Source organism: Arthrobacter arabinosi (genome assembly GCF_054511115.1).
Genome location: NZ_JBTNDF010000004.1, coordinates 280,329 through 335,964 on the forward strand (window position 1 = coordinate 280,329; position 55,636 = coordinate 335,964).

Below are 55,636 nucleotides of genomic sequence, written 5' to 3' on the forward strand. Positions count from 1 at the left end.
GGTGGAGAAGCCCGCAGCCACCACCGCCGTCGTGTCCTTCTCCGGCCGGGGCGGCCATACATCCTTCCAGCGGCATGTTGAGGGACTGCTGGCCGCGATGGAGAAGGCGGGCTTCACATCGCGGGGTGAACCCCGGTACGCGCGCTTCAATCCGCCTATCACGCCCGGGCTCTTCCGTCACAACGAAGTGCAGATCGACGTGGCGGGGACGCGTGGAGAAAACTCCCATCCGTAGCCGGTATATTGCACCCGGTATCTGGAATACTTCCGCCTCTGCCGAAGTTGAGAATGGCATCTGGGCGTCATCCCCGCCCCTAGAAGGAGATTTACTGCAATGGCAACCGACTACGACGAGCCACGCGTTCGCCCGGAAGACCAGCCGGCCAACGAGTCGCTGGAGGCAATTCAGGCTCAGCGCAGCGCGACCACGCAGACCGCGCTGATCGATGTCGAGGACGGCGAGACCGCCGAAGGCATCGACCTTCCGGGCGCCGACCTCTCGCACGAGGAACTCCTGATCCAGGTCATCCCCCAGCAGGAGGACGAGTTCACCTGCATGTCCTGTTTCCTGGTGCACCACCGCAGCCAGCTTGCGCGCGAGAAGAACGGCGACAAGTACTGCACCGAGTGCGAGGGCTGATAGTTCCTCCGAACGCTCGTGAAGCCCCTGGCCCGACGGCCGGGGGCTTTCTTCGTCAACCGGCGGTGTGACGGGTCGGCTCGCCGGGCCGCCACAGTACGGTAAGGGCATGAAGTCTTCCCATGTCATCGTCCTGCCCGGAGGCGGCTACACCATGCTGTCCGACAACGAGGGCGAGGTCGTCGCCGAGCGGCTGCGTTCCCTGGGCCTGTCCGCCGAGGTCTTCGGCTATCCCGTCCAGGCACGGCACCCCGGACCGCTCGACGCCGTCCGGACGGAGATCCGCCGGGTCCGCGCCGCAGGCGTCGAGCACGTGGCGCTGCTCGGCTTCTCCGCCGGCGGGCATCTCGCCGGGCACGCCGCGCTCACGGGCACCGGGCACGACGACGAGCGCGTGGATGCCGCCGTGCTCGGCTACCCCGTGGTGTCCATGGAACTCGCGACGCACCGCGGCTCGCAGGACGAACTGCTCGGCCCCGATGCCGGAGGAGCGCTCCGCGCCGCCACCTCGCTGGACCGCCTGGTCACCGGGGACGCGCCGCCGTTCTTCATCTGGCACACCGCCGCGGACGAGGACGTCCCTGTGGAACACGCCTACCGGCTCGGCCAGGCGCTCGCGGCCCACGCCGTACCGCACACCCTCCACGTCTTCGAGGAGGGTGAGCACGGCCTGGGCCTCGCGGAGGGACAGGGCGCGGCCGGGCAATGGAGCCGGCTCGCCGCCGAATGGCTCCGGGCGCGGGGCTGGTGACAACCCCGGCCCTGCCTGCCCCGCGGTCCGGAGCCCACCGAGAGCATCAGCGGAGGTGCCCGGTGCCCACCCTGCCGCCGCGCCCGGGCCGGTGATCGCCCAGACCCTCGTGGCGCTCGGCCCCGTGATCGGCCTGATCGCCCTCGGGTACGGCATCCGGGCGCGCAGCTTCCTCGCCCCCGCCTTCTGGGCACCCGCCGAACGGCTCTGCTATTTCGTCCTGCTGCCCGCGCTGTTCATCAACGGCACCGCGACAGCGGACCTCGGCGGCCTGCCGATCGCCCTCATGGCCCCGATCCTGGCAGGATCGGTGCTGCTCACGGCGCTCGGACTCGTTCTCGCCCAGCGTCGCCTCGACCTCCACGGCCCCGCCTTCACCTCCGTGCTGCAGGGCAGCATCCGGTTCAACAACTACCTCGGGCTCTCCATCGCCCTCGCCCTGTTCGGGGCCGACGGCGTGGCGCTCGCCGCGGTCGCCAACACCATCCTCGTGCCGCTCGTGAACGTCCTCTGCACGCTCGCCTTCGCGCGCTACGGTGCCGAACGGCTGACCCTCGGCCGGACCGTCCGCAGCATCGCCACCAACCCGCTGATCCTGGGCTGCCTCATCGGGATCCTGCTCAACGTCACCGGCGTCGGCCTGCCGCCCGGTATCGAGGACTTCGTGCGGACCCTCGGGTCGGCGTCGCTGCCGCTCGGGCTGCTCTGCGTCGGCGCGGCACTCGAGCTCCGCAGCATGGGCAGGAACTTCGGCGCCGTGGCGCTCTCCACCGTGGTCAAGTTCGCGGTGATGCCCGGCCTCGGGGTCGCGGGCTGCCTGCTCCTCGGGCTCCGGGGCGAGCCGGCGGCCACGGTGATCCTCTTCCTGTCCCTGCCGACGGCGTCCTCGGCCTATGTGATGGCCCGGGCCCTCGGCGGCGACGCACGGCTCATGGCCTCGACGATCACCCTGCAGACCGTGGCCGGCGTGGCCTACCTGCCGGTGGTGTTCCTCGTCATCCGGGGCGTCACCGGCTGAGCGCGTGCCCGCCGAACTGCTCCTCGAGCTCGTGCAGGTCGAGGTCGCAGCCCTTGTCCGATCCCCGGAAGGTACGGCGGTAGGCGGCAGGGCTGACGCCGATCGCCTTGTGGAAGTGGTGGCGCAGCACCGCCTGGCCGAAGCCCGCCGCGCGGGCGACGGCGTCGATGGTGAGCCGCGTCTCCTCGAGCAGCGACTGGGCGCGCAGCAGGCGCTGCCCCGTGAGCCAGGCGGCCGGCGTCGTGCCGGTCTCCGCGCGGAACCGCCGGGCGAAGGTCCGTTCGCTCATGTGCAGGCGCTGCGCGAGGGTCGCCACGGAGATGTCCTGGTCCAGGTGGTCGCCGAGCCACACGAGCAGTTCCTCCATGGACGCGCCGCACTCGGTGGGGATGGGCCGCTCGATGAACTGGGCCTGGCCGCCGTCGCGGTGCGGCGGCACCACCATGCCGCGGGCGATCGCCGTCGCCGCCTTCGGCCCGAACTCCTGCCGGATGAGGTGCAGGCTCGCGTCGATCCCCGAGGCCGTGCCGGCGCTCGTGAGGATGGTGCCGTCCTCCACGTAGAGCACGTTCTCGTCCACGTGGGTACCCGGGTAGGCGTCGGCGAGACGTCGCGTGTACCGCCAGTGCGTCGTCGCGGAGCGGCCCTCCAGGAGCCCGGCCTCGGCGAGGGCGAAGGCCCCCGAGCACACCGAGAAGATGCGAGCCCCCCTCCGGTCCGCGGACCGGAGGGCGTCCAGGACGGTGCCGGGCACCACGGTGGCGGACGAGAAGGGGGCCATGATGACGAGATCGGCGTCGTCCACGCCGGTGAGGTCGCCGTCGACCTGCAGGGACACGCCCGACGACGTCCGGACCATCCCGGGGACGGCGGTGCAGACGCGGAGGTCGAAGGCGGGAAGGCCGACACCGAGCGCCGAGCGGTCCACCCCGAACACCTCGCAGACGACACCGAACTCGAAGATGGAGAGGTCCGGCAGGACGATCACGGCGATCCTGGTGAGCATGGCTCGAGTATGGCAGTTTTTGAGCGTTATGGGTCGTTTCTGCCACTCTTTTCCGCCGCCTGACAGGTTCAGGATCAGGGCATGACTCTTCTCATGATCCTCCTGGTCCTACTGGCTCTCACCGGGTTGCTGGTGCGCCACCTCGCCCGCGTCATCGATGCGGACGCGCCGACGGTGACGCCGTCGTCGCACGCTGACTGGAGCGCGGGCGTGCTGCCCAGTTCCGCCTACGCCCTGCGGCACGACACCCAGGCGTCCTTCGGGTTCAGTGCCCGGGGGTGGCGTCCTGGCCCCTGATCGACGCCCTCACGCCGGAGTCCAGAACGCTCTCCACCGCCACGAGCAGGGCGGCCATCCCGGCTGCCAGGGCGAGGGCCGCCAGCGGTGCGAGCGGGGCCGCCACCGGGACGAGCAGGAGCAGGGCGGCGGCGGTGGCGAGCCGCAGCCGTTTCCAGGACCCGGCCATGCGGCGCCAGAAGGCCGAGCTGCCGAGGAGGAACAGGGCGGCCCCTCCGAAGAGCGCGAAGGAGCCGAGCAGGCCGAAGTCCTCCGTATCGAAGACGTGTGCCAGGACGTCCTCCACCCCGAACGCGGCGAGGATGATGCCGGCCACAAGGGGCAGGTGCAGATAGGAGTAGGCCTCGACGGCGGCAGAGGTGCGGTCGAGGCCGCGCAACGCCGCGAAGCGGTGTTCCGCGGCGATCGCCGTGACGTCGAAGTGCAGCCACCACAGGCAGACGGACAGGGCGATCCCGCACACCGCGCCGAGGAGGATCGGGATGCTCACCGGTTCACGCGAGGCGCCGACACCGATGGCTACTATCGATTCACCGAGCGCGAGGATGACCACCAGCCCGTGGCGTTCCGTCCAGTGCGCCGCCGAGGGCAGTCTCCAATCTCCGCCTGAGGTGAGGTAGGTCAAGCTGATGTCGACGATGAGCCCCGCCAGCCAGAACCAGGTCTGCGCCGTCCCGCCGATCATCGCGCCCACCAGGATGAGGGCGCACCCCGAGAACATCGCCCCGGACAGCTTGATGACCTGTCGCTGCAGAGGTCTGTCCGCCATGGCCGCATACAGGTAGAGCACCAGGTGCATCAGGCGTACGACGAAATATGCCAGCGCGAGGACGAGCGGGCCGCTGAGACCACCCTCGAGATCGTGGAAGGCCTCAGGGATGGCAAGAGCCGCGATGAACATGGCGATCATGACGGCGGACAGGCCGAGACGCATGATGCCCTCGTCCACGTGCGTCTGGTTGCCGAGCCAGGAGTAGGCCACCCAGGACCACCAGAGCAGTCCCAGGATGATCATGCCCTGCAGTACCCCGGGGAACGAGTGCTCGTGTGCCATGAAGCCGGTGACCTGCGTGAATGCGAACACGAAGACCAGGTCGAAGAAGAGCTCGAACGTGGTGACGCGGTGCGATTCGTCGGAGACGCGCGCCGCCCGGAGGGGTCTCCGCTGGAGGTGCATGCGCCACAGTTTAGGACGGCAGGGACCGATGGCCGAGGGGCCGGACGATTATGAAGGAGACACCTGAGTAGTAAGCATGCTTGCTATCGCTTCGGGTGGGATCTACGGTGAAGGGAAGCAACCTCCTCGAAAGGGCCATCATGATCACGCTTGAACAGATGAAGGATTCCATGAACGCCGGCGCCAACGTGCTGAGCGAAGACGGGGCCGTCCTCGGTCCCATGGGCCAGCTCTACGTCGACGACGCGACGGGCGAGCCCAGCTGGGTCACCGTCGCCACCCACACGGCGGGCAACCCCGAATCCTTCGCGCCCCTGCGCGATGCCACCCTCGACGGCCAGGACGTGCGGCTCCCCTACCCGCACACGAAGGTCTACGATTCCCCCAAGATGTCCCAGGACGGCCACCTCAGCCCCGAGGAGGAGCAGCACCTGCTCCGCTACTACGGCCTGCTCGCAGCGACGGACGAGGCCGGCGTCGCCACCGCGCAGTCCGGTGACCGGTCGACACACGCAGACGCCTTCGCCGGCCGGACGGACCGCGAGGTCGGCCGGACCGACCGCGGGGCCGGTTTCGTGGGCGGCGCTGCCGACGACGACGAGGTGACGATGACGCGCTCCGAGGAGCAGCTCCGCGTCGGCACCGAACTGCGGGAGACGGAGCGCGTGCGCCTCGTCAAGCGCGTCGTCACCGAGGACGTCACGATGACCGTGCAGATCCGGCGCGAGGAGCTCGTCGTCGAGCGCGTGCCGGTCCAGGACGGCGCGCCGCTGTACGACGACGGCGCCGGCACGTTCAGCAAGGCCGAGCGCGAGCGCCTGTACTCGGCCGTGGAGACCGCCTTCAGCGGCGACGTCGTCGAGATGGTCCTCTACGAGGAGAAGCCCCGCGTCGAGGTGGACGTGGTGCCGATCGAGCGCGTCCGCATCAGCCGCGAGGCCCGTACGCACGACGAGGTCGTCACCGGCCAGGTGCGCAAGGAAGTCATCGAGACGGAGCGTATCGAGCTGTAAGGCCTGCAGCCCTCCCGCAGCGCCCGGGATGACCGCCGAATCGAGCATTCGGCGGTCATCTCTGTCCTCTCGGCCGGACGTCCGGATCACGGGAAAGGCCCCGGACTCGGGGTCCGGGGCCTTTCGGTGGTGCTGTCCTGCCCGGTGTGCGGGCGGAAGGGTCAGGCGCGAGCGTTCTTGCGGGTGGTGTTGCGCGTGAGCAGCAGCGCCAGGGCGACCATGCCGACGCCCAGGAGGAAGTGCAGCCAGTTGTCGGCGCCGTTGAGCGGGACGAAGTTGGCAGCGGACTCCTGGCCGATGACCAGGCCGTAGACCCACAGGACGAGGTAGATGATGCCGCCGTACAGCAGGTAGGAGCGGGCGCCGCCGATGGTGCGCGCCATGGCGATCCCGGCTGCACCGAAGAGCAGGTGGACGATGTTGTGAAGGACCGACACCTGGAACAGGCCGAGGAGCTTCGCCTCCGACTCGTGTCCGGCGAACATCATGGTGTCGTAGTCCGACGTGATGCCGGGGATGAAGCCGAGGATTCCGACGAGCAGGAAGACCGCGCCGACGGCGAGGGCTGCTTTCTGGACGTTGGTGCGTTCGCCCGAGCGGGGCGTGTTTGCGGTGGTCATGAGGTTTCTCCCAGTTAGGTGTGCGGTGCGTCGGCCTCGCCGCTGGTCAGCAGCTGCCGAGAGGTGTCAGTGGTGCAGAACGTCCGATGGGACGGTGAGACCTGCCGGGACGACGGGGCTGCTTCTTCTGGCGAAGCATCGCCCGCTCATCGGCCCGACTGCGTAAGCCTAACGCGCATGTGGGGCTGGTGGGGCGCGTGTTGCGCGAGAAACCTCGAAAGTTCGTGCAGGAGGAGTCTCGGGGCAGGGCGGCAGGCCGCCGACGGGCCCGAAGCGCGGAACGACGCCTTCCGGCATCATCCCGGCTCCGGACCCGGGCAGGCAGATCTCCTGCGGTCACGACCCCGGTCTCAGCCCTCGGGGAGTGCTGCGAAGGCCTTCTTGGTGTCGTTGTACCAGCCCAGACCCTTGACCGGGTTCTTCCAGCGGCCCTTCATGGCGTCGCGGGCCGCCTGGTGCTCGGTGTCGCCGGTCGTGGTGGTGTCCTTCAGGTGCTGGTCCTGGGCCTTGATGACGTCGTCCGCGGAATCGCCGCGGAGCTCCAGGTCGCAGGGTCCGCCGAGCTGCCGGCAGGTCATCGTCTTCATGGGACTTTCCTCTCGCTGGGTGCGGTGTGCGAGACCGGCGTCTGCCGTCCTCGTAGTGATGACGAGTGGGGTGCCGGATATGTGACCGGCGTGCTCATCTCCGCTCGGCGGCGTTCCGCCGGACGAGGGAGCTCAGGACCTTTGGGCGGGCGCGGAACGTGATCGCGTGGACGACGCCGTCGGCGACCGTGAAGTCGAAGGCCACGCGCGCTTCGCCGCGGTGGAACCACGCCGCGCCGGGCCGTCCGTCGAGGAAGACCGGGAAGGCGGTCGTGGCGGCGCCGTCGAACATGGCCGCCACCGTCTCGCGGCCCTCCAGCCGCGTCGGGGTGCCGGCGGCGATCGCCTCGGCGTCGGCGCTGACGACGACGTCGGGGGCGAGCAGGTGCACCAGTCGCGCGAAGCTACCGCCACGTGACGCCGCGAGGAATGCGTCCACCACCTCCCAGTCGGCCGGTGTCCCGTCCGGGGTGAGGGAGGAGACGCGTGATCGGGCCCTCGACGCGAGCTTGCGTGCGGCCTCGGGTGAGACCGTGAGGACGGTCGCGATGGTGCGGAAGTCCACGCCGAAGGTGTCGTGCAGGATGAACGCCACCCGTTCGGACGGTGACAGACGGTGCAGGACCACCTGGAGGGCGACGCCTACGCTGGTCGCCTGGATCAGTTCGTCGGCCGGGTCGGGGGCCGCATCACCTCCGCGGTCCGGCACGGAGTCGGTCGGCTCCGGCACCCTGGACCGCAGCCGGTCGAGGCACAGGCGCGTCGTCACGACGGTCAGCCAGGCCGGCACGTTCTCGATCACGGCGTCGGTGCCGTGGAGGCGCAGCCACGCCTGCTGCACCATGTCCTCGCCCTCGGCGCGATCATCGAGGACACCGGCCGCGACGCGCACGAGGCGGGGGCGCTCGGCCTCGAACTGTTCCGTCAGATCCATGGCCACACCCTAGACGGTGATGCGCCGGAGGGGGCGGGAGGACTCTGGCCGCCCGTGACCGGCGGGCGTACAGTCCGGCCATGGCACACGATCCCGTCCGGACGAATCCCGGCAACTACCAGGTGGTCTTCGAGAACGACCGCGTCCGCGTCCTCGAGTACACGGACGAGCCCGGCCACATCAGCACCGAGCACCACCACCCCGACAGCGTCATGATCACCGCCAGTTCGTTCCGGCGGCGGCTGCACGCCCGCGGGACGAGCATGGACGTGGAACTCCCCGAGGGGGCTGTCCGCTGGCTGCCTGCCCAGGACCACCACGGCGAGAACACGGGGACGACGCCCACGCACGCCTTCTTCGTCGAGCTGAAGGAACCGGACCCGGACCCCGCCCCGGGGGGCCCGCACCTGGGGCCGGCGGCACCCTGAGTCAACCCGGGCCCGATAGATACCAAGCAGGCTGATGATTCGCGTAGGCTGACAGGACGACGTCGAAGAACTCGCCGCGGCGGTCCCATCCCGCACCCTCGCACGGCGTCGCACGGCCAGCAGGATCCCATCGGAAGGACCTCACCATGAGCACGCAGAACCAGCAGCCCCAGCACGACGAGTCGGCCGACAAGGAGCTGTCCGAATCCCTCGAGGGTCACGAAGCGCTGTCCCAGGACGACGACGAGGCCTCGCCCCTCGAGGAGATCGAGGACAGCCCGGTCCGCACCAAGAACAGCTGACCTCTGCGTCAGGCCGCAGGACGAACGGGGCGCCCGCTGCTGCGGGCGCCCCGTTCGTGTGTCATGCACGAGTGCTACCTGGTGAGGTTCACCCGGTAGGTGTTCGTCGCCGAACCGTCCTCACTCGTCACGGTGATGATCGCGGTCCGGTTGCTGTCGGCCGGTTGCGTCACAGACACCGTGGCATAGGGGTCGGTGGGCACCGCGGAGACGAGCGGCGTCCTGCCCGTGATCGGCATCGAGTAGCTCGTCACAGCCGGGTCGAAACCGGTCACGGGGATGCCCCCGACACTGATCCCGGCGAGCGCAGCATCCGAGGACGTCGAGGGGACGAACCCGAGTACCTCGATCTCGCTGACCACCATGTGCGTCTGCGAGCGGGCCGTCATCACCACGCGGATGCTCGACGCCGTCACACCGTCGAGCGGCAGGGTCACCGCCGGGGCGGGAGAGCCACCCGGGACGCTGACCAGACCACCGGCGTTGGTCCACGTGCCGTTCGCGCCCTGGACCTGCAGCTGCAGGGTCTGCGCGTAGCTGTCAGACGATCCGTCGCGGAAGAAGTGCACGACGACGCCGCCGAGGGTCTGAGCCTCGGGCAGCTTCACGGTCAGGGTGTCGGCTGCGTTCTTGGTGCCGGAGCGCCAGTTGGACCACGCCTTGTCCCGGGTGTCGCCGTTGAACAGGCCGGCCGTCCCGTAGCCGGGCTCGGTGTAGGTGGCGCTCGCGGTGGTGCCGCCGTCGTCGGCCACGTTGTCCAGCGTGCCCGCGGTGACCTGGATGCGGACGGTCGCCGGGAGCGTGCCACCGTTGCCGTCATCGGCCGTGCCGGTCAGCTCGTAGAAGCCGGGAGCGGGATAGCTGACCGGGGTGTTCCAGGTGACCGGACGCTCGGCCGTGCCGCCCTGGCTGCCGACGGCAGTCACGGTGGCGGGCAGCTCGGGCAGCCCGTTGACCACGGCCTTGGCGCGGGCAGGTTGTGTGGAGACGAGGGTGTCCACGGTGACCGTGAGTTCTACGGGGAACTGCGTGCCGGTGAGGTCGGTCGCGGTGCCCTTGACATTGACGGTGCCGGGCTTCTTCCAGCGGTTGTCGTTCGGGATCCTCCACTCGACAGGGATGGTTCCGCGTGCGCCGTCGCGGTAGACCGGTGTCACGGTCTTCGGCAACACGGGTGCGGTCCCGGGGACGGTGAATGCGGTGGCATCCTGCACGGAGAGCACGGTCTCGTCGATCAGCGTCCAGCGCTGGTTGGCGCCGGAGTTGGCGACATAGAGGGTCACGGGAGCTCCCTCGGAGGTCTTCCCGCCGCCAACCTCGAGCAGCAGGCCGGTCTCGGCGTTGACGAAGGTGTACGTTCCGTCACCCGTGGTCGACGCGATCCACTCCGCGCGCGGGTTCCCGTCCGCGGGGGCGACGACGGCGGCGCCGCCCTCGTCCGCGAGCTGCGAGGCGCCGTCCAGCGTGGTGATGGAGTAGCGCTCGCGGTTGGTGTCGTCCTCGTCCAGGCTCGTGAAGCGGAAGAGCTGGTCGGCGTCGGCGGGGTCCGTTGCGCCGATGACGGCGGTGCCGCCGGTGCGCTCGATCGACTTGCCGCTCTGCACGCCCTGCAGCCGGTACACGTGGTCGTCCTGGATGGCGGCAGCGTCGTCGGCGATGCCGGAGACGCCCTCCACCACGAAGGTGGTGACGGACTCGGCCGGTGCAGTGACGGCGGCGGAGCCGCCCTCGATCGTGACGGCCTCACCCTCGACGAGGGCCCCGTTGACGTCGCTGACGACGGGCGTGACCGTCGCACCCTCGGCGACGGAACCGAACTTCGAGAAGTCGAGGACCACAGGCTCGGCGTCGGTGGACTCGTTGATGTGGACGACGGCGGCGCCTGTGTCGGTGATCGCGGCGGTGGTGTCGGCGTCGTTCACGGAGACAAGGCGGTCGCCGGGCTGGATGTAGTGCGTGTAGTTCCGCACCGTGTTGAACTTCGTGTTCGTGTAGATGGGGCAGCTCTCGAGGGTGTCCGCGTCGGTGCAGTCGAACGGCATCTGGATGCTGCCCCAGTTGGCGCCGGCGGCGGACTCGCCGCCGGGCTTCATGTTGTCGTAGTCCTCCACGGGCTGCCAGAACACCCAGGCGCTGGGCTCGAGCTCGCGGAGGTCGTCGGTGATGCGCTTGGCCATGCCGAGGCCCGGCTCCATGCTGGTGAAGCTCTGGCCGTTGCCCCACGAGCCCTCGACCTCGCTCATCCACAGGGGCTTGTCCTCGCCCTTGGCGATGTCCCGGACCGTCGTGCGCTGGCCGGTGCCGTAGGTGTGGACGTTGAGCTGGTCCACGAGGGAGCGGACCTCCGCGGGGTAGCTGTTCCAGTTGGTGGCGAACGTGCCCGGGTTCGTCTCGTCCATCGCGGAGATCGTCGCGTCGGTGTCGGCGGCGTCGAGCTTCGGCGCGAGGTTCTTCAGGACCTCCTGCTGGAGCTGCGGGCCGATGTGCGCGCCCTCCTGGCGTCCGCCGACCGGCTGTCCGCCGCCATCCAGACGCGTGCTCCAGTAGTTGGTGTTCGGTTCGTTGAACGGGTCGAGCGTGTCCACCGTGATGCCGTGGGCGTCCTCGAGCTCCTCGACCACGCGGACCAGGTACGCGTTGAAGTCGTCGATGCTCTCGGTCTTCAGCTGGTCCTTGGTCGCGTCGAATCCGCCGGAGACGTAGCCGCTGACGGTCTGGAACCACGGCGGTGAGTTGCTGAACGCCTCCCAGTGGGTGATGTCCTGCTTGATGCGGTCGATCCACCAGCGCTGCGTGGCATCCGCCTCGAGGTTCCAGTCGGCGGGATCCTCCGGGTCGAACCAGTCGGTGTCCGCGCGTGTGGTGCCCTCGGGGGCGTTCCACCAGCCCTCGACGGCACCGCCCGGGCGCAGGTAGTCCTTCACGTCGGGGGCGTTGCCGCCGCCGATGTTGTAGCGGGCGATGTTGAGGTTGAGGCCCTCGGGGCCGAACACCAGCTCGGCAAGGCGGTTCCGGATCTCGTCGGGGTAATCGCCGGTGGCGTTGGCGAACCAGACCAGGCTCGTGCCCCACCCCTCGAACGCGCCGCCCTGGTAGGAGGGGTCGGGGGTGAGGGTCAGGGCGCCCTCCGGGACGGCTGGCGGTGCGGGCGGGGCCGGGGGCGCGGCCTGCGCTGCACCCCCGATCAGTGAGGCGGCTGCCAGGACGGCGGCCACCCCCGTGGCTGCGGCCTGAGTGGCGCGCCTGGATCGATTCGTCATTGAACGTGTTCCTTCCAGCAAGGGTGGATACTGCGGTGGTCCTAGGTGGTGCGTGAGACCTTTCTCGTGAGGACGGCGACGGAGCGGGGAGCCAGCTTGGACTCCTCGCCCGCGAGCGTCTCGCCGTGGACGCCGGTGATGTCCACGGGCGCGTCGGTGCGGTTGATGAGGAAGACGTAGTCGGCCTCGTCGCCGGTGCGGACGACCTGCTCGACGGCGCCGCGGAGCTCGGCGGGCAGCTCACTGGTGATCCCGGCGCGGGCCGCGAGATCCGCGAGGACCGGCGCTATGCCCTCGGTGCCCAGGCGCGCGCCCACGTAGGCGGCGCTGCCGGAGCCCACGGCGCGGCGGGTCACGGCGGCGTCGCCGGAGTGCTCGCCGGTGGTGTAGCGGGTGAGGACCTCGACGCCGTCGGCGCGGGCCTGCACGCGGTCGGCCCAGAGCGATGCCGTGGTGCCGTTGTCCAGGTGCACGCTCTCGCCGTCGAGCAGGGGTCCGAACTCGTCGATGCGGATGCCGAGGAGCCCGGCGAGTGCGCCGGGGTAGCCCCCGAGCCAGATGTGGTCGTTCTCATCGGTGATGCCACTGAAGTAGCTCGCCACGAGGTGTCCGCCGCCTGCCACGTACTCCTCGAGGCGCGCCTTCAATGCCGCGGGGACGACGTGGAGGATCGGCGCGACGACGAGCCCGTACCCGGTCAGGTCCGTGGCGGAGGGCACGACGTCGGCGCGGATGCCGAGGGCGAGGAACGCCGAGTACCAGTCGAGGGCCTCCTGCTTGTAGCGGAGCCGGTCGGAGGGGTGGGAGTCCTGTTCGGACGCCCACCAGGAGTCCCAGTCGAAGAGGATCGCGGCCGGTGCAGCGCTGCGCCGGGATCCGACGACGGCGGAGAGCCCGTCGAGCTCGCGGCCGAGGTCGACGACGTCGCGGAAGATGGGGCTGTCCTCGCCGGCGTGGGGGACCATCGCGGAGTGGAACTTCTCGGCGCCGGCCCTGGACTGGCGCCACTGGAAGTAGCAGACGGCGTCCGCGCCGTGGGCCACATGCGTGAGGGAGTCGCGGCGCAGGGCACCGGACTTCTTCGGGGTGTTGACGGGCTGCCAGTTCACGGCGCTGGTGGAGTGCTCCATGAGGAACCAGGGCCTGCCGCCGGCGATGTTGCCGGTGAGGTTCGCGGAGAACGAGAGCTCGTCGACGGCCTGCGGGCCGGGCACGAAGTAGTGGTCGTTCGCGACGAAGTCCACCTCGGCGGCCCAGTCGGCGTAGTCCATGCCCTTGGTCTCGCCCATCACCATGAAGTTCGTGGTGACGGGGATCTCCGGGGTGATGCGGTTCAGGATGTCGCGTTCCTCCCGCAGGTACTGCTTCAGGGCGTCGGAGGAGAAGCGCTTGAAGTCCAGCTGCTGCGTGGGGTTCGGGTGCGAGGCGGCCTGGCGCGGCGGCAGGATCTGCTCGAAGCGCGTGTACCGCTGGGACCAGAAGTCGGTGCCCCAGGCGTCGTTGAGGGCGTCGATGCTCCTGTAGCGGTCGGTGAGCCAGAGGCGGAAGGCGCGGGCGGCGTCGTCGGAGTAGTCGTAGATGTTGTGGCAGCCGAGCTCGTTGGAGATGTGCCAGGCGCAGACGGCCGGGTGGTCCTTGTAGCGTTCGGCCATCGCGGTCACGAGCCTCAGTGCGTGTTCGCGGAAGACGGGGCTGGTGGGGCGCCAGTGCTGGCGGGCGCCGGGCCAGAGGGTGCCGCCGTCGGCCGTGACGGGCAGGATCTCGGGGTGCTCGGTGGCGAGCCAGGGCGGCGGGGAGGCGGTGGCGGTGGCGAGGTCGACGGCGATGCCGTTGGCGTGGAGGAGGTCGATGACCTCGTCGAGCCACGCGAAGTCCCAGGTGTCGCGCTCGGGCTGCAGGCGGGCCCAGGAGAAGATCGCCAGCGACGCCACGTTGACGCCGGCCTCACGCATGAGCCGGACGTCCTCGTCCCACGTCCCGCGCGGCCACTGCTCCGGGTTGTAGTCGGCACCGAAGGCCATGCGCTTGCGGTCCGGCTCGGACGGCCAGCGCAGCCAGCGGTGGGTGGTGGGTGTTGACACGGTACAGCTCCTTGGATGTTGCCTGAGGCTCTTGTGACGAGCGCGTGATGCTCCGCCGTCGTCGATCCCCTGAGAGGCGGGGCGACGACGGCGGGGTGCGCGGGAGGTGGAACGGGCCGGGCGGGTGCGCGCGAGCTCCCGCCCGACCCGGGCTCGGTGCAGCTACTCGGAGACCGTGAAGCCCTGATCCGAGCCGTACTTGACGGTCGCGTCCTGCCAGGCCTTCAGGCCATCGGTGAGCGGGACGTCGGAGACGTAGGACTGGCCCACGGTGTCGTTGAAGATGCTGTTCGTATAGACCTGGAAGGGCAGGTAGGACCAACCCTCCACGACGTTCTCCGCCGACTCGGCGAACAGCTCGTTGGCCTTCTGTCCGCCGAAGTACTCGAACTCGCGGTTCAGGAATTCCTCGGAGGCGAGGTCCTCCGTCGTGGACGGGAACGCACCGCCGTCGATGCGCGTCTGCACGCCGTCACCCACGCTTGCGTAGTCGAGGAAGGCGTATGCGAGGGCCGCGTCCTCCGTGGCGGACGGAATGGCGAGCGAGCTGCCGCCGTTCTCGGCGCTGGCGTTGGCGCCCTCCTCCCACTGGGGGAGCGGGGCCACGCGCCACTTGCCGGCGCCCGCCTGCACGCCGGACTCGAAGTTGCCGGGCATCCACGCGCCCGTGTTCAGGGTGGCGATGGTGCCGTCGCCGAGGCCCTGGTACCACTCGTCGGTCCAGGAGTTGATCGGCGCTACGAGGTCATCGTCCAGCAGTTCCTGCCACGTCTCGGCGAACTGGGTGGAGCCCTCGTCGGAGAAGTTCACGGTGACGTCGGTACCGTCCACCTGGTAGGGCTTGCCCCCGGCCTGCCAGATGAGGCTGGTGGTCAGCCCGGCGTCACCGGTGTCGTTGGTGATGTAGACCTTCGGATCGGCCTCGTGGATCGTCCTGGCTGCCTCGATGTATTCCTCCCAGGTGGCCGGGACTTCCACGCCGAACTTCTCGAACACCTCGGCGTTGTAGTACATGACCATGGGCCCGGCGTCCATCGGCAAGCCATAGATGCCCTCGCCCTGCTGCACGGCATTCCACGGGCCGGGGCTGAACGTGCCCTCGAGGTCGGCGGCGCCGAGTCCACTGATGTCCGTCAGCGATTCGGCGATGGCGAACTGGGGAAGGGCGAAGTACTCGATCTGGGCGACATCGGGAACGCCGTCGCCCGCTGCAATCGCGTTCTGCAGTGCCGTGTACTGGTCATTGCCGGTTCCGGCGTTGACCACCTCCACCTCCACGTTGGGGTGCAGCTCCTCGAACTCCGCGGCGACGTCCTGGACGGTGAGGTCCCAGGCCCACACCGTGAGCTCGCCGCCCTCTTCCAGGGCCGCGGCGACGTCGTCGGTGTTCCCGGCGTCAGCACTGCCGCCGGTGTCGTTGCCACCGCCGCACGCGGTGAGGGCAAGAGCTGCGGCGAAGGCCAGAGCGGAACCTCGCAACACTGCGGGGGAGATATTCCTGTTCATCGGTTTCCTTATCACTTCGTGGTTGACGGGAAGGGGCTGGTCATTCCTTGACGGCGCCGGCGCTGAGGCCGGACTGCCAGTACCGCTGGAGGAGGAGGAACGCTGCGATCAGCGGGATGATGGTCAGCAGCGCTCCGGTGATCACGAGGTTGTAGATGGCGTCTCCGCCCACGGTGGACGCCTGGTTGTTCCAGGCATTGAGGCCGAGGGTCAGCGGGTACCAGTCGGGGTTCTTCAGCATGATCAGCGGCAGGAAATAGTTGTTCCAGGTGGCCACCATGGTGAACAGCAGTACCGTGACGATTCCGGGGCCCAGCAGCGGCAGGCAGATCTGGAAGAACGTGCGGAACTCACCGGCGCCGTCCATGCGGGCTGATTCGAGCAGCTCGGTGGGGATGGCCTCGGAGGCGAACGTCCACATGAGGTACAGGCCGAACGGGGAGATCAGCGACGGGATGATCACGGCCCACGGGGTGTTCGTGAGGCCCATCTGGCTGAACATCAGGAAGGTGGGGACCGCCAGGGCGGTGCCCGGAACCGCCACCGCACCGATGACGACGGCGAACACCGCCTTCCTGCCCGGGAAGTCGAACTTCGCGAGGGCGTAGCCGCCGAGGACGGCGAGGAACGTGGCCCCGCCCGCACCCACCACGACGTAGAGCACGGTGTTGAGGAACCAGCGGCCGAAGATCCCGCCGTCGTAGGTGACGGTGTCGCCGATGTTCGAGAACAGGGCGAAGTCGCCGCTGAACCAGAGGCCGAACGAGGAGAAGAGATCGGCCTGTGTCTTGGAGGAGTTGATGAGCAGCCAGACCAGGGGGATGAGGCTGTAGACCAGGATGATGCCCGTGAGGACGGTCAGCAGGACGCTGCGCTTCGGGTTGTCGACGCCGCGGCGCGTGCTCTTCATGCGCACGTAGGCGGGTCTCTGCTTCTGGGTGCGGGCGGGTTCGACGGCGACGCTCATGGGTCAGCTCTCCTTCCGCATGCCGCGCAGCTGCACTGCGTAGGCGATGACCATGGTGATGACGCCCATGATGATGGCCACGGTGGCGGAGTAGTTGTACTGCTGGCCGGAGAAGCTCAGCGAGTAGGCGTAGAGGTTCGGTGTGAAGTAGGTGGAGATGGAGTTCGGTGCGAGGCTCTGCAGGATGGCGGGCTCATTGAAGAGCTGGAAGCTGCCGATCACCGAGAAGATGCCGGCCACCACCATGGCCCCGCGGATGGCGGGGAGCTTGATGGCCGTGACGAGGCGGAACTGGCTGGCGCCGTCGATCTCCGCGGCCTCGTACAGGGACTTCGGGATGACACTGAGCGCAGAGTAGAAGATCAGCATGTTGTAGCCGATGAACTCCCACGTGACGATGTTGCCGATCGAGGCGAGGATCAGCTCGGGGGAGAGCGGATTCGGCAGGTTGATACCGAGGGCGCTGTTGATGTTGCCCACCAGGCCGAACCGCGTGCCGTACATGAAGCCCCACATGAGGCTGGCGACGACGGCGGGCACGGCGTAGGGAAGGAAGATCGAGATCCTGAAGAAGGACTTCCCGTAGAGCCGCCCGCTGTCCAGGGCGAGGGCGACCAGCAGTGCGATCAACAGCATCACCGGGACCTGTACCGCGAGGAACAGCACCACGCGGATGAGGGAGGACCAGAACTGGGAGTCCTGCAGCACCTGGCCGTAGTTGGCGAGGCCCACGAACCCGTTGCCGCCCACGAGCTGGTTGCGGAAGAAGCTGAGCCAGATGGAGTAGGCGATCGGAGCCAGGAAGACGACCGCGAAGACCGCCATGAACGGGCCGATGAACAGCCAGCCGGACCATGAGGACTTCTGGGAGCGCTTCTGCGCTCGCTGCGCGGGCCCGGGCTGTAGGCCGAGCGTTGCCGGTGCGGGTGACGCCGTCGTCATGGGTGGATCCTTCTGGCTCTCAGTGATGTTTGCGTAAACATAGCAGCGTCCGACGCGGCATGTTTACGCAAACATTATTGTTACGATAGTCACATGTCCTCTTCCACGCGTCAACACCCCGCCCGTGAGGACCGGCGCGTGTCCATGTCCGATGTCGCCCGTCTGGCCGGCGTCTCGGCACAGACCGTCTCCCGCGTCTCCAACGGAAGCCCGGGTGTCATCGAGGCGACGCGGCAGCAGGTCATCAAGGCCATGGACGAGCTCGGCTATCGGCCCAACAGTGCGGCGCGTGCGCTGAAGCGGGGGAGCTTCCGGACCATCGGCGTCATCCTCTTCACACTTTCGACCACCGGGAACGTCCGCACCCTCGAGGCGATCGCGGCGCGGGCCGCCGAGGAGGATTACGCCATCACGCTGATCCCCGTCTCCGCCCCGACGCAGGCCGGGGTGCAGGGGGCGTTCTCGCGGCTGAACGAGCTGGCGGTGGACGCGATCATCGTGATCATGGAGGTCCACCTGCTCGACGCCGCGACGGTGTCCCTGCCACCGGGCGTGCACGCGGTCGTGGTCGACTCCGACGCGAGCGACGGCTACAGCGTGATCGACACCGATCAGGCCGACGGTGCCCAGAAGGCCGTGGAGCACCTGCTGGACCTGGGACACGAGACGGTCTGGCACGTGGCAGGCCCGTCGGCGTCGTTCGCGTCGGAGCGGCGCGTGAATGCATGGCGCTCCACCCTTGCCGCGCAGGGTCGCGTGGAGCCTCCGCTGCTGCGGGGGGACTGGTCGGCGGACTCGGGGTACCTCGCCGGACTGACCCTTGCGGAGTCGGACTGCACTGCGGTGTTCGTGGCGAACGACCAGATGGCGCTGGGCGTACTGAGGGCATTCCACGAGAAGGGCATCCGGGTGCCGCAGGACGTCTCGATCGTCGGCTTCGACGACCTCCCGGACAGCACCTCGTTCAGCCCGCCGCTGACGACGGTGCACCAGGACTTCGCAGAGGTGGGCCGGCGATGCGTGGACAAGGTGCTGAAGCAGATGCGGGAGAGCTCGACGGAGCCCGGGCGGGAACTGGTGCCGACGCGGCTGGTGGTGCGGGAAAGCACTGCGGTGCCCCGGGATTAGCCGGGGGCTGCTCCGGCGACGATGTGCACGCAGACAAGGAGCGCCGGGGCGCCGGGGCGCCGGAGCAGACTACGGCAGCACCGAGCGGTATCGAACAGCTGCTGATGCATCATCAGGTACGAACAGCGGCCACAGCTTCACGCGTGGTCGACCGAACCTGTCATTCAGCCTCCACGTTCACCCGATCATTTCGGGCCCCTGGCGCACCTCGCGCCGTGGCGCGCGGATACTCCGGTGCCACGAAGCCGGCACCATGGATTGGTGGACGAACCAGGTCACGCGACCGGCGATCCTTCACGGGAGTTCCTACCTTCTGCTGTCGAGGTTCTTGAACGCGACCACCTCTCCGAAGAGTTCCTCCCCGGTGGGGACGAAACCGAGCTTGAGGTAGAACCCTTCTGGACCATGCTCGCCGCGCTCCCACAGGACCGAGATCCGTCTCACGCCGCGGGTACGCGCCTCCTCCTCCAGGGCATCGACGGCGAATCGTCCCGCTCCGCGTCCCTGGGCGGATGCGGCCACATTGAGGCGCCAGATGCCGGCTCGGAATGCTTCGAGTTCGTGGTCGGGATCGAAGTTGCCCATGATGAAGGCCAACACCTCGTCACCGTCGACCACGAGTCGCGGCCAGGCTGTGGGGTTCACGTAGGCTTCGGCGATCGATTGCACAACCGGTGCAACGAACGCTTCCTGTTCGGGCCGAAGCGTGATGCCGACAGCTCGACCCAAGTTCTCCGGACTCAACGTCGCGAGTTTCATGGATCGAGGATAGGCGCAGTTGCAGTCACCTTCAGTCCTGATTGCAGGAGGATCCTGGCGCGTCAGGCGATCGGCCCACGCTTGACGCTGCGTCGATGTCGGCCATCTCCATGTCGGCAGTGGTTTGGATGAGCCGGAGCAATTCGGGATCCAGCCCCGGCGCGAACTCCTCCGGGCGCTCGGGCGCAATTCGCGACGGTACGCCCGCGGTCCGGCGCCCGGCCATGGTCTCCGGGATGAGCCGGGCCCCCACGCGCCGTTCTTCTCACAGTCCCGGAGTGGGCTCGAGGTCAGCCGACGGGGGTTCGACGGAGAGCGCTGGGCTGATCCATGGAGCGTGTCCTGTGTGGTGGGGGTCAGGCGGCGAGTTCGTGTTCGGTGATGGCTGCCAGGCGGTGAAGGGCACGTCGGTCGTCGTGGGAGAAGGCGCGCGCGTGCTGGTCGATGACGCAGAGGGTGCCAACGGTCCATCCGTCCGGGTCGCGAAGCGGGCAGCCGGCATAGAAGCGGATGAACGGGTGGCCCAGGACGAGCGGGTTCCATCTGAAGTGCTCGTCGTGGAATGTGTCACGAATGACGAGTGTTTCGGAGCCCTTGATGGTCGTGTTGCAGAAGGACCGGGTTCTGGGCATGTTTTGCTCTACCGGGCCGATGACGGACTTCAGGAACTGCCGCTTGTCGTCGATGAGGGTGATGATCGCGGTGCTGACCTGGAAGCGCTGCCGGGCGTTGTGGGTGATGCGATCGAAGCGTTCTTCGGGACCGGTGTCGAGAAGGTTCGTGCGGTCGACGGCGTCGAGCCGTGCTTGTTCCTTTTCGGCATCGGAGAGCAGGAACGCGCCGGCGGCTCCGAGTGAACGTCGTGATGCCTCCGGGGAGCCGTCGGCGGCGTCCTGCGCTGCGTGGGGAACCGGCCGTGTCGATGGCTCGAGGGGCGACTGGTTGACCGCGTCGGCGAGGAGATCGCTTTCGCGTATCGGTAGATCGGCCAGGCCGGCCAGATATTCACGGATGGCTTCCGGCGATGCCGTCCCGCCCCGGGCGAGGTAACGGCCGACGACGTCATCGATCTTCAGTCCTGCAGCGGCGATGGCCTGGATCATCAGGGCCCGCTGTGGGCGTCCGCTCATGCCGCTGCCTCCGTCCTCTTCCAGATGCTCTTCCTGCCGTCGGGCCAGTCGCCGGTCGGGGCGATCGACCTCCTCATTAAACCAGCACGGCTTTCAGCAGGACGTCGCCGGTGCCGGACAGGGTCTGCCCGCGTCGGGTACCGTGCGCACTGCCCGATGGTCGGTGTGGTCGGTGTGGTTGGTGGACGGGGCGTAGTGGTACGGATTACATTCGAGGCGAAGGGGTGGATCCTCTTGTTCTCAGGTTGCAGCATGCTGGTGCTGCTTGATCGGGTACGTCGTGGTGGGGGGCGGCGGCACGGGCGCCCTGGTTCTGATTTCTCTCAGGAAGTCTCGCTATCTCTTCCAAGGTGTTTCCGTCCGACGGTGGTCTCACGGTCGGACCGCGGCCCGTTGAACCGCGACCGTCAGCCTTGCCCGTGTCCGGTGCTCACGGGGTTGAGCCAGGGGCGGGCACGGTGGCGCCGGATCTTGTTGCTGTCCTGGTTGCGGTGGGAGGCAAAGACCCGGACGCTTTTCAGATCCTGTACGAGCAGTGTGCCCGCAGGGTGTATGGGGTGGTGCGGAAGACACTCCAGAGTCCGGAGAGCTGCGCGGAGGTGACGCAGGAAGTGTTCCTGATGGTGTGGGAGCAGGGCGCCAGGTACCGGCCGGAGCTCGGGCATCCTGTGTCGTGGCTGATGACCCTCGCGCATCGTCGTGCGGTGGACCGGCTCCGGGCGGACATGTCCCGCAGGGAACGAGATGACAGGTGGGCACGGCGGAACCATTCCGCCGGGGTCGACGAGGTCACGGAGGCGGTTCTGAGGCGTGAGGACGCAGCAATCATGCAGGCGGCCATGGCCGTCCTGTCACCTGTGCAACGCCAGGCCATCTCTCTTGCCTACTTCTCCCATCTGACCTACAACGAGGTGGCCGAGCATCTCGGGATACCCGCTCCCACGGTGAAGACCCGGATCCGAGACGGTATGAAGAAGCTCCGTGCGGCGATCGAGGCGAAGCACGGGACCGGATCCCGGTAGGCGACTGTGGTTCCGCTGCAGCGTATCGGCTGGTATCCAACCGGGTGTCGAGCAGCTGGCGTCCGAGGCGTCTTCCGCGCGAGGGTGTTCATCGGTGCCGGGGGTCTGCTCATGCCCTGGGGCCCGTGTTTCCGCAACAGTGTGAGGGCGTGGTCGCTCCTCGGTACTGGCCGTCGAGGCCGACGGCCAGTACCGGAGGCCGACGGTCGTGCTTACTTGGCGAGGAAGGTGATCAGGGCCTGGTTCCATTCGTCGGCGTGGCTGACGTTGCAGCCGTGCGGGCCGCCGGCGATGACGTGGAGTTCGCTGCCGGGCAGGGCGGTGTGGGTCCGGTGGCCTGAGCCTTCGAAGGGGACGGTCGCGTCGGCGTCGCCGTGCAGGATCAGGGCCGGGACCGTGATCCTGGTCAGGTCGCCGCGGAAGTCCGTGGATCCGAAGGCGTCCATGCACGCCAGGGCTGCCTTCTTGTCGGCCTGCCGGCAGAGTGCCAGGGCTTCCTGGCGCTGTCCCTCAGTGACCTTCAGCTGCCCGTGCGCGGAGAAGAACTCGGTGGTGAACCCGTCGTAGAAGGACTCGTCGTCCTCGGTCAGGTCGGCCGTCATGCCGGCTGCGGCGTCCTTGGTCAGGGGGCCGTCCGGGTTGTCCTCGCCCTGCAGCATGTAGGGCGGGACGGCGGAGGCGAACACTATGCTGCGGATCCGCTCCGGGCTGTACTTGCTGAAGTATCGGGCGACTTCGCCGCCTCCCATGGAGAAGCCGACCAGGGTGACGTCGGTGAGGTCGAGTTGCTCGAGCAGGGCGTGGAGGTCTTCCGTCAGGGTGTCGTAGGTGTACCCGTTCCGGGGCTTGTCGCTCCGGCCGAAGCCGCGCCGATCGTAGGTGATGACCCGGTAGCCGGCGGCCCGCAGGGCCGGGACCTGGTGCGCGAAGGCCTCACCGGACAGCGGCCACCCGTGGATCAGGACCACCGGCCGGCCGGATCCGCCCGTGTCATCGATGTGCAGGTTCGTGTCCTTGAACAGTCCGTGGTGCGCGACGATCTCCGTCATGGGTTCTCCTCCAGGGTTGTATTCCAAAAGTCTCCGTCGGCCCGCGAACCACATCGAGGAGCCGACAGCGAAGGGTTCGTAAGCCTACTGTCCTTCGGATGGGATGCTCCCGGGATTCGGTCCTCGCGTGCCAGTTCCGTCCCCGCTCGGGTGTGGGTGTTCGGGTCGGTCTCGCCTCTGAAACGGGCATGAAATCAAAGTAGTGCTCCCGTGAAACCTCGTTCTGTTGTGATGAAGCGTCACTCGGAGCGCTCTCACGACCCACCTGATGGTGGCGGGCTTCACCACCTCGTACGAAGGACACAGGAATGCTGTTCTCCCTTTCACCGTCACTGCCCCGTACCCGACGCGTCACGTCCGGGGTCGCCGCAGGACTACTCGCGGCTGCCGTCGTCGCCGGGCCTGCGGCCGCTGCACCCAAACCCCTTCCGCTGGACCTCAGCACCGCCGGTGTCGCCGACGTCCAGGCGGGTCTTGCCTCCCGCAGCTTCACCTCCGAAGCCCTGGTGCAGGCCTACCTCGAGCGGATCGACGCCCTGAGTGTCAACGGGCCGCACCTGAACTCGGTACGCTCCATCAATCCCTCGGCGCTGGCCGATGCGAAGGCGCTGGACGCAGAGCGGAAGAAGGGCACGATCCGCGGCCCGCTGCACGGTGTGCCCGTGCTGGTGAAGGACAACATCGATGTCGCCGGTATGCCCACCACAGCCGGTTCGGTGGCTCTCGCCAACTCGTTCCCCGCTGCCGATGCTCCCATGATCACGGAGCTGAAGCAGGCCGGTGCGATCATCATCGGCAAGACGAACCTGACGGAGTTCGCGAACTTCATGACCAACGGGATGCCTGCGGGCTACAGCTCGCTCGGCGGCCAGGTGCTCAACCCGTACGACGCCAGCCAGACGCCCAGCGGGTCCAGCGCCGGCTCCGGATCGGCGGGGGCCGCGGGGCTTGCGACCCTGACCATCGGCACGGAAACCTCCGGATCCATCCTCAGCCCGGCCCGGGCCAATTCGCTAGTGGGTGTGAAGCCCACTGTGGGCATCGCGAGCCGGACCGGCATCATCCCGATCTCCGCCACGCAGGACACCGCGGGGCCGATGACGAAGTCCGTGTACGACGCCGCGGTCCTGCTGGGCGCCATGACGAGCATCGACCCCGAGGATCCCGCCACAGCGGCTAACCCGAGCGACGACGTCGACTTCACGGCGGCACTGAGTGACAGCGCCCTGATGGGGGCCCGGCTCGGCTATGTCGCGAGCAACACCGACCCGGTGTACACGGCGTCCCTTGAAGCACTGCGGGCACAGGGTGCCACGCTCGTTCGCGTCACCGTCGGCGGCACCACGGCGCCGAGCATCCTCACCCTGGAGTTCGAACGGGACCTCAACGCCTACCTGGCGCGCCTTCCTGAGAGCGCACCGATGGACACGCTCAGCGACATCATCGCGTACAACAGCGCCGATGCACCCGCGGCGCTGAAGTTCGGGCAGACGCTCCTGACAGACTCGGAAGCCGTGGACCTCGGGGATCCGGCGCAGTCGGCCCGGTACGAGGCGGCACGCGACACCGGCCTGGCGGAGACCAGGGCCGCTATCGACACCGTGCTGACCGCGAACGACCTCGACGCGATCGTGTCCAACTCGGCGACGACAGGTGTCGGTGCGCGGGCGGGCTACCCCTCCGTGATCGTGCCATCAGGCTACTCGGAGGCCAATCGGAGGCCCTCGGGTGTCGTGTTCCTCGGCACTGCCTGGAGTGAAGCGGACCTTCTCGGTTTCGCATACGACTTCGAGCAGGCCACCAAGGCCTGGCAGTCGCCGCAGAACATCAACCCATCCCTGTTCCGTTGCACCTCAGTAGTTCCAGCCTCGGAATGGGACGCCTCCTGCACGACCACGAAGGCGAAACCGGGCAAGGGCAACAAGTAGCACCAAGGGCCCACGGCCAGAACCAGGGCTTACGGCGGAGGCCGTCACCCCCAATCGGGGTGGCGGCCTCCGCCCTGCGTGTAGGTGTTGGGGTGGTTCCTGCCGGCCGGATGTGGGCGGGACAGGCAGCGCAGCAGAGGTCTTGTGCCGTGCGCAGGGGGAAGGAGGCTACACGCTCGACCAGTGGGGGGCTTATCCTGCCGTGCAGGATCATTGGTCGCCAGGAACGAGGAACGTCGCGGGTGGCACCTGAGGGGGGAACAGGTAGGCGTCCCGGACCTTCACCGCTGAAGGTACCCCGGGGCGAATGTTCTCCACCGAAGAAGATCTCTCGAGGAGTCGTCCAGATGAGGAAACCGCCCTACGCCGGCCCGAACGGCACCGATGATTTCGACAACCTCAGTCCCGATGAAGCCTTGAGGGCCTTCACCTCGTACCGGCTGCTCGGGGACTGTTTCGAGCAGTCCAGCGATGACGACCTGGCCTCTCATGGATGGCTCATCGAGGACTGGAAGACCCTGCTGAAGGACCGCCAGGAACAGGCGCAGCGAGCCGACAGGGAACTCGGAGCCGCAGTCCGGCTGGCCCGGAATGAGGGCGCCAGCTGGCATGACATCGCCCGCACCCTCCGTCTTCCGATCGAGGAGACCCGCGCCCACTTCGACTGGCCCTACGGAGATCTTTGAGCCAAGGGGCGGTGCAGATCTCGGTCGCTGGAATGCTGGGGACATCGCAGACCAACCTCCCACCGCCCTCGTCAACTAGAATTGACCTATGGAGCTGGAGCGGTTGAAAGTGCTTGTGGGGTCGATCGACGGCAAGGGGCCGGCGGAGGCTCTGCGGATCGTTGCTGAACTCCATCGGGAGGTAGCGCGCAGCGAGGCAGGCCTCGTCCGCAGTGCTCGCCAGGACGGGCTGTCATGGGAGGCAATTGCGCAGTGCCTCGGCGTATCCAAGCAGGCAGTCCATCGGAAGTACGGCAAGCGATAGCGCTGGGCTTGGGGCCCTCGAGGGCCTTCGGGTCGGCCGAACTGTTCAGGCGTCCGTCGTCCGATGGCGTCGTGATGGTGTCGCTCAGGAAGGCGACCGTAATGATGCGAATCACGCAGTATCGTCAACTGATGTTGACTACCGATCCTGATGTCAGTTATGGTCGACCGGGCAGTGTCGTCAACTTTGGTTGACTCGAGTTCGATGACGCTTTTCGCCTCATGTGCCCGAGGAAAGGAAGTGCGGCGTGGAAACCGAATGGATTGGCGACTCTGAGATCGTTCGCGTCGTGGGCCGCACCTTTCGATCAACGGCCGGAGCGGCAGCCGTGGCAGTGGTCACCCCGGATGACGAGATGACCGCCAGGGTGGGCTCCGCCCGCCACTCCACCTTCGAAATCGGGTCCATCTCGAAAGGACTCACCGGCATTCTGTACCGCGATGCGGTAGGGCATGGCCTCGTCTCACCGACGACGGTCCTTGGCGAACTGCTCCCTTTGAAGGGTCACGGGAAGGTCGGCTCCGTGAACCTGGAGTCCCTGGCCACCCACCGCTCCGGGCTTCCGGGCCTGCCGCCGGGGATGCACCCGCTCCGGCGTACCCTCGGGTTCTGGATCCGCGGGGAGAACCCCTACGGCGACTCGCTCGCCGACCTGCTGGCCCAGACGCACGCGGTCCGCGTCGGCGCCCCTCGGCCCCGGTATTCGAACCTCGGCTTCCAGTTACTCGGGCACGCCGTGGCGAAAGCGAGCGGCAGCAGCTACGCACAACTCCTGCACGACGTCCTCGGCCCGGGGTTTTCGACGCCCGAACGCACGGAGGACCTCGGACCCGCAGACCTCACGGGAATCGACCGCTTCGGGCGCCCCATGCAGCCGTGGGTCGGTGAAGCCATCGCTCCCGCAGGAGGCGTCCGCGCAACCGTAGACACGATGCGCAGCTTCCTCCGTTCGCTCCTCGATAGGACATCTCCCGGCATCTCGGCGCTCGATCCCGCCGTGGAATTCACCCCACGGGTCGGCATCGGCGCCGCCTGGATCACCCTCGAGCACCACGGCCGCAGCATCACCTGGCACAACGGCAGCACCGGAGGATTCAGCAGCTGGATCGGACTGGACAGGGCCGCGGGCACCGGAGTCGTCGTGCTCACGGCAGTCCACCGCTCCGTGGACCGGCAGGGGTTCCGGATCCTCGAGGAATTCGCCACCCGGGCACGGTGACACGACCACTCATCGCCGGAGGAGGCCCAGGAGGGCGTGACGGCAGCCGTGCCTCGCCCTCCTGTCCTGCTGCCCGCCGGTTGCAGGGTATGGGCCGTGGTCGCCCTGCCGTGAGGGGATTTTCACCGCGAGTCTGCTGAGGTGCAAGGCCACCCCCTCGTCGACGAACGACCGCGCAGCAACGCTGGATCCCTGGTCCTTCCGTCGTCGATAGTGCGAAACGTAGTCACGATGCCGTAGATGAGCCTGAGCGGGATGCCCCACCGGCTGCCGACGTGAGCCATCACGATGGGGTTCGGGGTGGACTATCGGAGCGTGCGGAAGGTGGCGCGGATGTCGTCGACGAGTAGCTGGGGTTGCTCGAGCAGGGCGAAGTGGCCGCCGTCTGCCACTTCGGTGAAGTGTACGAGATTGGTGTATCGGCGCTCCGCCCAGCGGCGTGACCGTCGGATGTACTCGCCGGGCATGATGCTCAGTCCTACGGGGAGGGTGAGGGGTTCCTCGAGCGTGCCCGGGTTGGTCCAGCCGTTCCGGCCTGCTTCCCAGTACATGCGTGCAGCTGATGCTGCCGTGTTGGGGAGCCAGTAGAGCATGATGTCGTCGATCATCTCGTCGAGGGTGAACAGGGCCTCGGCGTTCCCGTGGCGGTCGTGGGAGCCTCCGACGTCCTGGAACATGGCGTAGATCCAGGCCGCGAGTCCGACGGGCGAGTCCGAGAGCGGGTATCCGATGGTTTGGGGTCTGGTGGACATCTGCTGCGAGTACGCGGAGAGGGTCTGCCAGTAGTACCCGCCTTCCTGCAGCATCGCCTGCTCCTCGGGTGTGGCCGAGCGCATCTCCTCTTCGGTGGGCATGAAGAGGGCCATGTTCAGGTGAATGCCGGCGAGGCCGATGCCTTCCGACTGTTGCAGGCCGGCGAGCTCGGCGGTGACAGAGGCTCCGAGGTCACCGCCCTGCGCGAACCAGCGCGCGTATCCGAGGCGTTCCATGAGTACGGCCCACGCCCTGGCTGTCCGCTGGGTGTTCCATCCGGTCCCGGTGGGTCTCCCGGAGAAGCCGAATCCGGGCAGGCTCGGGATGACGACGTCGAACGCGTCCGCTGCGGTGCCGCCGTGGGCCTCGGGATCGGTCAGGGGCCCGATGGCGTGCCGGAATTCCAGAACAGAGCCGGGCCAGCCATGGGTCAACAGCAAGGCGCGCGCCCCTGCGACCGACGATCGGACGTGCAGGAAGTGGATGTCCAGGCCGTCGATGCTGGTAGTGAACTGGCCCCAGGCGTTGAGGAGTGCCTCGGTCCCGCGCCAGTCGTACCCGGATACCCAATGGTCAGCCAGGGCCTGGAGCTTCTCCAGCCGAGGCCCCTGTGAGGTGTCCGGCACGGTCTCGCGGTCGGGCCAGCGGGTGGACAGGATGCGTCGGCGGAGGTCTTCGAGGTCGGCGTCGGGGATATCCAGATGGAACGGAGTGATCTCGGCCGTTCCGGTGGAGGAGCGTTCAGCGGGCACGGAGCGCTGTGCGTCGGACATGGCGACCTTTCGATGAGGGCCGGACGTGCCGACCAGGATGATCGCATCATCATAAGCACAGATCATCTTTAATTCAGACGATCCGGCTTTGCTATGATCTTGTTATGGATGCTTCACAGGTGCCGGACGAACCCCTCAAGCCCGCCGGCATCGATTGGGAAGCCGGGGGCATCGAGACGGAGCTCGGTTGGTCGTTGCAGGCAATGTCGCAGGGCTTCTCCCGGATCGCCACGGGTGCCGTCGCGGATGTACCGGGTGGGCCGCGGGGGTACCAGGTGTTGGTGGCCATCACGACTGAGGCCCCGACCTCGCAGCTGGTCCTCGCGCAACGGCTCGGCATCGACAAGACGGCGATGGTCTACGTCATCGATGCCCTCGAGGGGGAATCCCTGGTCGAACGCCGGCCAGATCCGAAGGATCGCCGCATGCGACAGGTCCTCCCGACCGATCAGGGCCGTGCCCTCCTCGCCGCGGCACGGGCAGCACTGCGCGAGGTGGAAGGCAGGCTGATGAGGAACCTCAACCCGGAGGAGCAGATGCAGCTTCGCCGCCTCATGGCTCGCGTCGCCCTGGACGCCGGCGACGTGGAGTCATGCATCGGGGTCGTCACCGCGGCTGGGCAGCCGAAGGCCGCACCCCACCTGTCAGCGCGCCGAAGGCGCGCCGGCGCCCGCGATACCACCCAGACAGAGAAGAGCATCTGACCATGACCACCGTCCTTATCGCCGGGGCCACCGGCGACCTCGGTCGGCGGATCGTCCGCGACCTGCTCGCCGCCGATCCCGCTGTCTCCCTTCGTGTTCTGACCCGCGCGGGCGGCGGAACAGCCCACGCCATCTACGGGGAGCGGGACCGCGTGACGATTCGCGAGGCTGCCTACACGGACCACGCCGGGCTCGTCGGCGCCCTCGCCGGAACCGACGTCGTGGTGTCCGCGATCAGCGGCGCCCGCTCCGTCATCCTCGACGCCCAGCGGGCGCTGCTGGCCGCGGCCGTCGAGGCCAACGTGAGGCGCTTCATCCCGTCCGACTACTCGGCCGACTATCGCCGTGTCACCCGGGGCAGCAACCGCAACTTCGAACTGCGCCGGGAGTTCGCCGCCCACCTCGATGCCGCTCCGCTCCGCGTCACGTCCGTGCTCAACGGCGCCTTCGCGGACATGCTCACCGGACAGGCCCCGATGATCCTGTTCAAACGGCACAAAGTCCTCTACTGGTCCTCGCCGGACCAGTCGCTGGACTTCACCACCAAGGACGACGTCGCCCGCACCGTCGCGCGCGTCGCACTGGACGACGCCGCGCCCCGCGTCGTCGAGATCGCCGGAGACCGCGTAACAGCCCGCGACGTCGCACGGATCATGACCGAGCTCACCGGTGCTGCATTCACCACCCAGTGGGCCGGCACCACCGGAACGCTGTCCGCGATGGCCCGCATCGGGCGCCGCATATCGAAAAACGAGGAAGCAACCTTCCCTGCCTGGCAGGGCATGCAGTACTTCGTCAGCATGTTCAGCGGGGAAGCCGAACTGCACCACGTGGACAACGAGCGCTACGGGCCGCATGACTGGACGACCGTCCGCGACGTTCTCGAAGCGCACCTGGGGACAACGAGCCCGAGGGCTGACCACGCGACGATCGGTCAGTCCGGACCGTAGCCACGCCTCGCCCGGGTCCCGCGTCCACCGCCCCGTACCGATCACCTCCATCCCCGGTCGAGCGTCGACTGTCCAGGCGACGGAACGACAGGGTGAGGAGTGCGCGGTCGACGATCGACGCTCAGGAGCGACCTGCCATCCAGGTGATGGAGGGCGTCGTCGACGCGCTCGGCGACGATGGCCGAGAGATGCTGGCGGATGACCTGCAGAGTCAGTCGGCCAAGGGCCGTGTCCTCGGGTGACCCGGTAGCGATGAACCCGACCGATCCCTGGGCGAGGCTGAGGAGGTCGGCCGGTGTATCCCGGATGACCCGGGCCATGAACGGGTCGATGAGCGCGCTGCCGCTGAAGCCACGATCGACCAGTTGCACCCCAGCGCGACGCGCTGCGGGAAGCCGTCTGAAGAGCCACCCGCACGCCGGAGGGCTGGGATTCCGCGGCGAGCAGCTGCCCGTCGGCATCGCGTGCGCGCACACGGGTGGGGAGTCGGTGCGGTTGCACACCGGGGTGGTGGCCTCGACCTCCGCCGCACCGACGACGAACTCTGCCGTAACACGGGTCCTCATCACAGGGCCTCCTGGGAGTCGATGACGTTCGCCGTGCAGCCCGAAAGGACGAGGTGCAGAGCGGCCAACAGATGAGGCCACGTATCAGTAGGGTGGCAGCACGATCGTCGGCGACCCCGTGCCGCACCTCGACGATTGCCGGCGGGCCGTCCCCGGTCAGCTCCGGTGATTGAAGACCGCGAAGGAGCCGATCCCAGTCGCGACCAAGGCTCCCATGAGGAGGGTCATGACCATCGGTGGCTCGGCTCCGAAACCGATGGCGAGTGTGGGGACGCCGATCAGTGGGAGTGAGGCCAGTCCGGTGACGGCTAGTGCTCGGGTGAGGAGTGTGTCCTCGCGCTCGTCGCCGGTCTGTGTCCACGCGCGCTCGAAGGTCGTCGCGTGTTCCGGTTGACGAAGCACCCTCCATGCCATGACCAGGGCTCCGGCAAGACCGACACCGAGTCCGACCAGGAACCCGGGGATCATGGTGCCCGGGGCGTGTTCCCGGAGCAGCACCACGGTGACGGTCACCAATCCGAGGACCACCCCGAGGACGCCGAGGGCCACGACGCTGCGGCGTGCACGATTGTCAGTCTGCATGAAAAATGTCCTCCACGGGGCGACGGAAGTAGCGGGCGATGGCAATGGCCAGGGGGAGGGACGGATCATAACGGCCCGTTTCGATCGAGTTGACGGTCTGCCTCGAGACCTGAAGAGCCTCGGCCAGCTCCCGCTGCGACATGCCGGTCTCGGCGCGGAGATCGCGGATGCTGTTCTGCACGCCACCCCTTGATGTAAAACGTACTTGTCCTGACAAGGGTGCTTTACATGACACCGCTTGTCAATCCCTCGATCCGCTGGAGAGGCAGGTCGACTCAGCCCCTCAGAACAGCGGCCAGGGCACGGCGGACATCTCACTTCTCGGACCCGGGAACCGCCCGGTCGCGCGCAAGGCGGCGCAGCGTGCGGCGAGCGACGAGAGTTCCTCGGCAGTGAGCAACTCCGCCAGGGCCCGGCCCAGCTCACCCATGAGCGCTGCGCGGACACGATCGACGCCGTCGAGCTCCTCGGCGGTCAGCTCGTCGCCGATCCAGCCCCACAGCACCGTGCGCAGCTTGTGGTCGCTGTGGAAGGTGAGCCCGTGGTCCACGCCGTACCGGTGCCCGTCCGCCCTCTCGAGGACGTGGTCGCCCTTGCGGTCCGCGTTGTTGACGACGACGTCGAACACCGCCATCCGACGCAGCACCGGCGTGTCCTCGTGGACGAGGGCGACGATCCGGCCCTTCTCGTCCTGGCCTTCGAGGACCTGCTTCCACCCGGTCTCCGGCACGTCCCTTGCTGCGACGAGGTCCACGGCGTTCTGGTCGGGGTCCGTCTCCTGCCAGAGCTGCACCATGCCCTCGCCGAACGGGCCGTCGCGCAGCCAGGTGCGCGGGACGACGTCCCAGCCGAGGACCTGCGAGACCAGGTAGGCCGCCACCTCCCGGTGGGCGAGGAAGCCGTCGGGGAAATCCCACAGCGGCTTCTCGCCCCGGATCGGCTTGTACACGACCGTCGTGTCCCCGATGCTGCCCAGGAACGTGGCGTTCGACGCCGTCGTGATGCGGCCGGTGAGCGTCAGCTCGGCGGTCACGAGGTCGGGCGCGGGCATCAGGCCTCGGGGAGGGAGCAGACGTGGCCGTCGGCGTCGATGGGCTGCCCGCAGATCACGCAGATGGGACGCCCGGCACCGACGATCTCCCGCGTGCGCTTCGTGAAGGCACGGGCGGTCCCGACCGGCATGCGTATCAGCAGCATCTCCGACGCCTCGGCCTCGTCGTCGAACGCCGCGACGTCGTCGAAGGACGCGTCGTCGTCCTCCGCGTCGGGCAGCGGGTAGGCCTCGATGACCACCTGCGCCGTCGCCGGATCCCACCCCAGGCTCATCGCGCCGGTCCGGAACTGCTCCTCGACGGTTTCGAGCTGGTCGTTGTCCACGAGCTCGGCGGGCGTGCTCGCGGGAACGCTGAAGGGATTGCCCTCGAGGGTGCCGAGTTCGTCGAGGATCTCGTCGATCTTCTCGGCGAGCAGGGCCGACTGCTGCTTCTCGAGTGCAACACTCACCAGCTGGGACCCTGAACGCACCTGCAGGTAGAACGTACGCGCCCCCGGGAGGCCGATGGTGCCGACGACGACCCGGTCAGGCCAGGCGAACTCGTGAACAGTTGTAGGCATAGGAGCATTTTAGGCTCATGACGAAGGTGGCGCTGCGTGCCCTGCGCCACCACCCACCGGGGCATCGCCGGCGGGAGCGCTGGTGACGAGCCACGAGAGATCCCCGGCCTCGGTGTTGGTCGCGAGAACCGTCGGCCGGCTCGCGCCGTAGCGCACGATCGACACCGAGGCGGGGCCCACGGTGATGCGCTGGAACAGGTCGAGGTGCATGCCGAGGGCGTCCGCGAGGATCGACTTGATGACATCACCGTGGCTCACCGCCACCCAGACGGCGCCGGGCCCGTGCTCGGACTCGAAGGCGGCGTCGTGGCGCCGGATGGCTGCCACCGACCGCGCCTGCATCGCGGCCATGGATTCGCCGCCGGGGAAGGTCACGGCGGAGGGCTGGGACTGCACCACCGGCCACAGGGGTTCGGTCGCGAGGTCGGTGAGCAGGCGGCCCTGCCACTGGCCGTAGTCGCACTCGGTGAGATCGGCGTCGACCGGCGCATGCGGCGTACCGGCCTGCCGGTCGAGGATGGACCGGGCCGTCTGCCGGCAACGCTCGAGGGGGCTCGAGACCACTCCGACGACGGGCACCGCCGCGAGCCGGTCGCCGGTCACGGCCGCCTGGTCGAGCCCGATCCGGTCGAGGCCGACGCCGGCGGCCCGACCGGCCAGCAGGCCGGTCGCGTTGGCTGTGGTACGGCCGTGCCGCACGAGGATGACTGTGGCCATCCACCCAGCCTAACCACCAGCCCGACTACCCGCCCGACGGCGCGATCCGCCCGTGCCGCGGGAATGGGCTCCGGTGCCCGTGCGTTAGGCTTGTCGTATCAAGGGGAGTACTCCCGTCTGCGATCGGCCCGTCAATACGGATGCTTACGAAGCATCCCGGGCCTGTCGGTTCCGGTTCCGTCCGGGGCGGAGGAGACCTTGGCGCCTATGCCCGACGCCTACCCCTTGGAGCGCCCTCATGCAGGTCACACCCACGATCTGGTTGATCACCATCGCCGTGACGATCCTCTTCTTCGTCTACGAGTTCTTCGCGCACGTGCGCAAACCCCACGAACCGACCATCGGCGAATCGGCCCGCTGGTCCGCGTTCTACATCGGGCTGGCCTTGGTGTTCGGGGTCGGTATCGGCGTGGTGTCCGGCTGGGACTTCGGCGGCGAGTACTTCGCCGGCTATCTCACCGAGAAGGCCCTGTCGATCGACAACCTCTTCGTGTTCCTGATCGTGATGACGGGCTTCGCGGTCCCGAAGAAGTACCAGCAGAAGGTGCTGATGGTCGGCATCATCATCGCCCTGATCCTCCGCGGCGGGTTCATCGCCATCGGCGCGGGCCTGATCGAGAACTTCTCCTGGATCTTCTACATCTTCGGCGCACTGCTGCTCGTCCTGGCCTACAAGCAGGCGTTCGGCAGCCACGACGCCAACCCGGCTGACGGCAGGTTCATGCAGCTGGTCCGCCGCGTCCTGCCCGTCACCGACGAGTACCACGGCGACAAGCTCACCGTGAAGAAGGACGGCACGCGCTTCGCCACCCCGATGCTGCTCACCATCATCGCGATCGGCTTCGTGGACCTCATCTTCGCCGTCGACTCCATCCCCGCGATCTACGGCCTGACCAACGAGGCGTACATCGTCTTCACGGCCAACGCCTTCGCGCTCATGGGCCTGCGCCAGCTGTTCTTCCTCATCGGGGGACTGCTCGAACGCCTGGTCTACCTGGCCCAGGGGCTCGCCGTCATCCTCGCGTTCATCGGCGTGAAGCTCGTCTTCCACGCGCTGCACGTCAACGAGCTGTCCTTCATCAACGGCGGTCAGCCGCTCCTCTGGGTCCCCGAGATCCCCATCTGGTTCTCGCTGCTGTTCATCGGTGCCACCATCGCGGTCGCCACCGCGGCGAGCCTGATGAAGACCAGGGGCGGGAACGACCGCGACCGGGTGCAGGACCAGCCGGTCCTCCCCGCGGGCGAGGAGGGCCGGGCGACCGATCCGGAGGTCGACGCCACCAGCACCACCAGGGCATCGAAGTAGCTGCTCCTCCGACGGCCGCCGGCACCCGAGGGAGCCGGCGGCCGTCGGTGTCGTGTCGGCCCCGGCTCCTACGACCGTGGCACGGACGTGCCCGACGCCGACCTCGCGGACACCCGCCCGTACAGCCTCGCCAGCGGCCCGGCGCTGAAACCGTGGGCCAGGACGCTGAGCAGGATGGTCACGGCGATGACCGCCACGGCGTCGTCGGCCCGCGGCCCGAGCGCCTCCCGCGCGAGCAGGGCGAACACGATGGACGCCAGGCCACGCGGACCGAACCAGCCCACGAACAGCACCGTGGAGCGGTCCACGCCGGAGCCGATCAGGGACAGCGCCACGGGGATCATGCGCACCACGGTCAGGCTGAGCACGGCGTAGACGACGGTCAGGACGGTGATGCGTTCCAGGACGACCGAGACGGTGACCGCGCCGAACACCGCCCACACGAGCATCGACACGAGACTGCCCGTCTGCTCCAGGAACACCAGTTCGCCCTCCGCGCGGGGGCCGGCGAAGACACCGAAGGCCAACCCGCCGCAGAAAGCAGCGACGAACCCGTTGCCGCCCACCTCGACGGCGGCAGCATAGGCCAGCAGGGCCAGGGCCAGGACGCCGATGCCCGCGAACTCCTCGGCGGCGCTGCCGAGTCGGCGGGCCCGCCCCAGCAGCCACCCGCCCGCACCTCCGATCCCCGCACCGACCACCACGCCGATGAGCAGCGTGACCACCGCACGCCCGGCGCCCTCGGCGTGCTCCATGCCGGCGGCGGCGGCCGCCCCGGCGATGGCCAGCAGGACCACAGGGGTGGCGATGCCGTCGTTCAGGCCGCTTTCCACGGTGAGCAGCCGGCGGATCCGCGACGGCACGGCGGGGTTCGTCACCACGGACATCCCTAGTGCGGCGTCCGTGGGGGCCAGCGCGGCAGCCACCACGAGTGCCAGCCACGGCCCCAGCTGCGGGAACAGCCAGGCGCCCAGCGCCCACCCCAGCACCATCATCAGGGGCAGTCCGATGCCCAGGAGCCGCCCGAACCGGGCCACGTCGCCGCGCAGCTGCTGCACGCGCAGGTGCGCGGCGTCCGAGAAGAGAACCCACACCAGGGTGACCTCGACGAGGGGAGCGAACGTCTCCGGGACCACGGAGCCGTCGACCAGGCCGAGTCCGGCCAGGGCCCCTCCGAGGACGAGGAACACGATCGGCGGCGTCAGGTCGGCCCGCTGCAGGCGCGCCGAGACCAGCGCCCAGGCGAAGAGGGCAGCGGTGAGCAGCACGACGGTCGTCTCGTTCATGGGGAACCTCCTGGCTCGTCGGGGAACGGCGGCCGGGACCGGGAGCCGGAACCACCGGCCGCACCCATCGGCTCACCCGACCCCGGGATCGACTCCCGCGCGTGGCCCGCGCCGGTCGGAGGAGTGCGTGGTCTCCACGGCATCGGCCACCACGTCCGCCAGCCGGCCGGTGCGGCGGAGGACGGCGCGTTGCCGGTCGGCGCCGGTGCCCCGGTCCAGCAGCCGGAGAAGCCCGTCCATCACGGCGTCGGTGTCGCCGGCCCGGGTCAGGGCCGGGAGCACGCGGTCCAGTAGGACCGCCACCACGTCCCATGCCGGTGCTGGACGCCCGGTCAGCGGATGCACCAGATCCGCGCCCAACCCGGACAGCCTCGCCTGCCAGCCGGCGAGGCGCAGCGCTGGAGCGGAGATCCGCGTCGGAGGCAGGCCTGCCCGCCAGTCCTCTGCCGCGGCATCGACGAGACCACGGGCCAGTCCGGCGATCAACCCGGCATCCTCGGCGAACAGGCACACGTCGGCGACCCGGATCTCCACCGTCGGGAACCTGTTGGACAACCGGGCGTCGAAGTAGAGCATCTTGCGGTCGAGGAGGACCCCTGTGGCCATCAGCTCCTCCTCCCGCGCCCGGTAGGCTGCCACCGACCCGTACAACGGCGACGGCCCGGCGGAGGGCCACCCCTGCCAGAGCTGGGAGCGGTAGCTGGCGAACCCGGTGTCGTGCCCGTCCGCGAAGGGCGAGTTCCCGCTCAGGGCCACCAGTACGGGCAGCCAGCTGCGGATGCGGTCGAGCACCCCCACTCCTTCCTGCGGAGACGTGACGGCGACGTGGACGTGCAGGCCGCAGGTCAGGCTGTTCCGGGCAAGGACGCCGTAGCGGTCCACGATCGCGCCGTACCGCGCCGTCGGATACACGTGCGGGTGCCCGGCCAGGGGAGCCGTGGCCAGGGCGGCCACCCGCGCTCCGACCGCACGGGCGGCATGCTCCGCGAGCGCGCGGCCGCCGACGACGTCCGCCACCAGTTCCGCCAGGGAGCGGTGCGGGGGCGAGACCACCTCGATCATCTCCTGCTGCAGCTCGGCCTCGAGTTGAGGCCCCCGGGCTGCGCCGTCGTTCCTGTACTCCTCGAGCAGCGCCCAGGAGGCCGGCACGGGCAGGCCGCCGGCGCCGTCGACCAGGAGCAGCTCCTCCTCCACCCCGAAGGTCCGCACACCGCGCGCCGTCATGGTGCGGCCCGCAGCGCCGCGCCCGTGATCAGCCCGACCGGCACCGGGTTCGTCGTCGGCATGGCGCGTTCCTTCCTGAAGTGCGGCGGGTGGCGCGCGACGCCGCGCGTCGCGGGCGGTCCCGCCATTGTTCGTCCCCTGCCCCGGCGAGGAACCACCCGTGCGGGGTGACCCTCCGGTCCCGGGCGGGTGGCCGCCGCTACCCTGCCGTGCCCGGGTGCTGCCCCGCGGGATCCGCGGGCGGGCTGATCATCATCTCCGGTGCCCGGGACACCATGAGCCACAGGGGCAGGACGATCAGGGTCAGCAGGATCAGCACCGAGGTGTCGCCGACCACGACGACCGCGATGAGCATGGCGATCCAGCCGTCGCGCGCCACGGGCAGGACCACGCCGAGGATCCCGCAGGCCACCGCGAGCCCCAGCGGCATCTCCGGCATCACGATGGACCCCACCAGCCCGACGACGGTCCCCAGGAACACGGCGGGGAAGATGCGGCCGCCGCGGAACCCGGCGCTCGCGGCCACCAGCAGCGCCGTGAGCTTGACCGCGAGGATGAGGGCCAGCTGCGGTAACTGATGGTCCGCGGTGTTCCGGAGGAGCTCGCCCATCTGGTGCGCACCCTTGAACAGGGTGATCGGCCCACCCAGCGCGCCCAGGAGCCCCAGCAGGAGACCGCCCAGGGTCGTGTAGAGCACAGGGTGTCGCAGGTCGTGGAAGAACCGGTGCACGTGGGGGAACACGTACACAGCCGTGAGTCCTACGAGCGTGCCCGCCACCGCCACGGCCAGCCCGGTCAGCAGGGCCGTCCCGTCCGGGCCGCCCAGGGGTGCGAAGCCTCCCTCGGGCAGCTGGGGGCCGGCGAGCCAGCGCATGGTGACCGCGCCCGCCGCCGCCGCGGCGAGCGGCACGAAGAGCCGGTCCCACAGGGCGCCTCCGTCCCGGCGGCCGGCGACGATGCCGGTGAAGACGAGGGCTGCCGCCACGGGACTGCCGAACAGGGCGCCGAGGGTCCCCGAGGCCCCCATCATCACCACGAGGTCCACCGGCACCCGCGGCCACCACCGGGCCACGAGGGCGGCCAGGATCGCCGTGTTCATGGCGATGATCGGGATCTCCGGTCCCAGGCTCACCCCGCCCGCGAGGGTCAGCACCGTGGCGAGGACCAGGCCGGGGACGGCGGCCAGCGCCAGCGGCGGCGCGATCAGTTCGGTGGTGGCGGAGTCGCGGCCGCCATGCCCCGGGACGAACTGCACCACCAGGCCGACGAGCAGGCCCGTCAGGGTGAGGATCCCGAGGATCCACCAGCCCGACGCCGGATCGACACCCCACGCCGCCGGCAGGCTCGACCAGAGGAGGTGCTCGCCGGCGAGCGCAACCCTGTCCACCGCGAACAGGCCCAGCGCCGAGACCACGCCGGCGACGACGGCCGGACCGGCGAGCCGCAGTTGCATCCGGACCGTCGGTCCCCCGTGCGTCCCCGTGTCAGCCATGAGTGCTCGCCCATCGTCGGTCCGCGATCCACGTAGGTCCACGGTCCTCACCGTCGCCCGGCATGTCCTCACCCGGAAAGGGTGTTGCTCGCCCCCGGAGGCGGCCGCGACAGTGAGATCCAGAATCCACCCGCACAGGAGCGAGGCCACGCCATGCAGCAGAAACCCGCATCACCACCCATCGAGCACGCACACCGGGCGGCCATGGCGTCCCTCCCGTTCTCGGACGTCCGGGACTTCGAGAACGCGGACCGCGGCTTCGTCGCCGCCCTCGAGAACGGCATCGTCACGACCGACGACGGCCGGGTGGTCTGGGACAACGACAGCTACTCCTTCCTGGCCGGCGAGGCGCCGACGACCGTCCATCCGAGCCTCTGGCGGCAGTCGCAGCTCGCCGCGAAGCAGGGCTTGTACGAGGTCGTCGAGGGCATCTACCAGGTGCGCGGCCTCGACCTGTCGAACGTCACGTTCGTGGAGGGCGACACCGGGGTGATCGTCATCGACCCCCTGATCTCCACCGAGACCGCGGCCGCCGCCCTCGCCCTCTACCGGGAGCACCGCGGCGCCCGCCCCGTGGTCGCCGTGATCTACAGCCATAGCCATGTCGACCACTTCGGCGGGGTCTTCGGCGTCACGTCGCAGGCCGACGCCGATGCCGGGCTGGTGGAGATCATCGCCCCCGAGGGGTTCACGGGCCACGCCGTCTCGGAGAACGTCTATGCGGGGACGGCGATGGCCCGCCGGGCGGGATACATGTACGGGGCGTCCCTCGACAGGGGTCCTCGCGGCCAGGTGGGCACCGGGCTCGGGCAGACGGCGTCGAGCGGCGAGGTCGGCCTGATCGTGCCGACGGTGCTCATCACGGCGACGGGCCAGACACACACGGTCGACGGCGTCCAAATCGAGTTCCAGCTCGCGCCCGGCTCCGAGGCGCCAGCCGAGATGCACTTCTACTTCCCGCGCTTCCGCGCGCTCTGCCTGGCCGAGAACGCCACGCACACCCAGCACAACCTCCTCACCCTGCGCGGCGCCCTCGTCCGGGATCCGCACATCTGGGCCGGCTACCTCACCGAGGCCATCGGGCTGTTCGCCGATCGGACCGACGTCGCCTTCGCCTCCCACCACTGGCCCACCTGGGGGCGCGCGGAGATCGTCGAGTTCATCAGCACCCAGAGGGACCTCTATGCCTACCTCCACGACCAGACGCTCCGGCACCTGAACCAGGGGCTCACCGGAGCCGAAATCGCCGAACTGATCGAACTCCCGCCGGCGCTCGAGAACGCCTGGAACGCGCGCGGCTACTACGGTTCGGTCAGCCACAACGTCAAGGCGATCTACCAGCGGTACATGGGCTGGTTCGACGCCAACCCGGCACGGCTCTGGCCCCATCCGCCGGCCGCGCTCGCCGAGCGCTATGTCGCGGCCCTCGGCGGGATCGACCGCGTCGTCGAGCTCGCGCAGGCCGCGTCCACCGCCGGCGACTTCCGGTGGGCGGCCACCCTCCTCGACCACGCGGTGTTCACCGACCCGCACCATCCTGCCGCGCGCGCCCTCTACGCCGATACGCTCGAGCAGCTGGGGTACGGCGCTGAGAACGGCACCTGGCGCAACTTCTTCCTCTCCGGCGCCACCGAACTGCGGGAGGGGAACTTCGGGACGCCGGCTGCGAGTGCGGCCCCGGCCATCATCGCGCAGCTCACCCCCGAACAGCTCTTCGACGCCGTCGCCATCTCCGTCGACGGGCCGAAGGCGTGGGACCTCGACCTCTCCCTCATCGTCATCTTCACGGACCTCGACCAGCGCTACCGGATCACCCTCCGCAACGGTGTGCTGACCAGCGCCCGCTGCGAGGAGGGCGCGACCGCGGAACTCACCCTCACGCTCACCAAGCAGCGCATGATCGCGCTCGTGGGTGGCGACCTCACCTCCACGGGCCTCGAGGTCGACGGAGCCCGGGAGGTCCTTCCCGCGTTGCTGGGCGTGCTGGACCGGGGCGATCCGGGGTTCGAGATCGTCACCCCGTGATGCATGCGCTCCCGGCCGTGCTGCCCATCGCCGTCGGCGGGATGCTCGCGTCCCTTCCCGTCGTGGCGATGGCCGCGGTGCTGGGTACCGTCGCCGGGCGGGTCGTGCTGCGCAGCTTCACCCTCGGCTGGCTGGTCGGCGTGCTCGCCGTCGGAGCCCTCGGGCTGCTGCTCGCGGACATCGTCACCTTCGCCTCGGGCTCGGCGGCATGGCTGGCCTGGCTGCGGGTGGCCCTCGGCGTCGCACTCGTCGCACTCGCAGGACGGTCCTTCCTGCGAAGGCCCCGGGGCGAGGCCGACCGGGAGAGCCCGACGTGGATGACGGCGCTGGAGGGAATGGGCGCGGGCCGCGCCTTCGGGATGGCCTTCCTCCTCGGGTCGGTGAACCCGAAGAACGTCGTGATCGTCTTCTCCGGCGTCGCGGCGATCGTCGCGCAGACGCCGAACCTGGGTGCCCAGTTCGCGGTGCTCACCGTGTTCGTGGTGGTGGCGAGCCTCGGCGTCGTGGCGCCGCTGGCCGCCCTCACCCTCCTCGGGGACCGCGCCGCGCGTCCGCTGGAGCGCTTCGTGGACTGGTTCGCACGTAACAGCCGGGTGGTGCTCGCGATCGTGATCCTCCTGCTCGGCGTCGTCGTGCTCGCCGGCGGCGTCGCCGCCGTCCGCTGACGCATCCTCCGTCGCCACCCGCCGCCGAGGAGCATCGCCGTGACGCGTGCCCTGGTCCCGCCGCGGAGCACGAAGCCGGCGAGGACCGGCGTCTGGGCTCAGTTCCGGGCGACGGGCCAGCAGATCGCGGTCTGCCACCTCGCCGGGTCCGGTTCCTCCTCCGGATCGCTGAGGTAGGTCTCCCACATCACCGGACCCGGGGTCAGCTCAGCCTCCGTGATGTAGCGCTCGATCGCCGAGTACGTCTCGCCCATCGTGTCGTAGGGCCCCATGTGGATCGCCTCGACCACGCGCGCGGCCGGCAGGGTCCCCGGTACCACCTTCCCGACCGGTGTGATGGCCGCTGCGACCGGGAAGCCCGCTTCGACGTCGACGACGGCGCCCGGCGGGCCGTAGTACTTCCCGAACGGGGCACCGGCCGGGGCCACGCCCTGGGCCTGCAACGCCGCCATCGTGTCCTGGAACGCCCGGGAGAAGAACCCGGTCAGCTCCGTCATCGGCACCTTCTCCCGCACGCCCGCTGTAGGTTGCTCGCCGTGCTCCGTGATCTCGATGTTCGTCATGGAGCAACCCTCGTCAGGCCGGTCGGCACCGCACAGGGTCGAAGGTCCCCGACCGGTCAGGACGCCGAGGGATCCTCGATGATCTTCAGGAGGGTGGCGTCGTCGAGCTTCTGCCAGGGGGAGGCGTCGGAGCCCTGGACGGCGGCTTCGGGGCTGTCGCTCTGGCTCCACCACTTGGCCTCGTACACGCGCCCGTCGACGAGGATCCGGTCGCCGCGCTCGTACACCTGCTTCGGATCCCACTCAGGGTACAGATCGGCCGGTGCGGTGACCGCCGGGACGGGCCGCTCGTCGGGCAGCACCGGGCCGAGCAGGGTCCACGGGGTCTCCTCCGCCTGCAGCACCGGGTCGTTCGGGAGGTCGCCCTGCGTCCAGTACTTCGCCACGTACACGTTGCCCTGCCACACCACGCGGTCGTCCTCGCGGTACGTGCCGACGTCGGACCAGATGGGGTACGGGCTCGTCTCCGGATCGTCCGCGACGAGGGCCTCGGGGGTCTCCTCCGTCACCGGCTCGTCGGCGAGGGTCGCGGCGCGACCCTCGAAGTCCGCACCGAGGATCGGCGCGAACTGCAGACCCTGCTGGTCGATCCCGCTGCAGGAATCCGAGACCACCGTGACGTCGGCGTAGTTCTCGCTGCACGTGGCGTCGCGGTTGAGCGACCACATGGACATGCGGCCCGCGCCGCGCTCGGCGGCGAACGCGTTGAACGCCTTGGCGTCCTCGAGCGTGAACACCTCACCCTTGACGTCGTTCTGCCCGATCATCGGGGTCAGCCCGATCTTCCGCCACGCGGCCTGCGGCCCGAGGTCGATGCCGGCCCGCTCGTAGAGGACCTGCACCTGGCGGTGGGTGGCGTCCGCCGCGTTCTGCGAGGCGGTCAGCATGCTGGTGCCCTCGGGCCGGCTGCCGCCGTAGTCCATGGTCATGACGTTCACGCCGGCGAGGTCGACGCCGGCCTCCAGGAACTGCGCGACGGCGGCGGTGCCTTCCACGGTCAGCCCGGACGGGGCGACCGGGAGGGTCAGCCACACGTTGAGCGGCGCGTCCGTGCCGGCCCGTCCGGCCTGGAGGGCGGCCATCGCCTCCGCGCGCCGCTTGCCGGCGGCGACGTCCTTGAGGTTCTCGCCCTCGATGTCGAGGTCCACGGTCGTCAGGGAGTAGCGGTCGACGACGGCGGCGTAGGCGTCCACCAGGTCCCCCGGATCGGTGCAGGCGGTCGCGAGCTCGTCGTTGAGGAGTCCGCCGAAGGACACGATGACCTCACCGCCGTCCTGTACGAGCCTGGCCACGCGGCGGTCGAGGTCGAGTGCCGCCTCGGCCTCGTCCAGGCCGTAGAAGGTGCCCCAGGACGGCGTGCAGGGTTCCTCCTTCGACGCCACGATGAAGGACAGCACGGCGCTGCCGCCGTTGTCCCCCGCGGGGTCCTCGAACGGGTAGGAGGGTGTCGCCGTGACATCGACGTAGCCGGCGAAGAAGGCCCCCGTGCTCTCGGCGGCCCGGGCGTCCTCCCACTGGTTCCAGCCCGTGAGACCGCCGACGGCGACACCCCCCACGACGACGGACAGGATCAGGAGGCGGACGGCGGAGAGCTTCCGGCCGGGAAAGCGAGCAGACACAGGGACCCCAGATGACAGCCTCGAGGAGGCGAATGGGCGCACTTCAGGTACGCGAGACGCTTGAAGCGTAAGGGAAATTGCGGCCGCCGTCATCCTTTCGCCTAACGCTCACGGCAGGCCGGCCGATGGTGGAGAGTGACGCTGCATGTCGCGGGGCGACGTCGTGCGTCAACCCGTCCGCCTACTGCCGAGGTAGCCATGTCCAGCTCCACCGATGCCACCGAGTCACCAGCCCCCCAGGCCAGCATCGGCGCGGCACCCGCCGGGTCCGCGGCCCCGATCGCCGGTCCGCCGTCGGGCACGACCGCCGTCCTCGAGAAGGCGCCGGCGGCCGCCGCACGACGCCGGCAGTGGGGGTCGGAGCGGCGCTCCGAGCCGCTGTCGATCGTGCACCCCACGCCGTCGTCGCGGAAGATCGCACTCGGCCGTCTCGGCATCGTTGTCACGGTGCTGGCGTGGCTGACCTACATCGTGACGACGATCCTGCGGCAGTTCGCCAACAACCCCGACGCGGGCTTCCGGTTCCAGGTGGAGGCGACGTCGTACCTGATCGTCGTCACGTTCCTCACCTTCTCCGCGCTCATGTACCTGCTGGCGCGGCAGGGTGCGCTGTACCGGTTCCGCGACCACCGGCGCGTGCCGCGCGGTGAACTGGACCGCCACTTCGCCGACCACCACGAGGGCATCACCGTCCTCGTCCCCTCCTACGCCGAGGAGCCGGCCGTCGTCCGGGCCACCCTGTGGTCCGCTGCCCTGCAGGAGTTCCCCAACATCCGCGTGGTCCTGCTCCTCGACGACCCGCCGCATCCCACCGACCCCGCGATCCGGCAGCGCCTCGACGCGACCCGGGCGCTCACGTTCGAGATCGAGTCGGCACTCCTCGAGCCGTCCACCCGGGCGGGCGCCGCACTGGCCCGGTTCGAGGCCGACCTGGCCGCACGCGGCGCGCACTCGCCGTCGTCGTGCGCCGACCTGCCGCCGCTCATCGCGGCGTACGAGGACGCCGCGGTGTGGCTCGAGGACATGGCCGACACCGAGACGGTGGAGGACCATGTGGACGAGTTCTTCGTGGACCTCGTCGTCATGGGCCTCGCCCGCGAACTGCGGCTGGCCATGTACGCGCTCAACGCCGCGCTCGCCCAGGAGCAGTGCCCGGAACCGGACCGCATCCGCGAGCTGTACGTGCGCCTCGTGCGGATCTTCAACACGCGGCTGGAGACGTTCGAGCGCAAGGCCTACGCGTCGCTGTCCCACGAGGCGAACAAGGCCATGAACCTCAACGCCTACATCTCGCTCATGGGCCGACGCTGGCGCAAGGAGCACGTGGCCACCGGCACGGTGCTGCGCCCCCTGGCGGACGGGGAGGGTGCTGAGGACGACGACGTCCTGGACGTCCCCGACTCCACCTACCTGCTGACCCTCGACGCCGATTCCCTGCTGCTGCGTGACTACTGCGTGCGGCTCGTCCACCTGCTCGAGTCCCCCGGCAACGAGCGCATCGCCGTGACCCAGACGCCCTACTCGTCCTTCCGGGGAGCGCCGACGCGGATCGAACGGGTGGCCGGCGCGTCCACGGACATCCAGCACATCCTGCACCAGGGCATGACCTACTACGGGGCCACCTTCTGGGTGGGCGCGAACGCCGTGATCCGCAAGCGTGCGGTCGAGGACATCGTCGAGGTCGAGGACGTGGGCGGCTTCGAGATCAAGACCTACATCCAGGACCGCACGGTCATCGAAGACACCGAGTCCAGCGTGGACCTGGGCAGCCACGGGTGGACGCTCGTGAACTACCCGGAGCGCCTCAGCTACAGCGCCACGCCGCCGGACTTCGGCTCGCTCGTGGTGCAGCGGCGCCGGTGGGCCAACGGCGGGCTGCTGATCCTGCCGAAGCTGTGGAGCCAGCTCCGACGGCGCCGCCAGCTCCGCGAGCAGGTCCTCTTCCGGGAGGTGCTGCTCCGGGTCAACTACATGGCGTCGATCGCGTGGGCGAGCTTCGGGCTGCTGTTCCTCCTCGCATACCCGTACGACAGCCGGCTCCTGAGCCCCGTCGTGTTCCTCGCCGCCGCGCCGTACTTCCTGGCGATGGGCAGCGACCTCCGCGACTGCGGGCACCGCTTCTCGGACATCTTCAGGATCTACGGGTTCAACCTGGTGCTGCTGCCGGTGAACCTCGCCGGCGTGCTGAAGTCCATCCAGCAGGCGTTCACCGGGGAGAAGATCCCGTTCGTCCGCACCCCGAAGGTCAAGGACCGCACCGCTGCGCCCGGCCTGTACGTCGTCATCCCGTTCGTGATCGTGGCGTTCTCCCTGCTGACCCTCGCCCGGGACGTCCTGGAGCAGAACTGGGGCAACGCGGTGTTCGCCGGGTTGAACGCCGTGCTGGCGGCCGGTGCCATCCGTGCGTACATCGGCCTCAAGAACTCTGTGGTGGACATGGGGCTCGGCGTCCTGAACTGGCTGTACGTGGGGCCGCGCGTGCGGAAGGTCGAGGAGTCGAAGGTCGTCGCGAAGACGCCGGAGGAGGCGGACTGGGAGTCCATCCTGTACCACGGTGACCGCCGCCTCAACCGGGACCTGCGCTCGGGCAACGACCGCCGTCGTCGTGCGGGGGTGCGGTAGGGACCCGAGGAGACCAGTGCTGCCGTGACGGCCCGCACCCGCAAGGGTGCGGGCCGTCGCGCGTCCGGCCCGAGGAAGCCGGCGCGGCCCGGAATGGGGTGGTGCGCCTCGCGTAGTCCACAGGAGGGAGACGAGTAGACCGTACTCGTGTAGTCCCGCATGCCTGCTCATAGGCTCTCTCTCGAGAGAGATGAAGGACTGGGACGAATCTCGAGGAGCAGGGACCCCATGGACGGAGTCGTAGCCTGCGGTCATCACCGCACCCGTGGATGCCCACTGTCGGCATCCGTCGGATCCCGGAGACCGTGCGGGAAAGAACTGACCCCATGACCTCCGCCCCGCCCGGAGGGCAGCAGAAGGACGGTTCCCGCAGGCGACGGGCGGCAGCTGCTGCCGCCCTGGTCGCCGCGCTCGGCCTGACCGGGTGGGCCGTGGCCGCTGGTCCGTTGGCTCCCGCCGCCGAGCCGCGGCCGGCGCAGGCCGGCAGCTCCCCGAGTGCCTCCCCGGACGCCGTCGATTCCACTCCGCAGGAATCGACCCCCGCGCCGTCCGCCCAGGCATCCTCCGCCCCGACGTCCTCCGCCCCCACGTCCTCCGCCCCCACGTCCTCCGCCCCCACGTCCTCCGCTACTGCGCCTTCCGCTCCCCGGTCCGCCGCTGCGCCTTCCGCTCCGGTGTCCTCCGACCCGGCACCGTCCGCGGCGGCACCGGGGTCGGCACCGGAGGGCCCTGCCGCCATCGGCCGTGGCACGAAGGCCATCGCTCCTGCCCCCGCCGGGAGGATCATCGACCAACCACCGCCTGTCGCCCCGGCGAAGAGCCTGAAGGAGCGGGCACCCGTCGCCGAGGGCGTGGCCGCCAGGGTGGCGTCGATGAAGGCCGTCGACGGCGAAGCGCGGGGGCTGGGCGAGGTGGGCGGGCCGGCGGTCCAGTTCACCCTCGAGGTGACCAACAGCACCAAGGCCCCCATCTCCCTGGCGGAGGCGGTCGTGAACGTCGAGGCGGGAGAGGATCGCTCCCCGGCCGAGCTGCTCAGCGGCCCGGGGGCAGTTCCCTTTCCCGCGGAGGTCGGCCCGGGGCAGTCGGTCTCGGGGGTGTTCGTCTTCCAGATCCCACCGGAGCGGCGGAAGTCCGTCCGCGTCCTGTTCCACTATCAGGCAGTTCTACCGGTCGCAGCCTTCCAGGGCGCCGCGCCGCTGCAAGGGGAGGCACCATGAAGCACGTCAGCGATCCGCCCGGGGTAGGGGCGGGGCAGGGACCCGGCCGGCGGTGCCGGGACACGCTCCGGAGAACCCTGGCGATGGCGGCGACGTGCGCCTTCGCCATCGCCGCGACGCTCGCGGCCGGCCCGTCCGCCTCGGCGGACACGGCGCCGGATCCCGCCACTGCCGCGAATTCACCCACCGTGTCGGCCGATGCGCTGCCGACGGTGCAGGTCGACGGCGTCGTGTGGCAGCAGATGATCGTGGGCACCACCGTCTACGTCGCGGGTAACTTCACGACGGCGCGTCCGGCCGGGGCCGCACCCGGGACGAGCACCGTGACGCGGAACAACATCCTCGCGTACGACATCAGGACGGGTGCGCTCATCCAGTCCTTCGCCCCGAGCCTCAACGCCCAGGCCCGGTCGATCGCGGCGTCACCGGACGGCTCCCGGATCTACGTCGGAGGCGCGTTCACCACGGTCAACGGCACGGCCGCGTCCAGGATCGCGGCGCTCGATCCGGCCACCGGCGCGATGATCCCTTCCTTCAAGCCGGCGCCGAACTCGCGGGTCGATGCGATCGTGGCGACGGCCGACGCCGTCTACCTGGGCGGCTGGTTCTCGGCCGTCGGTTCGACCCCTCGGGCGAGGCTCGCCGCCGTCGACGCGGCCACCGGCACCCTGCGAACCTGGAACCCCTCGGCGGCAGGAGGTGACGTCTCCGCGATGGTGATGTCCCCCGATCGCACCAAGCTCGTCGTCGGCGGCAGCTTCACGACGCTCAACGGATCGTCGAACCCCGGGTACGGGCTGGCCGCCGTCGATGCCGCGACAGGCGCGCTGAGGCCGTGGGCTGTCAACGGCCTGGTCCGCAACGGCGGAGCGGACGCGGCCATCACGAACCTGACCACCGACGGCACCAACGTCTACGGGACGGGCTACGTCTTCGGCGCAGGCGGCAACCTCGAGGGGGCGTTCTCCGCCAACTGGGCCGATGGGTCCGTGAAGTGGATCGAGGACTGCCACGGTGATTCCTACGGCGTCGCCCCGGTCGGCGAGACGGTCTACACCGTCGGGCACGCCCACAACTGCGCCAATATCGGCGGGTTCCCCGAGACCAACCCACGCTCCTGGCAGCGGGCCGTCGCGTTCAGCAGGAGTGCCACCGGCACCATCACGCGGAACACGGCCACCGGCTACTTCAACTACGAGGGGAAGCCCGCGCCGTCGCTCCTCACCTGGTACCCGAAAGTGGCGGCCGGCTCCTTCACCGGTCAGTACCAGGGGGCCTGGTCGGTGACCGGCAACGCCGAGTACGTCGTCCTCGGCGGGGAGTTCCCCCGGGTGAACGGGAAGGCGCAGCAGGGACTCGTGCGCTTCGCGGTCCGCGGCATCGCGCCGAACAAGGTCGGTCCCGACGTCACGGGCGCTGCGACCAATCCGACCCTCACCTCCCCGGCGGCCGGTCGGGTCACCGTGAAGTGGACGGCCAACTGGGACTCCGACAACGAGAAGATCACCTACAGGGTCATCCGCGACGGCCAGATCGCCACCCCGGTCCACGAGGTCTCCAAGCTGTCGAAGTTCTGGCAGAGACCGGAGCTGACCTTCGAGGATTCGGGACTCGCCCCGTCCTCGACCCACACCTACCGGATCTTCGCCACCGATCCCTTCGGCAACGAGGTCCGCTCGGAGACCGTGAGCGTCACCGTCATGGCCGGCACAGTGGCGAACACGCCGCCCGTGGCCCGGTTCACCGAGGCGATCAGCAACCTCACCGCGTCCTTCGACGGGTCCACCTCGACCGACTCCGACGGCACCGTCGCCTCCTACGCGTGGAACTTCGGTGACGGCACCACCGGCACGGGCGTGAAGGCATCGAAGACCTATGCTGCGGCAGGCACCTACACGGTGAAGCTGACAGTGACGGACGATGCGGGCGCAGTGCATTCGACGTCCAGGGCCATCACCGTCGCGGAGCCCGTACCCGTGAACACCCCGCCCAGGGCGGCCTTCACGCAGACGGCCGCCGGCCTGGTCGCGTCCTTCGACGGGTCGACGTCCGCCGACCCGGACGGCACCATCGCCTCCTACGCCTGGGACTTCGGCGACGGGACCGCGGGCACGGGGGTCAAGGCGTCGAGGACCTACGCCGCGGCAGGCACCTACACGGTGACCCTGACGGTGACCGACGATGCCGGGGCGTCCAACTCCGTGTCCCGCGCCGTGACCGTGACCGCCCCGGTGCAGCCGGGATCCGACCTCGCGCGCGATGCCTTCGGCCGGACCGTCACGGGCGGCTGGGGCACCGCCGACGTCGGCGGGCCCTGGGCGGTCCAGGGCTCCACGGCCAAGTACTCCGTCGACGGCAGCGCCGGGCTGATGAACCTCGCAGCGGCGGCCTCGAGCGGCACGGTACGGCTCGACACCGTGTCCTCGCTGACCACCGACACGCGGTTCACGACCAGGCTCGACAAGGTCCCCGACGGGGGAGGCCTGCACCTGACGGTGGTCGGCCGCAATGTCGCGGGGGTCGGGGACTATGGGGCCAAGCTCCTGGTCGCGGGCACCGGGATGTCACTGATCGGCGAGAAGACGGTCAACACCACCGTGACCCGCCTCGGGAGCGCATCCGTGCCCCTGGCCTTCAGCATGGCCGACACGTACACCGTGCGCGTCCGGGTGTCGGGCACCGCTCCGACGACGGTCCAGGCGAAGGTGTGGAAGGTGGGAACCGCGGAGCCGGCGGCTTGGCAGCTCACCTCGACCGACTCCGAGCCTGCCCTCCAGAAGGCAGGATCGGTGGCCGTGGAGACCTACCTCTCGGGTTCCGCGACCATGGCACCGCTGCAGGTGCGGTTCGACGACCTCCTCGTCCAGTAGTACAGGGAGGCACCCGGGTGAGGTAACACATCCGGATGGGTGAGGGCGGCCGGGTACCCGGCCGCCCTTCCTGCATCCGCCGGCCGACGACGTGACGGGGATCCAGCCATCGGACCTCCCTGCTCGGGCACAGGATGTGCTGTGGCCGGCTCCCGAGGGGCAGCAGACGACGAGGTGCCCTGGGACGTCGTCCCAGGGCACCTCACATCGGGTTCGTGGACTGTCAGGCCACGCACCCACCGAGCTGGATCTGGCCGTCGATGGCCTTGATCTGGCCCTGGACCGTGCCGAGCTTGGCCTCGAGGGTGTTCACCGTGGCGGTCTGCGCCGCGATGGCATCCCTGTTCGCCTTCTTCTGCGCCTGGAGTCCGCGGAGGACAGCCTGCGCGTCGGTGACCTGCTTGTCGAGGGTGGTCAGCTGTCCCTGCAGGGTCTTGAGCTGGGCCTCGGTGGCACTGATCTCACCGTTCATCGCGTCGAGCTGCGTGAGGAGCGGGGCCACCCGGCCCTGGAGGGCGAGCACCTCGGACTCCTTGCTGGCGATGCGGGCGTTCAGCTCGCCCAGGGCGGCGACCAGCCGGTCCACCTCGGTGTTCAGGGTGACGATCTCCGCCTGCTTGTCGGCGAGGGCCTTCGCGGAGCTGTCGGCCGCAGCCTGGAGCGTGGGCAGACGGTCCTGCAGCCCGGTGAGGTCCGCCGTCCTGGCCGCTACTGCTGCGGTGGTGGATGCGAGCTGCGCCTCGGCGTCGGCCAGGTCGGTCCGCAGCCCGGCGAGCACGCCCTTCTGGGTGGTGATGGCTGCCCTGGCTGCGTCGACCCCTTCTGTGAGGCCCGGAAGCCCGGCCTCGAGATCGGCGACGACCTTCTCCTGTGCGGTCACGGCGTCACGTGCTGCAGTTGCCGCCGTCATGAGCGCCGGCAGCTGCCCCTGCAGGGAGGTGACGGCGTCCTGCTGCGCGGAAATCGCGGCTTTCGCCTCGGCCAGCGCCGTCTGCAGCGCGGGAAGCTGACCCTGCAGCGTCCTGACCTCGGTCTCCTTGGTCGCCACGGCGGCGTTCGCCGCAGTCAGGGCGGCCTGCAGGGGTGCGGCCTCCTTCTGCAGGGTGCTGCTCTCGGTCTGCTTGGCCAGCAGCTGCGCGTTGAGCGTGTCCACCTGGCCCTGCAGGGTCCTGAGATCGCCCTGGAGGCCTGCGATCTGGGTGTTCTTGTCCGTGATCTTCGTGTTCACGGAATCGAGTTCCGTCTGCTTCGCGGCGCGCCGGTCTATCAGGATCTTCCGTTCGTCGGAACCGCCGCTGAGCTGCTTGATCTGCGCCGAGAGTGTGGCGATCTCGCCCTCGAGGGCCGTCCTTCGGCCCTGCAGTGCCGTCAACTCACCCTGGGCCGTGGTGATGGCGCCCTGCTTGGCCGTGATCTCGCCGTTCTTCGCGGTGATGTCCTTCTGCAGCGTCGAGATCTCGCCGGAGAGGGTGGCGATGCGGGTCGTGTTGGCGGCGACGGCGTCGGCGGCCGTGGCGGCGGCTGCGCGCAGGGCGACGAGCTCGCTCTCGGCGCCGGCGATGGCGGTCTGCTGCGCCGTGACGGCGTCTGCGGCCGTTGCAGCTGCGGCTTCGAGAGCGGGCAGGCCAGCCTGGGCCGCGGCGATGGCGGCGTTCTTCGCCGTGACGGCGTCGGCTGCCGTCGCGGCGTCCGCCTGCAGGGCGGTCAGCTTCCGGGTGGCAGCCTCGATCTCCGTCTGCTGGGTGTCGAGCGCGGACTGCGCCGTGGTGCCGGCGGCGACGAGCTGATCGAGGACGGCCTCGGCGTCGGTCACGGCCTGCTTCGCCGTGCCGACCGCGGTGGCTGCGTCCTGCGCCGTCGCGGTGAGGGTCGCCAGGTCGCCCTGCGCTCCTGCGATGGCGTCGTTCTGCGACGCTACAGCCGCTGCTGCCTGGTCGGCGGCGGCCTGGACGCCGGTCAACTCTCCGGTCGCGGTACGAAGCGCTTCCTGCCGGCCCTCGAGCTCGGCGGTCGCCGCGAGTGCCTGCTTCCTCAGGTCCTCCGCATCGGCCTGGGCGGCCGTCAGTTCGGTCTGGAGCGGGGTCAGCGCTGCCACGGCACCGGCGTGCTCCGACTGCAGGGTCGTCAGCTCGGCGGTGGCTTCCTCGATGGCCTTCGTGGTGCTCGCCTGCTGCTGGGTGAGGGCGGCGATTTCGCTGGTCGTGCTCGCCATGGCGGCATCCAGCCGGGCGCTTTCGGCTTCGAGGGCGGCGAGTGCCGCGTTGGCGTCCTTGATCTGCGTCTCGAGCATGGTGGCGTTCGCCTGGAGTGCCGACCGTTCGGTCTGCAGCTTGGTGATGAGTTCCGCGTTCTTGCGCGCGGCGGCCTTCAGGAGGTTCTCCTGCACGGTTCCGCGGTGCGCCAGCTGATTCACCACGCCGTTGCACACCCCCGACGTCGGCCCTGTCTGCGCGGACGCCTGCGGGGCGAGGACGAGGGCTCCACCGAGGAGCCCCGGCAGGAGGACCGCACTAGCGAGGCGGCGGGTGAGGACGGATCGGGAGGTGTTGGTTCGCACGGGTGCTCCTGGTGGCTCGGAATGGCGTCATCGCCTCCCACAAGCTACGGAGAACAGTTCGCACAGGAAACAGTGCTCCTTACGTGACTACTGAGCACGACCACTCGGTTTGGAACGCCGAACTACCCACCGGGCTCCGGGGGAAGAGGCGCATGCGCTGTCAGGCGCCCGGCGGTGCCTGAAGGGAGACTGCCGGCAACGCGGTGCTCCCCAGTGCATCCCGCGCGTCCAGGGCGTCGAGGGCGGCCAGCGGGGACAGATCGGCGAGGGCCGCCACCGTCATCAGGGGCTCACCGCCGATCAGGGCCTCCGCGACGGCATCGTGCAGCTCCGTCGTCGCATGGAGGTCCGGCAGGACCATGTGGCCGGCCGCGGCGGAGCGCCGTCCGGCGGCCTGGACCCGGTCGAGATGTCGAGAGTTCATGCGGACCTCCTGCGCTGGAATGGTGGTTCCAAGCGTGGTCTGCGAACCGCTTCCGCGAAAGTTCTCCCGCAGGGACGAAAGGACGTGCATTGCGGAGCGGGATGTGGTCAGCCCCGCCGACCCGGGGTCACGAGGCAGCTGATCCGTCGGTGAGGAGGCGCTGGATCTGCTCGGGGGCGTCGTCGTAGGTGGCCAGGATGTCCTCGAGGTCGATCATCGGGGGGAAGTCGATGACCGACTGGTGGCGGGCCAGGAACTGCGCTGTCGCCTCGACGACGGCCACCTCATCCGCGTCCGGGGTCCCCAGGCGGCCCTGCAGGTCGGGGTTCATGCGGAACAGCGATTCCACCGACTGTCCTTCCGCCTCGGTCCGTACTCGGTACTCGTTGTCACTGACACGGGTGATGTCGAAGGATGCACTCATCTGCGCAACGCTACGCGTCGGGCCCGCTGCCGCCGGCACGCTCTTTCCGGTGGACAAACCGCTCATGGCCGAGGACGCCGTCCAGCCGTCCGGTCCCCGGGCCCGTCAGGTGCCGCAGTACGTCGTGTACGCCCCGAAGTCGTCCGGCGCCCCGGCGGCGTAGCGCTCGAGCCCTGGCCGCTCCTCGAAGGGCCGCGAGACGACGTCCACCAGCGCGTCGAGCGGACCCGGGTCGCCCGTCGTCGCGGCGTCCAGGGCCTCCTCGACGAGGTGGTTCCGGGGGATGTAGGCGGGATTCACGCGGTCCATCGCGTCGGCGTCGGGTTCGGTCGCCAGCCAGCGGGCGGCCCAGGCGTCGAAGGCGGCCACGTCGAGCACCCGGTCCCGCGCCGGTCGGGCATCGCCGCGGACCACGGAGCTGAGCCCCCGGAGGAAGGACGTGTAGTCGACGTGATTGTCCTGCAGCAGGGCGAGGACGTCGTTGGCGAGGGTCGATGCGACGTCGTCCCCGACGTCGTCGGGCAGTCCGAGCTTGGCCTTCATCCCGGCCAGCCAGGCGGCGCTGTACCGGGGGCGGAAGGCCTCGAGAGAGGCGACGGCGAGCGGGACCGCCTGCTCCTGGTCGTCGTCGATGAGCGGCAGGAGGGTCTCGGCGAGTCGCGCGAGGTTCCATTCGGCGACGAGCGGCTGGTTGGCGTACGCGTAGCGGCCGCCGCGGTCGATCGAGCTGTAGAGGGCGGAGTGGTCGAAGACGTCCATGAAGGCGCACGGGCCGTAGTCGATGGTCTCGCCGGAGATGGTCATGTTGTCGGTGTTCATGACGCCGTGGACGAAACCGGTGAGCATCCACCGCGCCACGAGCGACGCCTGCGTGGAGACGACCGCCTCGAACAGGGCGAGGTAGGGGCGCTCGGCGGCCGCCGCCTCCGGGTAGTGGCGGCTGATCGCATGGTCGGCGAGGCGTGCCAGGAGTTCCCGGTTGCCGGTGGCGGCTGCGTACTGGAAACTGCCGACGCGGAGGTGGCTGCCCGCGACACGCGTGAGGACCGCGCCGGGCAGCATCCTCTCGCGGCGCACGTCGCGGCCGGTGGCGACGACCGCGAGGGAGCGCGTGGTCGGGATGCCGAGCGCGTGCATGGCCTCGCTCACGATGTATTCGCGCAGCATGGGCCCGACGGCGGCGAGGCCGTCACCGCCGCGGGCGAAGGGCGTGCGCCCGGACCCCTTGAGGTGGACGTCGCGGAGACGGCCGTCGACGTCGGTGATCTCCCCCAGCAGCAGTGCTCGCCCGTCGCCGAGCCCGGGGTTGAAGCTGCCGAACTGGTGGCCCGCGTAGGCCTGGGCGACGGGCGTCGCACCCTCCGGTACGGTCGTGCCCACGAGCAGCGACAGTCCCTCGGGGGAGCGGAGGAACTCCGGGTCCAGCCCGAGCTCCGCGGCGAGAGGTTCGTTGAGGGCGAGGAGGGCAGGATGGGGGGCGGACTCCGCCTGCCACGGGACCGCCATCTCCGGCAGTTCCCGCGCGAATCGGCCGTCGAAGCTGACCCTGGATCCTGTAGGCACGCTCATCCCTCCACCGTACGCCTGCGTGCTGCCACGCCGGCTCCCAGCGGAGGGATTGCGCGACGAGGGCGATGGTGTCGTGAAGGGGCTCCGCGAAGGGGAGGCTCCTCACGTTCTCCTCGTGCCGCACGGACGCGAGGATGCCGCCGGCCATGAAGGAGTCCCCGGCCCCGGCCTGAAGGGGGTCGACCTCGACGTCCACCAGGGGAGACGGTTGTCATCCTCGGTTCCAGCGGATCCGGCAAGAGCACGCTGCTGCGCTGCATGAACAAGCTGGAGACCATGGACAGTGGCCGGGTCCTCGTGAACGGGCACCTGGTGGGCTACGAGGAGCGGCGGGGGGGGGGGGGGGGGGGGGCGCCGGGG

At 69.3% G+C, this 55,636-nt stretch carries 52 protein-coding genes and 1 pseudogene (1 of these 53 running past the window's edge); 23 read left to right on the forward strand and 30 right to left on the reverse strand.

Annotated features, from left to right (window positions below):
- The 4 genes from ACX80P_RS12740 to ACX80P_RS12755 form a co-directional block, all read left to right on the forward strand.
- Positions 1-235: the 3' portion of an SOUL family heme-binding protein gene (locus tag ACX80P_RS12740; RefSeq protein WP_459278471.1), read on the forward strand. It extends 365 nt beyond the left edge of the window; only the last 235 of its 600 coding nucleotides appear in the window; the start codon falls outside the window, past its left edge; its stop codon occupies positions 233-235.
- A gap of 99 nt (positions 236-334) precedes the next feature.
- Complete coding sequence (locus ACX80P_RS12745; RefSeq protein ID WP_104048589.1) at positions 335-640, forward strand: DUF4193 domain-containing protein; 306 nt, start codon at positions 335-337, stop codon at positions 638-640.
- Between the two features lie 109 nt (positions 641-749).
- Positions 750-1,391 (forward strand): alpha/beta hydrolase, encoded by a 642-nt coding sequence (locus ACX80P_RS12750; protein ID WP_459278472.1) that lies wholly within the window; start codon positions 750-752, stop codon positions 1,389-1,391.
- 55 nt (positions 1,392-1,446) lie between these two features.
- Positions 1,447-2,409, forward strand: coding sequence for an AEC family transporter (locus ACX80P_RS12755; protein WP_459278473.1), 963 nt, complete (start codon positions 1,447-1,449; stop codon positions 2,407-2,409).
- Here the strand turns inward: ACX80P_RS12755 and ACX80P_RS12760 are convergent.
- Positions 2,399-3,415, reverse strand: coding sequence for a GlxA family transcriptional regulator (locus ACX80P_RS12760; RefSeq protein WP_459278474.1), 1,017 nt, complete (start codon positions 3,413-3,415; stop codon positions 2,399-2,401). The two genes, ACX80P_RS12755 and ACX80P_RS12760, sit on opposite strands and share 11 nt — an antisense overlap.
- An 81-nt stretch (positions 3,416-3,496) precedes the next feature.
- Here ACX80P_RS12760 and ACX80P_RS12765 point away from each other — a divergent pair, with 81 nt between their 5' ends.
- The gene (locus tag ACX80P_RS12765; RefSeq protein ID WP_459278475.1) at positions 3,497-3,712 is read left to right on the forward strand and encodes a hypothetical protein; all 216 of its coding nucleotides are present in this window, start codon (positions 3,497-3,499) and stop codon (positions 3,710-3,712) included.
- Here the strand turns inward: ACX80P_RS12765 and ACX80P_RS12770 are convergent.
- Positions 3,681-4,889, reverse strand: coding sequence for a low temperature requirement protein A (locus ACX80P_RS12770; protein ID WP_459278476.1), 1,209 nt, complete (start codon positions 4,887-4,889; stop codon positions 3,681-3,683). The two genes, ACX80P_RS12765 and ACX80P_RS12770, sit on opposite strands and share 32 nt — an antisense overlap.
- A 140-nt stretch (positions 4,890-5,029) precedes the next feature.
- Here ACX80P_RS12770 and ACX80P_RS12775 point away from each other — a divergent pair, with 140 nt between their 5' ends.
- Positions 5,030-5,902 carry a YsnF/AvaK domain-containing protein gene (locus ACX80P_RS12775; protein WP_459278477.1) on the forward strand — a complete coding sequence of 291 codons (873 nt, stop codon included), beginning with the start codon at positions 5,030-5,032 and terminating at the stop codon, positions 5,900-5,902.
- 161 nt (positions 5,903-6,063) lie between these two features.
- Here the strand turns inward: ACX80P_RS12775 and ACX80P_RS12780 are convergent, their stop codons facing one another.
- The 3 genes from ACX80P_RS12780 to ACX80P_RS12790 form a co-directional block, all read right to left on the reverse strand.
- Complete coding sequence (locus ACX80P_RS12780; protein WP_459278478.1) at positions 6,064-6,522, reverse strand: DUF4383 domain-containing protein; 459 nt, start codon at positions 6,520-6,522, stop codon at positions 6,064-6,066.
- Positions 6,523-6,872: 350 nt separating this feature from the next.
- A complete protein-coding gene (locus tag ACX80P_RS12785) occupies positions 6,873-7,109 on the reverse strand; it encodes a DUF1059 domain-containing protein (protein WP_459278479.1) in 237 nt (78 codons plus the stop codon).
- Positions 7,110-7,203: 94 nt separating this feature from the next.
- Complete coding sequence (locus ACX80P_RS12790) at positions 7,204-8,043, reverse strand: sigma factor (RefSeq protein ID WP_459278480.1); 840 nt, start codon at positions 8,041-8,043, stop codon at positions 7,204-7,206.
- 80 nt (positions 8,044-8,123) lie between these two features.
- Between ACX80P_RS12790 and ACX80P_RS12795 the strand changes: the two genes are divergently transcribed.
- Complete coding sequence (locus ACX80P_RS12795; protein WP_459278481.1) at positions 8,124-8,471, forward strand: cytoplasmic protein; 348 nt, start codon at positions 8,124-8,126, stop codon at positions 8,469-8,471.
- Between the two features lie 146 nt (positions 8,472-8,617).
- Positions 8,618-8,773, forward strand: coding sequence for a hypothetical protein (locus ACX80P_RS12800; RefSeq protein WP_459278482.1), 156 nt, complete (start codon positions 8,618-8,620; stop codon positions 8,771-8,773).
- Between the two features lie 74 nt (positions 8,774-8,847).
- Here ACX80P_RS12800 and ACX80P_RS12805 read toward each other — a convergent pair whose 3' ends face one another.
- From ACX80P_RS12805 to ACX80P_RS12825, 5 genes are all read right to left on the reverse strand, one after another.
- Complete coding sequence (locus ACX80P_RS12805) at positions 8,848-12,033, reverse strand: RICIN domain-containing protein (protein WP_459278483.1); 3,186 nt, start codon at positions 12,031-12,033, stop codon at positions 8,848-8,850.
- A 41-nt stretch (positions 12,034-12,074) separates the two neighbouring features.
- The gene (locus ACX80P_RS12810; protein WP_459278484.1) at positions 12,075-14,114 is read right to left on the reverse strand and encodes a beta-galactosidase; all 2,040 of its coding nucleotides are present in this window, start codon (positions 14,112-14,114) and stop codon (positions 12,075-12,077) included.
- Positions 14,115-14,276: 162 nt separating this feature from the next.
- On the reverse strand, positions 14,277-15,620 hold the full coding sequence (locus ACX80P_RS12815) for an ABC transporter substrate-binding protein (protein WP_459278485.1): 1,344 nt from the start codon (positions 15,618-15,620) through the stop codon (positions 14,277-14,279).
- Positions 15,621-15,660: 40 nt separating this feature from the next.
- The gene (locus tag ACX80P_RS12820) at positions 15,661-16,530 is read right to left on the reverse strand and encodes a carbohydrate ABC transporter permease (protein WP_459278530.1); all 870 of its coding nucleotides are present in this window, start codon (positions 16,528-16,530) and stop codon (positions 15,661-15,663) included.
- Between the two features lie 60 nt (positions 16,531-16,590).
- Positions 16,591-17,529: a carbohydrate ABC transporter permease gene (locus ACX80P_RS12825; protein WP_459278486.1), complete on the reverse strand. Its 939-nt coding sequence runs from the start codon at positions 17,527-17,529 to the stop codon at positions 16,591-16,593.
- A 93-nt stretch (positions 17,530-17,622) separates the two neighbouring features.
- Between ACX80P_RS12825 and ACX80P_RS12830 the strand changes: the two genes are divergently transcribed.
- Positions 17,623-18,657: a LacI family DNA-binding transcriptional regulator gene (locus tag ACX80P_RS12830; RefSeq protein ID WP_459278487.1), complete on the forward strand. Its 1,035-nt coding sequence runs from the start codon at positions 17,623-17,625 to the stop codon at positions 18,655-18,657.
- A 306-nt stretch (positions 18,658-18,963) separates the two neighbouring features.
- Here the strand turns inward: ACX80P_RS12830 and ACX80P_RS12835 are convergent, their stop codons facing one another.
- Together ACX80P_RS12835 and ACX80P_RS12840 are read right to left on the reverse strand one after the other, a co-directional pair.
- The gene (locus ACX80P_RS12835) at positions 18,964-19,416 is read right to left on the reverse strand and encodes a GNAT family N-acetyltransferase (protein WP_459278488.1); all 453 of its coding nucleotides are present in this window, start codon (positions 19,414-19,416) and stop codon (positions 18,964-18,966) included.
- Between the two features lie 356 nt (positions 19,417-19,772).
- The gene (locus ACX80P_RS12840; RefSeq protein ID WP_459278489.1) at positions 19,773-20,546 is read right to left on the reverse strand and encodes a GAF domain-containing protein; all 774 of its coding nucleotides are present in this window, start codon (positions 20,544-20,546) and stop codon (positions 19,773-19,775) included.
- A gap of 491 nt (positions 20,547-21,037) precedes the next feature.
- Here ACX80P_RS12840 and ACX80P_RS12845 point away from each other — a divergent pair, with 491 nt between their 5' ends.
- Complete coding sequence (locus tag ACX80P_RS12845) at positions 21,038-21,568, forward strand: sigma-70 family RNA polymerase sigma factor (RefSeq protein WP_459278490.1); 531 nt, start codon at positions 21,038-21,040, stop codon at positions 21,566-21,568.
- A gap of 212 nt (positions 21,569-21,780) precedes the next feature.
- Here ACX80P_RS12845 and ACX80P_RS12850 read toward each other — a convergent pair whose 3' ends face one another.
- Entirely contained in the window at positions 21,781-22,617 is an 837-nt protein-coding gene (locus ACX80P_RS12850; protein ID WP_459278491.1) for an alpha/beta fold hydrolase, read from the reverse strand.
- A gap of 308 nt (positions 22,618-22,925) precedes the next feature.
- On the opposite strand from ACX80P_RS12850, the gene ACX80P_RS12855 reads away from it, so the two are divergent.
- From ACX80P_RS12855 to ACX80P_RS12870, 4 genes are all read left to right on the forward strand, one after another.
- Positions 22,926-24,545, forward strand: coding sequence for an amidase family protein (locus ACX80P_RS12855; RefSeq protein WP_459278492.1), 1,620 nt, complete (start codon positions 22,926-22,928; stop codon positions 24,543-24,545).
- A gap of 347 nt (positions 24,546-24,892) precedes the next feature.
- Positions 24,893-25,231, forward strand: a complete 339-nt coding sequence (locus ACX80P_RS12860; RefSeq protein WP_459278493.1) for a hypothetical protein — start codon at positions 24,893-24,895, stop codon at positions 25,229-25,231.
- 88 nt (positions 25,232-25,319) lie between these two features.
- On the forward strand, positions 25,320-25,535 hold the full coding sequence (locus ACX80P_RS12865) for an AsnC family protein (protein WP_459278494.1): 216 nt from the start codon (positions 25,320-25,322) through the stop codon (positions 25,533-25,535).
- Between the two features lie 334 nt (positions 25,536-25,869).
- A complete protein-coding gene (locus ACX80P_RS12870) occupies positions 25,870-26,754 on the forward strand; it encodes a serine hydrolase domain-containing protein (protein WP_459278531.1) in 885 nt (294 codons plus the stop codon).
- A gap of 305 nt (positions 26,755-27,059) precedes the next feature.
- On the opposite strand, the gene ACX80P_RS12875 is transcribed toward ACX80P_RS12870, so the two are convergent.
- Entirely contained in the window at positions 27,060-28,280 is a 1,221-nt protein-coding gene (locus tag ACX80P_RS12875) for an epoxide hydrolase family protein (protein ID WP_459278495.1), read from the reverse strand.
- Positions 28,281-28,384: 104 nt separating this feature from the next.
- Between ACX80P_RS12875 and ACX80P_RS12880 the strand changes: the two genes are divergently transcribed.
- Positions 28,385-28,984 carry a MarR family winged helix-turn-helix transcriptional regulator gene (locus ACX80P_RS12880; RefSeq protein ID WP_459278496.1) on the forward strand — a complete coding sequence of 200 codons (600 nt, stop codon included), beginning with the start codon at positions 28,385-28,387 and terminating at the stop codon, positions 28,982-28,984.
- A 2-nt stretch (positions 28,985-28,986) separates the two neighbouring features.
- A complete protein-coding gene (locus ACX80P_RS12885; protein ID WP_459278497.1) occupies positions 28,987-29,934 on the forward strand; it encodes an NmrA family NAD(P)-binding protein in 948 nt (315 codons plus the stop codon).
- Positions 29,935-29,975: 41 nt separating this feature from the next.
- Here the strand turns inward: ACX80P_RS12885 and ACX80P_RS12890 are convergent, their stop codons facing one another.
- The 6 genes from ACX80P_RS12890 to ACX80P_RS12915 all read right to left on the reverse strand — a co-directional run bounded on the left by ACX80P_RS12890 (position 29,976) and on the right by ACX80P_RS12915 (position 33,413).
- Entirely contained in the window at positions 29,976-30,500 is a 525-nt protein-coding gene (locus ACX80P_RS12890; RefSeq protein ID WP_459278498.1) for an SGNH/GDSL hydrolase family protein, read from the reverse strand.
- Between the two features lie 156 nt (positions 30,501-30,656).
- Complete coding sequence (locus ACX80P_RS12895; protein ID WP_459278499.1) at positions 30,657-31,082, reverse strand: hypothetical protein; 426 nt, start codon at positions 31,080-31,082, stop codon at positions 30,657-30,659.
- On the reverse strand, positions 31,072-31,263 hold the full coding sequence (relB, locus tag ACX80P_RS12900; RefSeq protein ID WP_459278500.1) for a type II toxin-antitoxin system RelB family anti-toxin: 192 nt from the start codon (positions 31,261-31,263) through the stop codon (positions 31,072-31,074). Before relB ends, ACX80P_RS12895 begins: the two co-directional genes overlap by 11 nt.
- A 102-nt stretch (positions 31,264-31,365) precedes the next feature.
- Positions 31,366-32,133, reverse strand: coding sequence for an Rv2133c family protein (locus ACX80P_RS12905; protein ID WP_459278501.1), 768 nt, complete (start codon positions 32,131-32,133; stop codon positions 31,366-31,368).
- Complete coding sequence (locus ACX80P_RS12910) at positions 32,133-32,696, reverse strand: Rv2134c family protein (RefSeq protein WP_459278502.1); 564 nt, start codon at positions 32,694-32,696, stop codon at positions 32,133-32,135. Before ACX80P_RS12910 ends, ACX80P_RS12905 begins: the two co-directional genes overlap by 1 nt.
- Positions 32,697-32,711: 15 nt before the next feature.
- Entirely contained in the window at positions 32,712-33,413 is a 702-nt protein-coding gene (locus ACX80P_RS12915) for an Rv2135c family putative phosphatase (RefSeq protein ID WP_459278503.1), read from the reverse strand.
- A 238-nt stretch (positions 33,414-33,651) separates the two neighbouring features.
- On the opposite strand from ACX80P_RS12915, the gene ACX80P_RS12920 reads away from it, so the two are divergent.
- Positions 33,652-34,719, forward strand: coding sequence for a TerC family protein (locus tag ACX80P_RS12920; RefSeq protein ID WP_459278504.1), 1,068 nt, complete (start codon positions 33,652-33,654; stop codon positions 34,717-34,719).
- A 68-nt stretch (positions 34,720-34,787) separates the two neighbouring features.
- On the opposite strand, the gene ACX80P_RS12925 is transcribed toward ACX80P_RS12920, so the two are convergent.
- The 4 genes from ACX80P_RS12925 to ACX80P_RS12940 all read right to left on the reverse strand — a co-directional run bounded on the left by ACX80P_RS12925 (position 34,788) and on the right by ACX80P_RS12940 (position 38,721).
- Positions 34,788-36,005, reverse strand: a complete 1,218-nt coding sequence (locus tag ACX80P_RS12925; RefSeq protein ID WP_459278505.1) for a cation:proton antiporter domain-containing protein — start codon at positions 36,003-36,005, stop codon at positions 34,788-34,790.
- Positions 36,006-36,077: 72 nt separating this feature from the next.
- Complete coding sequence (locus ACX80P_RS12930) at positions 36,078-37,229, reverse strand: carboxylate-amine ligase (protein WP_459278506.1); 1,152 nt, start codon at positions 37,227-37,229, stop codon at positions 36,078-36,080.
- Positions 37,226-37,357 (reverse strand): hypothetical protein, encoded by a 132-nt coding sequence (locus ACX80P_RS12935; protein WP_459278507.1) that lies wholly within the window; start codon positions 37,355-37,357, stop codon positions 37,226-37,228. Before ACX80P_RS12935 ends, ACX80P_RS12930 begins: the two co-directional genes overlap by 4 nt.
- A 71-nt stretch (positions 37,358-37,428) precedes the next feature.
- A complete protein-coding gene (locus ACX80P_RS12940; RefSeq protein WP_459278508.1) occupies positions 37,429-38,721 on the reverse strand; it encodes an ion channel protein in 1,293 nt (430 codons plus the stop codon).
- A 153-nt stretch (positions 38,722-38,874) separates the two neighbouring features.
- Here ACX80P_RS12940 and ACX80P_RS12945 point away from each other — a divergent pair, with 153 nt between their 5' ends.
- Both ACX80P_RS12945 and ACX80P_RS12950 read left to right on the forward strand, forming a co-directional pair.
- Positions 38,875-40,746: an alkyl/aryl-sulfatase gene (locus tag ACX80P_RS12945; protein WP_459278509.1), complete on the forward strand. Its 1,872-nt coding sequence runs from the start codon at positions 38,875-38,877 to the stop codon at positions 40,744-40,746.
- A complete protein-coding gene (locus ACX80P_RS12950; RefSeq protein WP_459278532.1) occupies positions 40,746-41,411 on the forward strand; it encodes a GAP family protein in 666 nt (221 codons plus the stop codon). Before ACX80P_RS12945 ends, ACX80P_RS12950 begins: the two co-directional genes overlap by 1 nt.
- A gap of 98 nt (positions 41,412-41,509) precedes the next feature.
- Here ACX80P_RS12950 and ACX80P_RS12955 read toward each other — a convergent pair whose 3' ends face one another.
- Together ACX80P_RS12955 and ACX80P_RS12960 are read right to left on the reverse strand one after the other, a co-directional pair.
- On the reverse strand, positions 41,510-41,974 hold the full coding sequence (locus tag ACX80P_RS12955; RefSeq protein WP_459278510.1) for a GyrI-like domain-containing protein: 465 nt from the start codon (positions 41,972-41,974) through the stop codon (positions 41,510-41,512).
- Positions 41,975-42,030: 56 nt separating this feature from the next.
- The gene (locus ACX80P_RS12960) at positions 42,031-43,593 is read right to left on the reverse strand and encodes a chitinase (protein WP_459278511.1); all 1,563 of its coding nucleotides are present in this window, start codon (positions 43,591-43,593) and stop codon (positions 42,031-42,033) included.
- A gap of 198 nt (positions 43,594-43,791) precedes the next feature.
- On the opposite strand from ACX80P_RS12960, the gene ACX80P_RS12965 reads away from it, so the two are divergent.
- The 3 genes from ACX80P_RS12965 (at position 43,792) to ACX80P_RS12975 (ending at position 50,302) form a co-directional block, all read left to right on the forward strand.
- Positions 43,792-46,215 (forward strand): glycosyltransferase family 2 protein, encoded by a 2,424-nt coding sequence (locus tag ACX80P_RS12965; RefSeq protein WP_459278512.1) that lies wholly within the window; start codon positions 43,792-43,794, stop codon positions 46,213-46,215.
- A 326-nt stretch (positions 46,216-46,541) separates the two neighbouring features.
- Positions 46,542-47,432 carry a hypothetical protein gene (locus ACX80P_RS12970; protein WP_459278513.1) on the forward strand — a complete coding sequence of 297 codons (891 nt, stop codon included), beginning with the start codon at positions 46,542-46,544 and terminating at the stop codon, positions 47,430-47,432.
- Positions 47,429-50,302 (forward strand): PKD domain-containing protein, encoded by a 2,874-nt coding sequence (locus ACX80P_RS12975; protein WP_459278514.1) that lies wholly within the window; start codon positions 47,429-47,431, stop codon positions 50,300-50,302. The genes ACX80P_RS12970 and ACX80P_RS12975 overlap by 4 nt, the downstream gene beginning before the upstream one ends.
- 223 nt (positions 50,303-50,525) lie before the next feature.
- Here ACX80P_RS12975 and ACX80P_RS12980 read toward each other — a convergent pair whose 3' ends face one another.
- The 4 genes from ACX80P_RS12980 to ACX80P_RS12995 all read right to left on the reverse strand — a co-directional run bounded on the left by ACX80P_RS12980 (position 50,526) and on the right by ACX80P_RS12995 (position 55,276).
- A complete protein-coding gene (locus ACX80P_RS12980) occupies positions 50,526-52,859 on the reverse strand; it encodes an HmpF-related protein (protein WP_459278515.1) in 2,334 nt (777 codons plus the stop codon).
- Positions 52,860-53,019: 160 nt separating this feature from the next.
- Complete coding sequence (locus tag ACX80P_RS12985) at positions 53,020-53,283, reverse strand: hypothetical protein (protein WP_459278516.1); 264 nt, start codon at positions 53,281-53,283, stop codon at positions 53,020-53,022.
- A 127-nt stretch (positions 53,284-53,410) separates the two neighbouring features.
- A complete protein-coding gene (locus tag ACX80P_RS12990) occupies positions 53,411-53,707 on the reverse strand; it encodes a hypothetical protein (protein ID WP_459278517.1) in 297 nt (98 codons plus the stop codon).
- A gap of 105 nt (positions 53,708-53,812) precedes the next feature.
- A complete protein-coding gene (locus tag ACX80P_RS12995) occupies positions 53,813-55,276 on the reverse strand; it encodes a protein adenylyltransferase SelO (protein WP_459278518.1) in 1,464 nt (487 codons plus the stop codon).
- 249 nt (positions 55,277-55,525) lie between these two features.
- Between ACX80P_RS12995 and ACX80P_RS13000 the strand changes: the two are divergent.
- Positions 55,526-55,636, forward strand: a pseudogene (locus ACX80P_RS13000) (hypothetical protein); the annotation flags it as partial.

Coding starts and splice junctions, on each gene's coding strand:
- ACX80P_RS12750 (WP_459278472.1), top strand. CDS start 750: ATGAAGTCTTCCCATGTCATCGTCCTGCCCGGAGGCGGCTACACCATG.
- ACX80P_RS12765 (WP_459278475.1), top strand. CDS start 3,497: ATGACTCTTCTCATGATCCTCCTGGTCCTACTGGCTCTCACCGGGTTG.
- ACX80P_RS12910 (WP_459278502.1), bottom strand. CDS start 32,696: ATGCCTACAACTGTTCACGAGTTCGCCTGGCCTGACCGGGTCGTCGTC.
- ACX80P_RS12860 (WP_459278493.1), top strand. CDS start 24,893: ATGAGGAAACCGCCCTACGCCGGCCCGAACGGCACCGATGATTTCGAC.
- ACX80P_RS12780 (WP_459278478.1), bottom strand. CDS start 6,522: ATGACCACCGCAAACACGCCCCGCTCGGGCGAACGCACCAACGTCCAG.
- ACX80P_RS12930 (WP_459278506.1), bottom strand. CDS start 37,229: ATGACGGCGCGCGGTGTGCGGACCTTCGGGGTGGAGGAGGAGCTGCTC.
- ACX80P_RS12945 (WP_459278509.1), top strand. CDS start 38,875: ATGCAGCAGAAACCCGCATCACCACCCATCGAGCACGCACACCGGGCG.
- ACX80P_RS12890 (WP_459278498.1), bottom strand. CDS start 30,500: ATGAGGACCCGTGTTACGGCAGAGTTCGTCGTCGGTGCGGCGGAGGTC.
- ACX80P_RS12880 (WP_459278496.1), top strand. CDS start 28,385: ATGGATGCTTCACAGGTGCCGGACGAACCCCTCAAGCCCGCCGGCATC.
- ACX80P_RS12885 (WP_459278497.1), top strand. CDS start 28,987: ATGACCACCGTCCTTATCGCCGGGGCCACCGGCGACCTCGGTCGGCGG.
- ACX80P_RS12820 (WP_459278530.1), bottom strand. CDS start 16,530: ATGAAGAGCACGCGCCGCGGCGTCGACAACCCGAAGCGCAGCGTCCTG.
- ACX80P_RS12905 (WP_459278501.1), bottom strand. CDS start 32,133: ATGCCCGCGCCCGACCTCGTGACCGCCGAGCTGACGCTCACCGGCCGC.
- ACX80P_RS12745 (WP_104048589.1), top strand. CDS start 335: ATGGCAACCGACTACGACGAGCCACGCGTTCGCCCGGAAGACCAGCCG.
- ACX80P_RS12950 (WP_459278532.1), top strand. CDS start 40,746: ATGCATGCGCTCCCGGCCGTGCTGCCCATCGCCGTCGGCGGGATGCTC.
- ACX80P_RS12785 (WP_459278479.1), bottom strand. CDS start 7,109: ATGAAGACGATGACCTGCCGGCAGCTCGGCGGACCCTGCGACCTGGAG.
- ACX80P_RS12920 (WP_459278504.1), top strand. CDS start 33,652: ATGCAGGTCACACCCACGATCTGGTTGATCACCATCGCCGTGACGATC.
- ACX80P_RS12875 (WP_459278495.1), bottom strand. CDS start 28,280: ATGTCCGACGCACAGCGCTCCGTGCCCGCTGAACGCTCCTCCACCGGA.
- ACX80P_RS12830 (WP_459278487.1), top strand. CDS start 17,623: ATGTCCTCTTCCACGCGTCAACACCCCGCCCGTGAGGACCGGCGCGTG.
- ACX80P_RS12965 (WP_459278512.1), top strand. CDS start 43,792: ATGTCCAGCTCCACCGATGCCACCGAGTCACCAGCCCCCCAGGCCAGC.
- ACX80P_RS12935 (WP_459278507.1), bottom strand. CDS start 37,357: ATGGCGGGACCGCCCGCGACGCGCGGCGTCGCGCGCCACCCGCCGCAC.
- ACX80P_RS12800 (WP_459278482.1), top strand. CDS start 8,618: ATGAGCACGCAGAACCAGCAGCCCCAGCACGACGAGTCGGCCGACAAG.
- ACX80P_RS12975 (WP_459278514.1), top strand. CDS start 47,429: ATGAAGCACGTCAGCGATCCGCCCGGGGTAGGGGCGGGGCAGGGACCC.
- ACX80P_RS12840 (WP_459278489.1), bottom strand. CDS start 20,546: ATGAGCGGACGCCCACAGCGGGCCCTGATGATCCAGGCCATCGCCGCT.
- ACX80P_RS12990 (WP_459278517.1), bottom strand. CDS start 53,707: ATGAGTGCATCCTTCGACATCACCCGTGTCAGTGACAACGAGTACCGA.
- ACX80P_RS12925 (WP_459278505.1), bottom strand. CDS start 36,005: ATGAACGAGACGACCGTCGTGCTGCTCACCGCTGCCCTCTTCGCCTGG.
- ACX80P_RS12865 (WP_459278494.1), top strand. CDS start 25,320: ATGGAGCTGGAGCGGTTGAAAGTGCTTGTGGGGTCGATCGACGGCAAG.
- ACX80P_RS12985 (WP_459278516.1), bottom strand. CDS start 53,283: ATGAACTCTCGACATCTCGACCGGGTCCAGGCCGCCGGACGGCGCTCC.
- ACX80P_RS12835 (WP_459278488.1), bottom strand. CDS start 19,416: ATGAAACTCGCGACGTTGAGTCCGGAGAACTTGGGTCGAGCTGTCGGC.
- ACX80P_RS12970 (WP_459278513.1), top strand. CDS start 46,542: ATGACCTCCGCCCCGCCCGGAGGGCAGCAGAAGGACGGTTCCCGCAGG.
- ACX80P_RS12915 (WP_459278503.1), bottom strand. CDS start 33,413: ATGGCCACAGTCATCCTCGTGCGGCACGGCCGTACCACAGCCAACGCG.
- ACX80P_RS12895 (WP_459278499.1), bottom strand. CDS start 31,082: ATGCAGACTGACAATCGTGCACGCCGCAGCGTCGTGGCCCTCGGCGTC.
- ACX80P_RS12850 (WP_459278491.1), bottom strand. CDS start 22,617: ATGACGGAGATCGTCGCGCACCACGGACTGTTCAAGGACACGAACCTG.
- ACX80P_RS12995 (WP_459278518.1), bottom strand. CDS start 55,276: ATGAGCGTGCCTACAGGATCCAGGGTCAGCTTCGACGGCCGATTCGCG.
- ACX80P_RS12955 (WP_459278510.1), bottom strand. CDS start 41,974: ATGACGAACATCGAGATCACGGAGCACGGCGAGCAACCTACAGCGGGC.
- ACX80P_RS12760 (WP_459278474.1), bottom strand. CDS start 3,415: ATGCTCACCAGGATCGCCGTGATCGTCCTGCCGGACCTCTCCATCTTC.
- ACX80P_RS12855 (WP_459278492.1), top strand. CDS start 22,926: ATGCTGTTCTCCCTTTCACCGTCACTGCCCCGTACCCGACGCGTCACG.
- ACX80P_RS12815 (WP_459278485.1), bottom strand. CDS start 15,620: ATGAACAGGAATATCTCCCCCGCAGTGTTGCGAGGTTCCGCTCTGGCC.
- ACX80P_RS12805 (WP_459278483.1), bottom strand. CDS start 12,033: ATGACGAATCGATCCAGGCGCGCCACTCAGGCCGCAGCCACGGGGGTG.
- ACX80P_RS12825 (WP_459278486.1), bottom strand. CDS start 17,529: ATGACGACGGCGTCACCCGCACCGGCAACGCTCGGCCTACAGCCCGGG.
- ACX80P_RS12775 (WP_459278477.1), top strand. CDS start 5,030: ATGATCACGCTTGAACAGATGAAGGATTCCATGAACGCCGGCGCCAAC.
- ACX80P_RS12940 (WP_459278508.1), bottom strand. CDS start 38,721: ATGGCTGACACGGGGACGCACGGGGGACCGACGGTCCGGATGCAACTG.
- ACX80P_RS12790 (WP_459278480.1), bottom strand. CDS start 8,043: ATGGATCTGACGGAACAGTTCGAGGCCGAGCGCCCCCGCCTCGTGCGC.
- ACX80P_RS12770 (WP_459278476.1), bottom strand. CDS start 4,889: ATGCACCTCCAGCGGAGACCCCTCCGGGCGGCGCGCGTCTCCGACGAA.
- ACX80P_RS12795 (WP_459278481.1), top strand. CDS start 8,124: ATGGCACACGATCCCGTCCGGACGAATCCCGGCAACTACCAGGTGGTC.